Consider the following 54971-nt stretch of genomic DNA (forward strand, 5'->3'; position numbering starts at 1 on the left):
GTCTCCTCCCGTACGGGAGGAGACCGGGCCCTGGTGCGTGTACGGGGGCTACGGCGCCGGAACGATCCGGCCGGTCACCTCGCCGAGCGCGACCTGCGTGCCGTCCGGGCCGGGGGCCCACGCGGTCAGCGTGACCGTGTCGCCGTCCTCCAGGAACGTCCGCTTCCCGGTGGGCAGTTCGAGCGCGTCGCGGCCGTTCCACGTCAGCTCGAGCAGCGAGCCGCGCTGGTGCACCTCGGGGCCCGAGACCGTGCCGGAGCCGTACAGGTCACCGGTCCGCAGCGACGCTCCGTTGACCGTCATGTGGGCGAGCTGCTGGGCGGCCGTCCAGTACATCGTGGCGAACGGCGGCTCCGAGACCACCTCGCCGTTGATCTCGACGGTGATCCGCAGGTCGAAGCCGCCGGGCTCCTCATCGGCGGAGTCGTCCAGGTACGGCAGGAGGTCGAAGTCCCGGGCCGGCGGGTCGGTGCGGGCCGCGTCCAGGGCCTCCAGGGGGGTCACCCAGGCCGAGACGGACGTCGCGAAGGACTTGCCGAGGAACGGGCCGAGCGGCACGTACTCCCAGGCCTGGATGTCCCGGGCCGACCAGTCGTTGAGGAGCGTCAGACCGAAGACGTGCTCACGGAAGTCGCCGAGCGGGACCGGCGTGCCGTGCGCGGACGGGGTGCCGACGACGAAGCCGACCTCCGCCTCGATGTCCAGCTTCACCGAAGGACCGAAGACCGGCGCCGGGTCGGTGGGCGCCTTGCGCTGCCCGGAGGGGCGTACGACGTCGGTGCCGGAGACGACGACCGTGCCGGCGCGACCGTGGTAACCGATGGGCAGATGCTTCCAGTTGGGCGTGAGCGGCTCGCCGTCCGGGCGGAAGATGTGGCCGACGTTGGTGGCGTGGTGCTCGCTCGCGTAGAAGTCGACGTAGTCCGCGACCTCGTACGGCAGATGCATCGTGACCGCGTCGAGCGGGTGCAGCAGGGGCTCTATCTCCGGCCGGTGGGCCGGCACGGTCACCCAGGCGGTCAGAGCCCGGCGCACATCGCGCCAGGCGGTCCGGCCGGCGGCGAGGAGCGGGTTGAGGCTGGGCTGGGCGAGCAGCGCGGCGTAGGGGGACCCGAGCGCGTGCGCCGCGGCCCCCGCGTCGAGAACATGACCGCCGATGCGGACGCCGACCCTCCGCCGGTCGGGCTCGTCGGCGGTGGAGAAGACGCCGTACGGAAGGTTGTGCGGGCCGAAGGGATCGCCTTCGGCCAGGTCGAGCGGGGACTGCTCGGGCATCGGTGCTTGCCTCGCTTTCCACGGGTGTGGGGGACACGTTACGGGGCGGGCCGCTCGGCGCGGATGACATGGGTCACACAAAAAGTGGGGCCTCCGTGCACAACTGTCCATGTTCGCGCGCTTTATGCGTCCTGTGGGTGCGCTGTGCGACTGAGCGCGTTCAATTCGCTCTTTTCCAGGGCCATATCCGGGTCATACGATCTCGGCAACGTCGCACCGCGTGAAGACCGCCGCAGGCGCGACCTCCCATTTGCCTTTCATCTTCTCTCGACCAGAAAAAGGTCCACCTTGAAGATTCGCCGCATTCTCGCGACGGCCGTGGCCGCCGCCGTGACGACCCCGGTCGTCTTCCTCTCCGCCGCCCCGGCGTTCGCGGACACGAAGCCGGCGGCGCCGGCGCAGACGCAGGACGAGCAGCCGTCGATCGAGCAGCTGAAGCTCGCGGTCGCGGCGGCGCAGAAGGCGTACGACGCCGCGGTCGTCGCGGAGGCCGACCTCCAGAAGGCGCTCGACGCCCTGGCGAAGGACGACCACCCGCTGGTGGTGGCCGCCGCCAAGGCGAAGAAGGCCGCCGAGGAGGCCGCCACCGCGAAGACCGCCGCCGACGCGAAGGTCACCGAGACCGAGGCCGCGCTGGCCGCCCTGCCGGCCGACGCCACCCCCGAGCAGAAGGCCGCCGCGGAAGCGGCCGTCGCCGAGGCCAAGACGGCCGCCGAGACCGCCGCCGCTGCCAAGACCGCCGCCGACACCAAGGCGGCCGAGGCCGCCACGGCGGTCGACGACAAGCGTGTGGCCCTCCTGCGGGAGGCCGGTGCCGCCAAGGTGACCAAGGACGAGGCTCTCAAGGCCCTCAAGGCCGCCGAGAAGGCGCTCGAGGACGCCGAGGCCGAGGTGCCGGTCGACGACTGCGTCGAGGAGTCCAAGCTGACGGTCGGCCTGACCGGCCCGAAGAAGGTCGTCGCCGGTACGAGCGCCGTCTTCACGCTGAAGATCACCAACGGCACCGGCAAGTCGCTGGACGAGGTGGGCGCCTACGCCGAGGCCTTCAACATGGACTCGATGGAGGACAAGGACCTCGACAAGTACCTGGACCTGTCCTGGTCCACCGCCGCCAATCCGGAGTGGCAGCACTTCGACGAGGCGACCGGTGCCATCGCCGGTGCGGTGAAGCCCGGCGGCCACGCCGACATCAAGCTGCGCCTCACGGTCGACGCGAAGTCCCCGGCCGGCGACGGCATCATGTTCGCCGCGGGCGGCTACGAGAACAACGACGGTTCGTGCGGCTGGTCGAAGGAGGCCGGCTCGGTCGAGTTCGACATCGTCGCCAAGTCGAAGCCCGGCACCGGTACCGGAACCACCGGTGGCGGCAACACCAACACCACCGGGCAGGGCGGCACCTCCACCACCGCGGTGAACGGCGGCGGTAACGGCAACACCGCCACCAACGGCTCCCTCGCCAAGACCGGCTCGAACGACGCCGTCCCGCAGATCGCCCTCGCGGGCGCCGCGGCCGTCGTCCTCGGCGCCGGAGCGATGGTCGTCGTCCGCCGCCGCAAGGCCGGTTCGAACGCCTGATCCGAGCAGTAAGTGAGGGCCCGCATTCCACCAGGAATGCGGGCCCCTTTCCTCTTCCCGCCTCACCCCGCCGTTCGCGGAATCCGTTTCTCCCAGGTCCGGTGGAAGACGACTTCCCCGCCCTCTTTGCACACCACCTCGTTCGACGTCACGAATGCGTCCGCGTCGCACGAGATCTCCGAGCGGGAGTCGACCGTCACGTCCCACGCCCGTTCCGGTCGGTGGAGGCGGATCGTCCAGGTCGAGAGGGTGTGGGCGGACAGGGGGTCGTTCTCCGTGATCGTGTACGTCTCCAGGGCGTCCTCGGTGAATTCGAGGCCGTCCGGGTAGACCCGTGTGCCGCCGTAGCGGGGGTCCACCTCCAGCTTCCATTCGCCTCTGGCCACGTCCCGCACGACCAGCCGCTCCGGGCGGGGTTCCTCCAGGGTCGCCGGGATCACCACGCCCAGGGGTTCGGACTGTTCCGGGGCCTGCCACTCCACCGCGTCGTCCGTGTGGCGGCGGACCGGGAGGGTCAGGTTCGAGGCGGTCGGGGTGAGGGTGAAGCCCGCCGCGTCCGGTTGCGGCCAGATCCACGGCCAGTACGCGGAGGAGACCGCGAGCCGGACCCGGTGGCCGGGCGGGAAGGTGTGGCCGATGCCGTTCAGTTCGAAGACGAAGTCCTCCACCTCGCCGACCTGCGCCTCCACCGCCCGGTCCCGGCCGTAGCGCGCGGAGAAGTTCAGGACGCCTCGGGTGACCAGGGTCGAGGAGCCGTCCGGGGCGATGTCGCAGAGGCGGGCGATCACCTGGCCCGTCGGGGCGCCGGCGCGGAGGGAGAGGCTCACCGTGGGGCGGCCCAGGATCTCGATCGGGCCGCCGTCCTCCGGGACCGCGAAGTCGAAGCAGGCCGAGTGGGCGTCCTCGTCGCGCTGGTCGGGCGGCAGGTCCGCGTCGTTGCCGAAGGGGAAGAAGCGCCCCGCGTCGAGGCCGGTCTGCTGCGGCGAGTCGACCACGACCGCGTCGCCCTGGAAGGCGTACGTCACGGGGGTGACGTTCGGGGACGGCCAGGCGGGGTCGGCGACCCAGCGGCCCGGCAGCTCCTCGTAGACCGTGGCCGGCGGGTGCGACTCGCTGATCCAGGAGCGCAGCAGCGGCTCGGCCATGACGTCGTTGTCGGCGCCCTTGAGGTGGTGGTCCCACCACCGCAGCGTCTCCTGGAGGAAGCCGATCGCCGGCCCGGGCGGAAGGCCGCGGTCCGGGTACTGGTGGGACCACGGCCCGATGATCCCGCGCACCCGGTCCTGGGGGAGGTGTTCCACAAGCCGCAGCACGGTGTCCCGGTACGGGTCGTGCCAGCCGCCGACCGCGAGGACGGCCGCCCTGATCGATCCGTAGTCCTCGCAGACGCTGCCGTGCTGCCAGTACGCGTCGCGGGTCTGGTGGGCGAGCCAGGTGTGGATGAACGGGTCCACCGCCTCCAGGCGCCGCAGCCACATCTCCCGCCACTCCTCACCCACGTACTGCGGGTCCGGCGGCCGGGAGGCGAAGGCGAGCATGGTGGCCGCCCAGGCGTGCATGTCCACGGCGAGGACGGAGCCGCCCATGTAGTGGACGTCGTTGTCGTAGCGGTCGTCGGTCGAGCAGACCGTGACGATCGCCTTCAGCGGCTCGGGGGCGAGCGCGGCGATCTGGAGCGAGTTGAAGCCGCCCCAGGAGATGCCGAACATGCCGACCTTCCCCGTGCACCAGGGCTGCTCGGCGAGCCAGTTCACCACCGCCACGCCGTCCGCCAGCTCGACGGGGTCGTACTCGTCCCCGGGCAGCCCCTCGCTGTTGCCGTGCCCGCGTACGTCGACGCGTACGGAGGCGTAGCCGTGCCCGGCGTACCAGGGGTGGCGCTGCCAGTCGCGGGGCGCCGTCCAGTCGGTGAGGCGGTACGGGAGGTACTCCAGGAGGGCCGGGACGGGCTCCTCGGTGACCGGGCGCCAGATCCGGGCGTACAGCCTCGTGCCGTCCGGGAGCGGGATCCGGACATCCTCGTGGGTGGTCTCGTACGGGAACTCGGTACGGATGCGCATGACGGACCAACCTCGGTGAAGGGACCAGCCTCAGTGGACGGGGTGCATGGTGCGGCGCAGCCAGGGCGCCATGGCGATCACGACGAGACCCACGACGACGGCGATCGCGCCGTTGACGCCGAAGTAGGCGGGCTTGGAGACGTCGTCGTAGAGCTTCACGGTCTGCGCCTGGATGCCGTTGGCGAGTGCGAGGGAGAGGAACCAGAGGGACATCGTCTGGCTGGAGAAGGCCTTCGGGGCGAGCTTGGTGGTGGCGGACATGCCGGAGGTCTCCAGGAGGACGTCACCGAGGCCGAGCAGCAGGTACGAGCCGACGATCCACCAGGCCGCCATCTTGTACGTGTCGTCGCCGTGCCCGGAGGTCGGCAGCACCATCAGCAGGAACGACAGGCCGCCGAGGATCACCCCGAACGCGATCTTGTTGGAGGCGTGCGGCTGGTCGTGGCCCATCCGGGCCCAGACGGCGGCCACGACGGGCGCCAGGGCCACCTCGAAGGCGCCGAGGGCGCTGGCGTACCAACTGGCCGGGAAGTCGAAGCCGAGGATGGTCGTGCGGGCGTTGGTGGAGGCCAGCAGGATCATCGTCGAGTACGCCTGGAAGAGGATGAAGTTGAACACCACCGAGGCCAGGAACAGCACGATGTACGGCTTGAGTCGGCCGCGCTCCTCCGCGGTGACCCGGGGGCTCTTGAACATCACCCAGAAGTAGACGACCGGGGCGATCACCGAGACGAGCGTCAGCAGGTCGACGAAGCGGTCCATGGTCAGCCAGCCGGCACCGGCCAGCAGGGTGGCCGCGACCCCCACGGCGATCGTGCCGAGGACGATCAGCCGGATCGCCCGGCGCATGGCGTCGGGGGCGAGCGCGAACTCGGCGGAATGCTTGCGCCCGGCCAGGTGACGGCGGCCCAGGACGTACTGGAGCAGGCCGAACGTCATGCCGATGGCGGCGGCCGAGAATCCCCAGTGGTACCCGCGGTGGTCGGCGAGCCAGCCCGTGATCAGCGGTCCGGCGAACGCGCCGATGTTGATCGCCATGTAGTAGAGCGCGAAGCCCGCGTCCCGGCGGTCGTCCTCGGTGCCGTAGAGCTTGCCGACCATGGTGGCCACGTTGGGCTTGAGCAGGCCGGTTCCGGCGCTGATGAGACCGAGGCCGCCCCAGGTCATGGCGGCCGTCGGCACGGCCATCGCATAGTGGCCGCAGGCGATGAGGATGCCGCCCCAGAGCACCGCGCGGTACGAGCCGAGGATGCGGTCCGCGAGCCAGCCGCCGGCCACCGACACCAGGTAGACGAGCGTCCCGTACGCGGCCGCGACCGAGGCCGCGGTGCCCGGCGACATTCCCAGGCCCTCGTTCGCGACGGAGTCGGCGAAGTAGAGGACGAGGATCGCCTGCATCCCGAGGAAGGAGAATCGCTCCCAGACCTCCAGGCCCGAGAGGGTGAGGAGCCCCTTCGGTTGGCCGAAGAAGGCATGATCGTCTTCGGGCGGCGGCTGCTCGCCGCTCGTGTCTTCATCGATCACTGTTCGGGACAAAACGCCTACTCCTGGTCGTATGAGCTGATCACGAACATACCGGGGGTGGCGGGAAGGCGCCCATGGTGATCGAAAGGCGACCGGATACGCTGACTTGAGTGAATCGAGCGACACATCGACAATCCGTGTGATCGTCAGCAGGCGTCAGCAGACAGGAGACCCCCTCGTGACCGTCGTCGGGCCGTTCGGTCTTAGCGTGCGGGACCAGGCTCTTGAGGCCGATGTCCAGACCGGATTGGCGGCCGTGGAGGCAGGGCTCCTCGACGCCACCAAGAGCGAGGTCCCGTTCATCACGGAGGCCGCGCGGCATCTCGTCCTGGCCGGTGGCAAGCGTTTCCGGCCGCTGCTCGTGATGCTCGCCGCCCAGTTCGGCGACCCCTACGCGCCGGGCATCGTGCCCTCGGCCGTCGTCGTCGAGCTCACCCACCTCGCCACGCTCTACCACGACGACGTCATGGACGAGGCGGACGTGCGGCGCGGCGTCGACAGCGCGAACACCCGATGGGGCAACTCGATCGCCGTCCTCACGGGTGACTTCCTGTTCGCCCGAGCGTCGCACACGCTGGCGGACCTCGGACCCGAGGCCGTGCGCATCCAGTCGGAGGCGTTCGAACGTCTGGTCACCGGTCAGATCCTGGAGACCGCAGGACCGCAGGGCGACCGCGACCCCGTCGACCACTACCTCGACGTCCTGGGCGGCAAGACCGGCTCGCTCGTCGCGGTCTCGTGCCGCTTCGGCGCGATGATGTCCGGCGCGGACGAGAGCGTCGTCGACATCCTCACCCAGTACGGCGAGCGCCTCGGCGTCGCCTTCCAGCTCGCCGACGACGTCCTCGACATCGCCTCCGACTCCCACGAGTCCGGCAAGACCCCGGGTACGGACCTCAGGGAGGGCATCCCCACCCTCCCGGTCCTCCACCTGCGCGCCGCCGCGGCGGCCCACGGGCGCCCGGAGGACGTGGAGCTGGTCGAGCTCGTCGACAGCGACCTCAGCGACGACGCACGGCACGCCGAGGCCCTGCGGCGGCTGCGCGTCCACCCCGCCCTTGAGCAGGCCCGGCGGGACACCGTGCGCTACGCCGAGGAGGCACGGGCGATGCTCGCGCCGCTGCCCGAGGGGTACGCGAAGGCGGCCCTGGAGGAGCTGTGCGACGCGGTGGTCCACCGCGCGGGCTAGGGGCTCTCAGGGTCGGGTCATCCCGTAGCAGTACGCGAGGTTGCGCCCCGGGTCTGACGATTCCGTCTTCCGTCTTTGGTCAGATGGAGTCATCGACCACGGAGGTAGGACAGACCATGGCAGACACCCGTAAGGCGAGCCGTTACATCGTCCCGGTCGCGGTGGCCGGAGTGGCCGCGGCGACCATCGGGCTCGTACCGGCTCTGGCGGCGTCCGGCGACCCGGACCTGCCGGAGATCACGGCGCAGCAGCTGATCGAGAAGATCGCGGCGTCGGATACGCAGACGCTGTCCGGCACGTTCAAGGTGAGCACGGACCTGGGCCTGCCCTCGCTCGCGGGCCTGGCCGGCAGCCTCGGCGGCGGCTCCGGCTCCGCTTCCGCGGACCCGCAGGAGAAGCTGACGCAGCTGGTCTCGGGCACGCACACGCTGCGCGTGGCCGCCGACGGCCCGGACAAGCAGAAGCTGACGATCCTGGACGGCTCGGACGAGTACAGCCTGATCCACAACGGCGACGACGTGTGGGGGTACGACAGCAAGTCGAACGAGGTCTTCCACGAGAAGACGGACGGCGCCGGCAAGGCGCCCGAGAAGGAGCTCCCGGCCACGCCCAAGGAGCTCGCCGACGAGATCCTGAAGGCCGCGGACGGCACGACGTCGATCACGGTCGGCGGCACCGCGAAGGTGGCCGGCCGGGACGCGTACCAGCTGGTGATCAAGCCGAAGCAGAGCGGCTCGACGGTCGAGTCCGTGAAGGTCGCGGTGGACGCGCAGAACGGCACGCCGCTGAAGTTCACGCTGGCGTCGGTCGAGGGCGGCAAGCCGGTCGTCGACGCGGGCTTCACGAAGGTCGACTTCGGCAAGCCGGCGGCGTCGACGTTCGACTTCAAGGCGCCGAAGGGCGCGAAGGTGACGGAGGGTGCGTCGGAGGGTTCGGCGGACCACGAGAAGGCACCCGAGGACTTCGCCAAGGAGTTCGGCGGCTTCGCGGACCTCACCGGCGCCGAGGGGGCGAACGTCATCGGCGAGGGCTGGACGGCGATCGCGACGTTCGACACCGGCGCCGCGGCCCCGAAGACGGACGAGGCCCCGAAGGAGGTCCAGGGCTTCCTGGACGCGCTCGGGGACAAGGTCACCGGCACGTTCGGCTCGGGCACCGTCTTCAAGACGAAGATCGTGAACGCGCTGATGACGGACGACGGCAAGGTGTACGTCGGCGCGGTGACGAAGGACGCGCTGGTGGACGCGGCGAACGCCGCGAAGTAACGCGCGGCGGCGCGGATTGGGACCCCGGGCGGGTCGGGGGCGATGGTCACCGACCCACCCGGGAGTTTCTTGTGCGCGCAGTGCGTACGGACTGCTTACGGGACTGCGTACGGGACTGCTTACGGGAACGTCAGGCTGAAGCTGTTGATGTAGCCGGTGTCCTGCGCGGCCTTGTCCTGGACCCGGAGCTTCCAGGCGCCGTTGGCGACCTCGCTGGAGGCGTTGACCGTGTAGGTGGCCTTCACGTTGTCGGCCGAGTCGGAGGACGAGAACGGCTTCAGGTTGTAGACGGAGCCGTCCGGGGCGAGCAGGTCGACGACCAGGTCACCGCGCCAGGTGTGGACGATGTCCACGCCGACCTTGAGGGTGGAGGGCGCGTTGCCGGTGATGCCGGTGACGTCGACCGTGGAGGTCACCGCGGCGCCGTTGTCCGGGACGGACACGTCGGCGGTGTTCTCGAAGACCTTGCCGGGGGGCGTGGTCGTCCCGGCCGACAGCGTCCAGATCGCGTGGGCGATGGCATCGCTGTTGCGGTCGAGGGCGGTGTCGTTGATGTTCGAGGTGGTGTCGCAGGAGGAGTGGTAGCAGCGGTCGAAGGCCGTGGCCGTACCGCCCCACTTCTGGACCTGCGCGCTGGACTTCACCCGGCTGGCGCCGGTGAACAGACCGCCGACGGGTATGCCGACGTTCTTGAACGAGGCGTGGTCGGAGCGGCCGTCGCCCTCGGTCTCGATCTCGGTGGGGACGCCGAGGCCGGCGAAGTAGTCCTTGAAGGTCTGCTCGATGGCGGGGTCGTCGTCGTAGACGAAGTAGCCGGGGTTGGGCGACCCGATCATGTCGAAGTTCAGATACCCGGAGACCTTCGAACGCTCCGTGGTGGGCAGCTGGTTGACGTAGTACTTCGACCCGACGAGCCCGAGCTCCTCGGCGCCCCACCAGCCGAAGCGCAGATGCTTCGTGGGCTGGAGGTTGGCCCGGGAGACGGCGAGCGCGGTCTCGAGGACGGCGGCGGAACCGGAGCCGTTGTCGTTGATGCCGGCGCCGGAGGAGACGGAGTCGAGGTGCGCGCCGGCCATGAGGACCTGGTTCGGGTCGCCGCCCGGCCAGTCGGCTATCAGGTTGTAGCCGGTGGCGCCGTTGGAGGTGAACTGCTGGACGGTGGTGGTGTATCCGGCCGCGTCCAGCTTGGCCTTCACGAAGTCGATGGACGCCTTGTAGCCGGTGCGGCCGTGGGCGCGGTTGCCGCCGTTGGCGGTGGCGATCGACTGGAGGTCGGTGAGGTGCTGTTTGACGTTGGCGAGCGGGATGTCGGGCGCGGCGACGGCGGCGCCGGGCGCGGCGTTCGCCGAGGCGCCGGTGAAACCGGCGAGGGCGAGCGCGGCGACGGCGGAGAGCGCGGCGGCACGTCTGGGCACGGAGAACTTCATGTGGGGGCTCCGGATTCCGAACGGGGATGGGACGGAACGTGCGAGACGCCCCGGGGCGTGGGTGCCACGAGGCGCTGGAGCTGTGCGGGTGGTGCGTGGGCTGAATGTTCGGCGAGAATTTGACTTCTCGTCAAGAGCGGAAACCGGTCAAGGGCGTTCGCTCACCGGACGAGGCCGTCCAGTGCGCCCTCCACGGCCTCCCGGACGTCCGGGTGCGGGTCCTGCGCCAACTCCCGTAGCAGGGCGCCGACTCCGGGCGTGGACCAGTACGTCACCGCCTCGACGAGCGCGACCCGCACGGCGGCGTCGGGATGCCGGGCGAGCCCGGCCAGCCGCTCCAGGGGCCCGCGGCGCCTGAACCCGTACCAGCGCAGCGCCTCGCCCAGCGCGACGGCGTCTCCCTCGGCCTCGGCCGCCTCGACCCGCGCGAGCAGCACGCGGGGCGGGGGAGGGGGCCCGTCCAGGGGGTGCGGCCGGCGCTCCCGCAGCCTCCGCGACCCGTACTCGCCGCGCACCCGGCAGCCGTCACACGTGCAGGGTGTCCTGCCGTGCGCGTCGGGGAAGTACCGCCACCCGTTGACCTGCCGCACCCGTCGGATGCTCCGTACCTCGCCGCGCGCGACGGCCCGGGGCAGAAACACCTCCCACCCCCGCGGATCACCGAGCGCGCTCACCGTGCGCACCGCCTCGGCCGCCGTCGTCTCCGCAGGCTCCCGCTCGCTGTACCGCCCGACGGTGACGGTCTCCCCGTCCGCGACCTTGACGTGCACGGCGACGACATCGCGCGGCCCGGGCCGGCGGGACAGCTCCCGCAGCCACTGGTGGGTGAGCGCGTACGACGGCAGGACGGGAAACAGGTAGACCCCGCGGCCGGCCGCGCCGAGCCCGCTGCCACGACCGTGGCTGAGGGCGCGTACGCCGGCGCGGCGGATCCGCGGTGCGTTGGCCGACGCTGTCAGGTGCACGAAGGTCGCCATGGGGGACACCGTCCACGGTGACGGACCGCGGCCGCAACGGGTTTGTGGAGGCTACGGCGGCCGCGGGTGCCGGGCAGGCCCTACGGCGTGCCGGGCAGCCGGACCGTGGCGAGGAGGCCGCCGGCGGGGCGGGGGGCGAGGTCGAGGGTTCCGTCGTGGGCGCGGACGATGCTGTGCACGATGGCCAGGCCGAGGCCGACGCCGGCGTGCTCGTCGGTGCGTACGCGTTCCGTGCCGCGCTGGAAGGGTTCGGTGAGGGTCGGTACCAGTTCCGGAGGGAGCAGACGGCCCGTGTTCTCGACCCGTAGCACGCTCGTGTCGCCGTCGGTCTCGGTGTGGACCGTCACGGTGCCGCCGGCGGGGAGGTTGTGGACGACGGCGTTCTGGACGAGGTTCGTCACCATCCGCAGCAGGAGCTCCGCGGAGCCGCTGGTCCGGGCCGCGCCGCCGGTGACGTCGAGCGTGATCCCGCGCTGTTCGGCGGTGGGAAGGAGCGTTTCGGCGGCCTCTTCGGCGAGGAGGGAGAGGTCGACGCTCTCGCGGTCGAAGTTCCCGCGGTCGCCGCGGCTGAGCAGCAGGAGGGCCTCGGTGAGGTCGATCGCCCGCGTGTTGACGGCCTGCAGGCGTGCGAGGAGTTCGTCCCGGTCCCGTGCGGGGTCCCGGCGGGCAACGTCGAGCAGGGTCTGCGAGATGGCCAGGGGGGTGCGCAGTTCGTGGGAGGCGTTCGCGGCGAACCGCTGCTGCTCGGCGACGTGCGACTCGAGTTGTTCGAGCATCGAGTCGAACGCGTCGGAGAGTTCACGGAATTCGTCCTGGCGGCCCTCCATGCGGATCCGGTGGGACAGCGATCCGTTCCCGGCCATCCGTGCCGCGGCCGTGATCCGGGTGAGTGGTGCGAGCATCCGGCCGGCGAGGATCCATCCCCCGACGAGGCCGAACACGAGCAGGAGGGCCATCGCCACGGCCGCGGCGGGGGCGAAGGTGCGCACGAGGAGGTAACGGTTGGGTGAGATCCCCAGAAGGCCCTGAGAGTTGTCGGGTACGTAGCGCAGCAGGAACACCCACACCACGGCCAGCAGGAGAGCGCCGGCGACGGCGAGGAACCCGGCGTAGCTGAGGGTGAGTTTCAGTCGGACGCTGAGCCCTGGGCGTCTACTGGCCATGGGTGCTGCCGGTGTCGATGCGGTAGCCGACGCCCGGCACCGTGGCGATGATCCACGGTTCGCCGAGCCGTTTGCGCAGTGCGGAGACGGTGATGCGCACGGCGTTGGTGAGGGGGTCGGCGTTCTCGTCCCAGGCCCGTTCCAGCAGCTCTTCGGTGCTGACGACCCCGCCCTCGGCGGCCACGAGGACTTCGAGCACGGCGAACTGCTTCCGGGTGAGCGCGACGTAGCGTCCGTCGCGGAAGACCTCCCGGCGGAAGGGGTCGAGCCGCAGGCCCGCGATCTCGCGGACCGGGGGTCGGGCGTACGCGCGTCTGCGGTCGAGCGCCCTCAGTCGCAGGACGAGCTCCCGCAGCTCGAACGGTTTGGTGAGGTAGTCGTCGGCGCCGAGCTCGAAACCGGAAGCCTTGTCGTCGATCCGGTCGGCAGCGGTGAGCATGAGGATCGGGATGCCGCTGCCGGAGGCGACGATGCGCCGGGCGACCTCGTCGCCGGAGGGGCCGGGGATGTCGCGGTCGAGGACCGCGAGGTCGTAGGAGTTGACGCTGAGCAGTTCCAGGGCGGAGTCGCCGTCGCCTGCGATGTCGGCGGCGATCGCCTCGAGCCGCAGACCGTCACGGACGGCTTCTGCCAGGTAGGGCTCGTCCTCCACGATCAGTACGCGCATGTCCGAAGCCTAAGCAGCACGACATGTCGCCGACGTATGCAACGACGTGTGCACACCGGACCCGCGACTCAGCCTGCCGGTACCGGCGCGGGGCGAGGCTGCTCCGACGGCGCTTCCGCCGCGGTGCGCCACCAGCGGCGCGACGCCAGCGCGCCAAGACCGGCGCCGACGGCGTTGACCAGGACGTCGTCCACGGACGACACCCGGTCGAGCTGGAGAACGTACTGTGCGGTCTCGACCAGGACCGAGCAGCCCGCCCCGAGCGCCAGGATCCGCGGCACGGAGGCCGGCGCGGCGAACCGCATCGGGGCGAAGAACCCCAGCGAGGCGAAGACCAGCAGATTGCCGCCGATCCCGAGCGGCCCCATCGTGACCAGGTCCCGCAGCGGCACCAGGCTCACCCGGCCCGGGACGATGCCGGCCCCGGCGCCCGGCATCATGGTCATCCACACCCACGGCACCGTCCCGTGGACCATGCCCACCTCGGCCAGCGACAGCCGCCACGCCGACGCGACACCGGCGGCACGCCGACGCCACGCCAGGGCCCACACCACCAGCAAGCTCAGCGGCAGCGCGACCAGCGTCATGAGCACCACACCGTTGAACGTGTCGAAGCACCCGTGCCACCGCCCGGCCATGCACCTCGGAGCGGCCATCATGAGCGGCCCGCGCACGACGAACAGGGCGCTCGACACACCGAGGACCGCCAGGCCGAGGAACACGACCCGGCGCGTGCGGCCGGGCGGTGCCGACAGGGTTGGGTCCAGGGTTGCGTCGTGGTTCATGCCCTCATTGGACACGGAGGGCCGTTGCGGCGGTGTATGCGATTTTCGATACGCCCGCGATATACGGAATCCCCGGCATCAAGACCGCGACCTGAGTACGGGTACTCATGCGTGCCGAGTCCGAGGCGCGGGAGGGTGGGCAGAAGGGCAGAGTTCGGACATCGGGGGCGGGATGGGTTCGGCTCGGAGGCTGGGCACCGGGTTGTCGGCCTTGGCGTGCGCCGTGATGGCGGCCATGACGAGCGCGTGTGCGCGGCCGCCCGACGACGCCGAGTTGCGGGCCGCGGCGACAGCGGACGGCACGCGGCAGATCCGGGAGTCGAAGGAGCGGGGCGTACGGGAGCTGCTGGCGCGCCTGGCCGAGGTGGAGGGGCTTCGGCCCGGCTACACCGTCTTCCAGGACGTGTGCGCCGGAGCCCCGGACGGCAACCTCCTGGAGCCGGCCACGGGTCCGCTGATGACCTGTTCGATGAGTCTGACCGCGGTGTTCGGGGTCGAGGGCGACGTCACCGAGGTGCTGCGGCGCATCGACGCCGCGCGCGTCGTGCGATGGCAGCCCAATGTCAACGGCCCCGGGAGCGCGTCGGGGGGAACGCTCCAGAACGCGCTGGAGTATCACCGGCAGAGGGGTGTCTTCCCGGACGGTCGCCTGATGCCCGCGCCGCACCTCGAGTCGGAGGACGGCACGGTGACGATCACCTGGGACCACCCGACCCTCCCCGGCCATCCGCCTGCCTCGAGCCGGGTCGGGAGCCACGGCCGTGCTGGCGGCGGGCGACGGACGGCGCCCACCTGCCCACCCGAGTCCCCGGTCTACTCCCGGTGCCGGATCGACCCGGAGCGACCTCAGTCCGTGCCGGCGATCCGCGCCCGGTACGGAACGGTCCTCGAGGTCGAGATCGACCCGGACGGCCAACTCGGATACTTCGAGGTGCCCCGCCCGCGCTAGTCCCCCGACCGGGACCGACCCGGCCCTTCGGGCTGTGGAGCTGCGGCTGCCGCCTGGTGGGTGATTGACTGCACCGCATGGACCTCGCGCGAGAGATCCCCAGACCATCGGACGAGCCCGGCCCTGTCTCCACGGCCGCCGTCGCGCCCCCGCTCGACCCCGAACTGCGGGTGGCGCTCGCGGCTTTGGGGGACCGGGCGAGGGAGCCGCTGACGCCGGAGAACCTCGCGGACCGGCAGGAGCGGGATGCCTCGGCCCGGCCCAGGCCGACGCTTCGCGAGCTCCGGGCCGACGGGCGCTTCGAGGTGGACGAGCTGCGTGTGCCCGGGGCGTCGGGCGGGCCGGACGTCACGCTCGTGAGCGCACGGCCCGCCGGCCTCGCCGGACCGTTGCCGCTGCTGTACTACATGCACGGCGGCGGAATGGTCATGGGCAACGCGTGGTCCGTCCTTCCGCGGCTGCTGCACGACTGGGCTCTCCCACTGGAGTTGGCCGTCATCTCCGTCGAGTACCGGCTGGCACCGCAGACGCGGTACCCCGGGCAGGTGGAGGACTGTTACGCCGGACTCGACTGGGTGGCCGAGCACGCGGCCGAACTGGACATCGACGCGGACCGCATCGTCATCGGCGGCAAGAGTGCCGGCGGCGGACTCGCCGCGGCGCTCGCCCTCCTCACCCGGGACCGAGGCGGCCCCACACCCATCGGGCAACTGCTCCTGTGCCCGATGCTGGACGACCGTGACGACACCTTCTCCGGCCACCAGATGGTCGGCGTCGACTTGCTGAACCGCACCTCCCTCGCGACCGCGTGGCAGGCGCTGCTGGGCGAGCGGTACGCCGCCGCGGACCTTCCGCCCTACGCGGCTCCCGCCCGCGCCACTGATCTGTCCCGGCTCCCCCCGGCGTACATCGACGTCGGGTCGGCCGAGACCCTCAGGGACGAGGACGTGGCCTACGCCAACGCGATCTGGCAGGCCGGCGGCGAGGCCGAACTGCACGTATGGCCCGGAGCCTTCCACGGCTTCGACACCGTCGCACCGCGGGCCGTCCTGAGCCAGGACGCCCGCGACGCCCGCTCCCGCTGGCTACGGCGCATCCTCACCCCGTCCGGTACGAGCCGCGGCGGCAGCGTCAGCGGACCGGCCGTCCGCTGACGCTTCACGCTCCCGTCAGGCCGCGTCGAGGGCTGCGGTGATCTTGCGGGTCATCTCGGCCATGGCGGGGCCGGGCTCGCCCTGGTGGGCCTGGGCGGCTGCTCCGAGGGCGACGACGACGGTGCCGCGGAAGTTGTCGGCCTCGGCCGGGTCCTGCTTCTTGAGCAGGGTCATCGCCGCCGTCAGGGCGGGCAGCACGTCGTCGGCGATCGCGGCGACGGACTTGCCGTCCAGGTTCTCGACCTTCGACTTCTCGGCGAGCACGTGCCCGACCAGGCCGGTCGCGGAGGCCAGGGCGATGGAGCCGTGGGTGGCGACCTTGTGGGGCGAGCCGGCGGCGTCGGCGGCAGCCAGCAGCGAGACGGCGCCGTACGCGGCGGTCCGGAGGATGAGCTTGTCCTGGTCGGTCAGGGCGACGGACATGGTGGTGTGCTCCTTCAAAGGAACGGACGGAGGGTGACTGCGGTCCTGTCGCGCCCGGGGGCGTACCGGGGCGCGGGCTCGCTGTCAGTCGTCGATCGCCTGGTAGACCGTGGTCCAGAAGTCGTGGATGAGCCGCGCCGGATCCGGGACGGACAGCCCGACCTGGGTGAGCAGGACTCCGGTGAGCTGGTTGTCCCGGTCGGCGTAGACCGTGGTGCCGGTTCCGCCGTCCCAGCCGAACTGGCCGATGGGCGCGTAGTCGCCACGGTAGGTGCGCACCGCCATCCCGTAGCCCCAGCCGCCCTGCTGCCCCTGGCCGAACGACACCTGGACGTTCTCGGTGGCCATGGCGTGCCGGGCGGCCTGCTGCTCGGGCGTGAGGCAGTTGGTGGTCATCAGCTCGACGGCGGCCCGGGACAGGATCCGCTCGGTCCCGTGCATGCCGTGGTTCAGCAGCATCCGGAAGTAGGCGTGGTAGTCGTCGACGGTGGACACCAGCCCACCGCCGCCGGACTGGAACACCGGAGGCTCGCTGACCCGTCCGCCTGCCGCCTCGTCCCACACGATGAACTCGCCGGTCTGCCGGTCGGGCGCGTAGCTGGGCGGCAGCCGGTCGATCTTGTCGGCCGGCACGTGGAGACCGGTGTCCTTCATCCCCAGTGGATCGAGGACGCGTTCGCGCAGAAACGTCTCGAACGGCCGGCCCGAGACCCTGGCGACCAGCACGCCGAGTACGTCGTGGCTGATGTGGTACTGCCAGTGCTCTCCGGGCTGGTGCATCAGCGGAAGCGTGCCGAGGCGGCGCATCCACTCGTCCGGCTCGGGCGTCGTTCCATGGCCTGTGAGCTCCAGCTCGAAGACCCTGTCCATGATCGGAGTGCCCAGCGACGTCAGATCCATGCCGAGCCCGAACGTGGAGGTCAGCAGGTCCCGTACGGTGATCGGCCGCCGCGCAGGCACGGTGTCGCCCAGCGGGCCGTCGACCCGCTTCAGCACCTGACGGTCGGCGAGTTCGGGCAGCCACTGCTCCACCAGGTCGTCCAGCCGCAGCCGGCACTCGTCGAGCAGGACCATCGCCGCCGCCATCGCGACCGGCTTGGACGTGGACGCCATCCGGAAGATCGTGTCCCGGCGCATCGGCGCGCCACCGTCGTGGCGCATCGTCCCGAGCGCTTCGACGTGCGTCTCATCTCCCCGGCTGACCAGGGCGACGAGCCCCGGAATCCTCCCGGACTCGACATGCCGCGCCAGCACGTCGCGCACCCTGCGCAGCCCGGCTTCGGAGAAGCCGCGGTTGCTCTGTCTCATGATGAATCTCCCTGCATACAGTGTTTGATCTTCAAGACCCGTCCCGGCGCGGCACTCATGGCCCCGGCGACCCGGGGCTCGGTCAGCTCGCCCCACGTCAGCGCATGGCATCAGCGTGGCCGGGCGGGCTCCCGCGAACAACGGCGAAGTCGGGAAGGCAGCGTTGCCCGGTGGGTCATCGATGCGAGTTGTGTCAACGCAGCGATGACCGTTAGGTTCACGATCAGGAGGGGGTATGGAGCTGCGTGAGATCGAGATCTTCCTGACGCTTGCGGAGGAGCTGCACTTCGGTCGCACCGCGGAGCGGCTGCACATCACCGCGTCCCGGGTCAGCCACGCCATCAAGAAGCAGGAACGGCGCATCGGCGCGCCCCTGTTCGAGCGCACCTCCCGCTCTGTCCGCCTCACCCCGGTCGGCGACCGGCTCTACCAGGGCCTGCGCCCGGCCTACCGGCAGATCGTCGACGGGATCGAGGAGGCGGCGGCCGCCGCCCGTACCAGCGGCGGCACGCTCACTCTCGCCACCATGGGACCCCAGGGCTGGATGATCGAGGACATCATCGAGCGGTTCCAGGGGCGCCATCCCGGCGTGCAGTTGGTCCATCGCGACCTCAATCCCGTGGATCCGCTGACTCCTCTGCGTTCGGGCGAGATCGACGTGGCCCACCTGTGGCTGCCGGTGCGCGAGCCGGACATCGTCGTCGGCCCGATCACCCACACCTCGCCTGTCGTGCTGGCCATGGCGGACAGCCACCCCTACGCCGACCGCGACTCGGTCTGCCTGGAGGACTACGGCGACCTGACGTTCGTGGCGCACCGGTCGCCGGTTCCGGCGTCCATGGAGGAGACGTTCCAGCCCTTCCGCACCCCGTCGGGGCGCCTGGTCGCGCGCGGCCCTGCGGTCGGCAACTGGGACGACCAGCTCAAGGCGGTCGTCGCCGGCCAGGCCGTCGTCGCCTGCGCTGCCGAGGCCGCCCGCTTCTACCCCTGGCCCAACCTCGTCTACGTCCCCGTCCGCGACGCCCCGCCCTGCCGCTGGGCCTTCGCCTGGCACACCGCCAACGACAACCCCCTGATCCGCGCCCTCACCGCCGTAACCGACCCGGACGTGCGTCATCAGGCCCGGGCGGCGCGCGGTGAGCAGGACCTGCCCGGCTGAGCGACCCGGTGTCCGGGGAGCGGCCCGTCGTCCCGAGTGCTGCGACGTGCGCTTCGGACAAGCCGCTGTTGTTCCTACTCATCATGAATCTCCTTGCGTGCGGCGGCCCATGGGTCGAGCGCCGTGTAGGCCGGCCGCCACTGGTGCTCGTAGGCATGGCGTGCCGGCTCGGGCAGGGGGGCCAGCATCTTCGTGGTCGTCCTCTCGTCGGCGTCGTCCAGGAGCCAGGGCAGGAGCCGGGGCGCGTCGGCGCCGATCCGTTGGGCCTGGACCTCGTCGAAGTGGGCCCACTGCTCCGGCGTGACGACCTCTCGGACGAGCGGAAGCGCGGCCTCCTCCTCGTGGGCGAGGTGCCCGCTCAGGCCCGTGACGAGGGAGTCCGCGAGGTCGCCGACCAAGTGCGGCGTCGCTCCCGGGTCCGCCAGGGCCGTGTCGAGCGCGTCGACCAGCGGATCGAGGGCCGCGTGCTCGGCTTCCATCGCCTCCAGGAGGGCGAGGTCGTCGGGCCTCCCGGTGAGGTTCTCGCGCAGGGCCGGCCACAGGGCGTCGTCCTCTGCGCCGTGGTGGACGCGCAGAGCCGCCTTGAGAAGGTCCCACCCCGCGGCGGTGCGCAGGGCCTCACCCGGGTCACGATCGGCACGTGAGGTGATGTGGGCGACGTGCCGGAGGTCGCGCCGAAGCGCGTGGTGCATCGCGTACATCACGGTCATGTCGAGCCGGTCGTTCATCGTGTCCTCGTTCCTCTTCTCGTGACCGCGTCCGTGTGCAGGTTCTCCACGTGGGCGGGCACGCAGGCGCTACGGCCGTTGATCCGGCGGGTCCGGAGCGCGACGATCTCTTGGAGTGCGGCGGAGAGGCCCGCCCGCGTTGATCGCCTTGAAGACGCCCCCTTTGCCCTTGATGCCGGCCGGGAGCGCGAAGGCCGGGTACTTCATACGTTCCTGCATGGTGAAATCTCCTCTGAGCAGGCGTCGTTCGACGCACCGTCCCCGGTGGCCTCAAGGCTTCCTCGGACGGCAGACGTGATCAACGCCGGATCCGGAATGGCCCCGATAACCGCAGGGTTATGTCGGGGAACGTGAGCACGCGCGGGGGCGGGGCATCGTGGAAGTACGGGACATCGAGATCTTTCTGACGCTGGCGGAGGAGCTGCACTTCGGGCGTACCGCCGCGCGGCTGCACGTGAGTCAGGCACGCGTGAGTCAGGCGATCAAGCGGCAGGAACGCCGCCTCGGTGGCGAGCTGTTCGACCGCTCCAGCCGTCGCGAGGTCCTGCTGACACCGCTGGGCCGACTCCTGCGAGACGATCTGAAGCCGGTGTACGCGGGTCTGCTGGCGAGCCTGGAACGGGCCCGGCTCGCAGCTCAGGGTGTCACCGCCACGCTGCGCATCGGCATGATGCCCTTCAACCTTCCTGATCTGCACCCCCATTGGCGGACCTTCCGGGCTCTCCACCCCCAATGGCGACTCCAGGTGCGCCAGGTCCGTTACAACGATCCGTTCGCCCAGCTCCGCGCCGGGGAGATGGACGTCCTGGTCGCGTGGCTGCCCGTGGAGGAACCCGACCTCACCGTGGGTCCGATCCTGTTCCGCGACCCGCGCGTGCTCGCCGTCTCCAGCGACCACGAGTTGGCGGAACGATCCTCCGTATCGCTGGAGGCGCTCGCCGCCTTCCCGCATGTCACGGCCCCCGAGATGCGGGACTACTGGGAGGACGCGTATCTGCCCTTCCAGACCCCCCGAGGCAGATCCATCGAACGCGTCGGCACCGTCACCACCCCCGACGAGCTGATCAATCTCGTCGGCACCGGCGAGGTCGTCCACACGTTCCCCGCCCACGTCACCCAGTACTGGGCCATGACCCACGTCCGGTGGCTGGCGCTCCCCGACATGCCGGCCCTGTCGTTCGCCCTGGTGTGGCGCACCGAGACCGAGAACGACATCATTCGCGCCCTCGCGGAGGTGGTGCGCAGCCTCGGCATGCCTCCTCGGTGAACGGCCGGGTTCAGCAGCGCGAGGTCCGAATTCCGCCGGTGTGCCGGGTCGTGCGCGCGTGATGCTGGGGTCATGACCACCTACACCGCACGCCCCATCGAGCCCGCCGCCCTCGCCGAACTCCGGGTCGTGGACGACGCCGGACACCCCTGTGTCCCGTTCAGCGCCACCGAAGGCGGCGACCCGCTGCGCTGTTGCCTTCGGCCGGTCGCCGCGGGGGACAGGATCGCGCTCGTCTCCTACGCGCCCCTGCGGCGCTGGGCCGCAGGGACCGGGGCCGAACCGGGGGCGTACGACGAGCAGGGGCCGGTCTTCATCCACGCCGAGGAGTGCGCGGGGCCGGCGACCGGCCCTGAGTCGTACCCCTTCGACCGGCCCGGCGCCCTGCGCACCCTGCGGCGCTACGACTCCGCGGGGCGGATCGTCGGCGGCCGCCTCCTGGAGATCCCGGCCGAAGCGACGGAGGGCTTCGACAAGGCCTTCGCGGAGGCGTTCGCCGACCCGCGGGTCGCGCTCGTGCACGTCAGGGCCGTCGAGTACGGCTGCTTCCAGTTCGAGGTGCGGCGCGCGTAGGGGAGTTCGTACGTCACTGTACGCAGAACTCGTTGCCCTCCGGGTCCGTCATGACCACCCATGTGCCGCCCTGCTCCGACACCCGGCGCAGAACCGAGGCGCCCAAGGACTCCAGACGGGTGACCTCCGCCTCCTGGGTGCCCGGGGCGGCGTGGAGGTCCGGGTGGACGCGGTTCTTCACCGTCTTCTTCTCCGGGACCCGCTGGAAGAGGATGCGGCGGCCGAGGCCGGTGCCCGACTCCTTCTCGTACGGCTCGTCCGGATGGCGGACGGCGGCCAGATCGAGCCAGCCGCGACGGCCGTCCGGGAGCGCGACGGTCGCCTCCGGCGGGACCACGCCCGCGCCGAGGAGACGTTCGATGAGGGCGTTGTGGTCCTCCTCCACGTAGCCGAGGGCGGCGGCCCAGAAGGCGGCCTGGGCGTGCGGGTCGGCGGCGTCGATCACGAGCTTCCAATGGAGCGGAGTCATGTAACCAGTCATACTGGTTATGTGAAGCAGGCGACAACTGGAATGATCCTCGTTCACTCCGATGGACGACGCTTCCGCTTCGACGCCGGCGCGCTCTGCCTGGAGCTGCTGCTCACGGGTGGTCCCGGGTCGGTGGCCGCGCGGTTCGAGGTCCTCCACGAGCCCGAGGGGCTGCTGGACTGGGTCCGGCGGTGCCGGCTCGGACCGGACCTCGACGTGAGCGTCACGGCGGGCGAGTTGGCGCGGGTACGGGAGGTGCGGGACGCCCTGTGGGGGCTCGCCCAGGCCCGGGCGTACGGCCACGGCCACGCCCCCGAGGACCTCGCGCTCGTCAACGAGGCCGCCGCACCGCCCCCGCTCGTCCCGCGCATGACCGCCGACGGGGCGCACGCCTGGGCGCGTGAATGGGCCCCGGGCGCCACCGCGACCGCGCTGCTCTCGACGGTCGCGCGCGACGCGGTCGGGCTGTTCACCGGCCCCCACGCCGACCGCATCCGCGAATGCGGCTCCGACACCTGCGCCCTGCTGTTCGTGGACACCTCCCGCCCCGGGCGCCGCCGTTGGTGCGCCATGGAGCAGTGCGGCAACCGGCACAAGGTGAGGGCGCACCGGGCCCGTACCCACGCGGAGGGGGAGGCGCCGGCGCCGTAGGCGCGGCGCGGGGTCCCGTTCGAGAGCCGTCCCGCCGGCCGCCTCGGAACCGCCCCGGCATCCGTACCCAGTGGCGCCCCGCCGCTGTCTCAGACCGCGACCGCGGTCTCCGCCTCCGCCGCCTCCTTCGCGTCGTACGCCTCGCGCGCCGCCGCGATCTCGTTCTGGTGGCGTTCCGTCCACGTCACCAGCGAGCGGATCGTCGTGTGCAACGTGCCGCCCAGTGGCGTCAGTTCGTACTCCACGCGCGGCGGCACCACCGGATGCACCGTCCGTTTCACCAGGCCGTCCCGCTCCAGCTGGCGCAGCGTCACCGTCAGCATCCGCTGGCTGACCCCGTCGATCTCCCGCTTCAGCTCCGTGAAGCGCAGCTTCCGGCGGTCGAGCAGGGCGATGACCAGCAGGGACCACTTGTCGGCGACCCGGTCGAGGATCTGGCGTACCTCGCAGTCCTCCCGGGTGTCCCACTGGAAGGGGTCCGTGTCCCCCGAGTGGCCGTCGGTGTAGGTCACTTCGCAGTGACTCGGTGACTTCAAAGTGCCTTCTTCCATGGCACCCGATGCTGCCGCAGGATGCAGGTGGTTACAAGAGGGAACCGACCCTCTGGCCGGTAACCGCCTCTTCCTTCCCCTGCTTTGGAGACAGCTGTGTCCGCTTCCCTCCCCGCACGCGCCTGGGCCCTGCTCCTCGTCCTCTGCGGAACGATCTTCCTCGAGGGCATCGACGTCGCCATGCTCGCCGTCGCCGTGCCCAGCATCAGATCCGATCTGGACTTGTCCACCGGCACCGCCGCCTGGGTGATGTCCGCGTACGTCCTCGGCTACGCCGGCTTCACCCTCCTCGGTGGACGCGCCGCCGACCTTCTGGGCCGCCGCCGCATGTTCCTCGGCTGGCTCACCGTCTTCCTCCTCTTCTCCGGTCTCGGCGGCTTCGCACAGGAGGGCTGGATGCTGATCACGGCCCGCTTCGTGACCGGCGTCGCCGCCGCGTTCATGACCCCCGCCGCGATGTCGATCATCACGACCTCGTACGAGGAAGGGCCGCAGCGCAACCAGGCGCTGCTCGTCTTCGCCGGCACGGCCGCCGGAGGCTTCTCCCTCGGGCTCGTCATCGGCGGGCTGCTCACCCAGCTCGGCTGGCGCTGGGTCTTCTTCGCCCCCGTCCTGCTCGCCGCCGCGATCCTGCTCGCCGCGCTGCGGCTGATCCCGAAGGAGGCGCGGCCGGAGAAGGCGGCCGGCGGCTTCGACCTGGCCGGCGCGCTGACGGCCGCGGGCGCGATGCTGCTGCTCGCGTTCGGGATCGTCCGGCTCGAGCACGGCCTCGACGGCTGGCCGCTGACCGCGTTCGTCGCCGCCGCCGGGCTGGTCCTCGCCGGGGTCTTCGTCGCCGTCGAACGCCGGGCCGCCGCCCCGCTGGTCCGCCTCGGTCTGCTCCGCAAGGCGTCCACCGTCCGCGCCGACCTCGGGGCGCTGCTGTTCGTCGGCTCGTTCTTCGGCTTCCAGTTCGTCGCCACGCTCTACCTCCAGGAGCTGCGCGGCTGGTCCTCCCTGGAGACCGCGCTCGCCCTGGTCGTCATGGGCGTCGACGCGATCCTCGCCCCGACGCTGACCCCGCGGCTGGTGGCGCGGTGGGGCAACGCCCGGGTGATCCTCGGCGGGTTCGTGCTCGCGATCGTCTCGTACGCGCTGTTCCTGCCGGTCGGCCCGGACTGGTCGTACGCGGCGATGTTCCCGACCCTGCTGCTGACCGGGCTCGCCTTCGCCCTCGCGTACGGGCCGCTGACGATCGCCGCGACCGACGGCATCGCGGAGGAGGAGCAGGGGCTCGCGAGCGGGCTGCTCACGACGGCGACGCAGTTCGGCTCGGCGGTCGGCATCTCGGCCGTGACGGCGGTCCACGGGATCGCCGGCGGCGGACTCGAGGGGTTCCGGGCCGCGCTGGTGGTGCCGGTCGCGATGGTGGCGATCGGGGCGGTGGTCACCGCGACGGGCGTGCGGGGCGGCGCCCGGTCGGGCGTCCCGACAGGGTCGGAGGTCCCCGAGGCTGCGACCAAGGTCACCGTCTCGTGACCGCGAGGGGCGCTTAGCGTGGTCGGATGAACGACTCGCCCGCTTGCCCGCTGGTCGGCATCGCCGCCACGTACATGCCCCGGCTCTCGGAGCTCTCCTCCGAGCCGGGGCTCGTGGCCGCCGTCGACCAGCACGCGGCGGCCGTGTGCGACGCCCTGATCCCCGCGCAGCGGGGCTCGGAGGGCGGCGCGGTGGAGCTTCCCGCCGTCCGTCCGGCCGTCCGCCGGGAGGACCTGTCCGACTACGTCCTCGGCTTCACGGACTGGCTGGCGGAGATCGACTGGGTCGAGCCGGTCGGCCACGACTTCGCGACGCTGCGGCTCACAGCGGTGTGCTGGCTGATCCGGGAACACGACCTGTTGGGACGGTGACCGGTCCGCGTCAGGGTCGGGTCGAGGGGGCCGACGGGGCGGGGACGACCGCGCTCCCGGTCTCGTCGACGGCGTCTCCGGTCGCGGAGTCGGCCAGTGCGCGCTGCGCGACGGCCGAGGCCAGGGCCTCCGCCTCCACCCGGCTGCGCCGGGCGGTCCGCAACGCGTCCCACGTCAGGATCGTCAGCGCCAGCCACACCAGCGAGAAGCCCGCCCAGCGCTCCGGCGGCATCGCCTCGTGGAAGTAGAGGATGCCGAGCAGGAACTGGAACATCGGCGCCAGGTACTGCAGCAGCCCCAGCGTCGACAGCGGTACGCGGATCGCCGCCGCTCCGAAGCAGACCAGGGGCACGGCCGTGACGATGCCGGTCGCCGCGAGGAGGGCCGCGTGTCCCGCGCCCTCGGCGCCGAAGGTGGCCGAGCCCTGCGAGCCGAGCCAGAGCAGGTAGGCGAGGGCCGGCAGGAACTGGACGGCGGTCTCGGCGGCCAGCGACTCCAGGCCGCCGATGTTGACCTTCTTCTTCACCAGGCCGTAGACGCCGAAGGAGAAGGCCAGGATCAGCGAGATCCACGGCGGTCGCCCGTAGCCGATGGAGAGGACGAGGACGGCCGTGGCGGCGACGCCGACCGCCACCCACTGCGCGGGCCGCAGCCGCTCCTTCAGGAGCAGGACGCCCAGGGCGATGGTGACGAGCGGGTTGATGAAGTAGCCGAGGGACGCCTCGACGACCTGGCCGGCGTTGACGGCCCAGATGTAGACGCCCCAGTTGATGGTGATCACCGTCGCGGCGAAGGTGATGAGGCCCAGCTTGCGCGGGCTGCGCATCAGCTCGCGTATCCAGCCCCAGCGGCGCAGTGCGAGCAGCGCGACGCCGACGACGACCAGTGACCACACCATGCGGTGGGCGAGGATCTCGACCGCCCCGGCCGGCTTGAGGAGCGGCCAGAAGAGGGGGACCAGCCCCCACATGCCGTAGGCGCCGATCCCGTAGAGCAGACCTGCTCGTCCCTCGTTGTCCGTCTTCACCGAACCTCCTGCCCCGCGCCATGCCGTCCTGATGAAGGTAGCGCCGCACGGGGCAAGCTGTCATGTCCGTACCGCGATACGGTCATGACCTTTTCGTGGCCTCGGTCGAGACCACAGGCGAGGCCTCAGGCGAGGGCCTCCGCGATCGTCTGGGCGAGCGGGGTGGTCGGGCGGCCGATGAGGCGGGACAGGTCGCCGGTCTGCCGGGCGAGCGCCCCGCGCTCGATGGCCTTGTCGACGTCCACGAGGATCGCGGCGAAGAACGGCGGGACGCCGGCCCCGGTCAGGATCTCCTCGTGCGCCTCGGCCGGAACGTTGCGGTACGCGATCTCCTTGCCGGTCTGGCGGGCGACCTCGGCCGCGTACTCGGGGAGCGACCAGGCGACGTCACCGCTCAGCTCGTACGCCGTGTTCAGGTGCTCCTCGGCCGGGCCGGCCAGGACCGCGGCGGCAGCGGCGGCGAAGTCGGCGCGGGAGGCGGAGGCGATCCGGCCCTCGCCGGCGTTGGTGACGACGGCGCCGTGCGCGAGGACGGGGGCGAGGTTCGCCGTGTAGTTCTCGGTGTACCAGCCGTTGCGCAGGAAGGTGTACGGCAGGCCGGAGTCGAGGATCAGCGTCTCCGTCGCCTTGTGCTCGGCCGCCAGGTCGAAGTCGGCCTCCGGGCCGCCGAGGACGCCGGTGTAGGCGAGCTGGGCGACGCCGGCGGCCTTGGCCGCGTCGATCACGGCGGTGTGCTGCGCCACGCGCTGTCCGACCTCGCTGCCGGAGATCAGCAGCACCCGGTCACCGGCCTCGAAGGCGCCCGCCAGGGTCTCCGGCTTGCCGTAGTCGGCGATCCGCAGCTCGACGCCGCGCTCGGCGAGGTCGGCGGCCTTGGCCTTGTCGCGGACGACGGCGGCGACGGACTCGGCGGGGACCTGGTTCAGCAGCTCGTCGATGACGAGACGGCCGAGCTGTCCGGTGGCTCCGGTGACGACGATGCTCATGGGTGTTCCTTCTCCCGTGGGGTGGTGCGGGGGGCGATGCACTCACCGTACGGCTGGCACTATCCTTCCGAAAGTACCCACTTTGAAGTAAGGTACTGGCATGGGAGTAAGTGAGGAGCGGATCGCGGCCGAGCCGCCGAGCCTGCTGGCGGACGTCGACGGCGCCATGTGTCCCGCGCGGCTCGTCCTGGAGCACGTCACCAGCCGGTGGGCGGTCCTGATCCTGATCGCGCTGCGGGAGCGTTCGTACCGCTTCAGCGAGCTGCGCCGGCGCGTCGGCGGCGTCAGCGAGAAGATGCTCACGCAGACGCTCCAGACCCTGGAGCGCGACGGCTTCGTCCACCGCGACGCCAAGCCGGTGATCCCGCCCCGCGTCGACTACAGCCTCACCGAACTGGGCGAGGAGGCCGCACGGCAGGTCTGGGAACTGGCCCGTTGGACCGACGCCCGGGTCCCGGTGGTCCAGGAGGCCCGCACCCGCTACGACGAGGCACGTCGCGAGGCTGCTGCGGGATCGTCCCAATGATGTTGTAACCAGGTTGCGTTGGGCCCTCGCGTCGTACGATCTGCTCACCACTCGGGGTAATTGTGAGCGTGCGTGGGGGAAACGTGACGTACGGGTATCGAAGAGTGCTGCGCGCCTGCGGGGGCTTGCTGGCCTGCGGCATGGTCCTTACGGGCTGCTCCGACTCGGGCGACGACGGGAAACAGCCCCAGGGGAAGGCGAGTTCGAGCCCCGCGGCCGCTCCGTCCGGCAGCGCGACCGCGCAGCCCGTACCCACGCCCACGAGGCTCGGCTTCACGGCCGACCCGAAGCGGGCCCCCAAGAGCGAGGCCGACGCCAAGCGGCTCGCCCTCGCGATCGTCGCCGGCCCCGACTCCTGGGGCTCGGACTACGTCAAGCGCACCCCGCACCTCAGCCCCGACGGCTACTGGCCGGTCCTCGGCAAGCAGTGCACCTGGGAGACCGGCACCCGGCCGCGGAGCGTGCTCTACAGCGTCACCGCCTACAGCGAGATCCCCGCCCAGACCGGCAAGGGGGTGCTGCGGGTCTCCGCCATCGTCACCGTCCACCGCACCGAGACGGACGCCGACTGGGAGATGGCCGAGACCCTGGAGGAGGCGCTGCGCTGCCCCGACCAGCAACTGCGCGACGGGGAGCGGATCAGCGGCCTGATGTCGCTCGGCAGCCCCTTCGGTGTCGGCGGCAACTTCACCGCAGTGGACTCGCTGCGAGAGGCGGGGACGTACGTCAACGACTCCGTCAAGGGTGAGCAGACGTACTCCTGGTACGCGTCGCGGGTCGGACAGGTCACCGTCGCCGCCGTCGTCAAGGGCGCGCCCGGCCACGTCGCCAAGGAGGTCGACAACGCGCAGGTCCATGCCCTGGTCTCCATGGTCGAGCGCGCCGAGGACGAGCTGGAGGTCCAGTCATGAGCCCCGGTGCCGTGCACCCGCTGCTGCCGTCCGACCCCTCCGTCATCGCCGGCTACCGGCTCCTCGGTCGGCTCGGCGCCGGCGGCATGGGCGTCGTCTACCTCGGCCGTACGGACAACGGCGAACTCGCCGCCGTGAAGGTCACCCACGCAGACCACGCCGACCAGACCGACTTCCGCGCCCGCTTCCGCCGCGAGGTCGAGGCCGCCCGCCGGGTCGCCAGCCCGTGGGCCGTCCCCGTCACCGGCGCCGACCCGGACGCGCCCGAGCCGTGGATGGCGACCGCCTTCGTCCCCGGGCCCTCCCTCGGCGAGGCCGTGACCGCGCACGGTCCGCTGCCGGAGCGGAGCGTACGGATCCTCGGCGGCGCGCTCGCCCGCGCGCTCACCGCCGTGCACGAGGCCGGACTCGTCCACCGGGACGTCAAGCCGGGCAACGTCCTGCTCGCCGTCGACGGCCCGCGCCTCATCGACTTCGGTATCGCGCGGACGACCGGGGAGACCGCGCTCACCTCCACCGACATGGTGGTCGGCACCCCCGGCTTCCTCGCGCCCGAACAGGCCGAGGCCCGCGCCCCCGAGATCGGCCCGCCCAGCGACGTCTTCGCCCTCGGCTGCCTCCTCGCCTACGCGACGACCGGCCGCCCGCCCTTCGGTACGGGCGCGCTCGACGCCCTGCTGTACCGCACCGTCCACGACGAGCCCGACCTGGCCGGCGTACCGGACGGACTCCTCGACCTCGTGCGGGCCTGCCTCGCCAAGGACCCGGCCCTGCGGCCCACCGCCGAGGAGGTCACCGCCCGCCTCACGGAGGACACCCCGGGCGCCGCCGCCGACTGGCTGCCCGCCCCGGTCGTCCGGACCATCGCCGAACGCTCGGCGGCGATGCTCGCCCTGCCCGAGATCGACGCCACCCAGCACGGCGCGTCGGAGAGTGGCGGCCAACCGACGCCCAGCAGACGGAAGTTCCTGCTGCTGGCGTCCGGAGGAGCCGTCCTCGCCGCGGGTGGCGGCATCGCCGCCTGGGCCGCGCTGCGCGACGACGGCAAGGACCGGAAGGCCACCCCGCCGACGAAGAAGGAGCGGCGCTGGGTCATCGGCGTCCAGGCGGACCTGACCGGCCCCGCCAAGGACATCGGCCGCGCGCAGGAACGCGGCGCGCAGTTGGCCGTCGAGGCCTTCAACGCCCGTAAGGACAAACCCTTCACCCTCGAAGTCAAGGTGTCCGACGACGGCGGGGACAAGAACCGGGCCCTGGCCGCGGCCCGTGCACTGACCGGCGACCCCGACGTCCTCGGCGTCCTCGGCCCGACCTCCGACTACACGGGCCTGGCCGCCCTTCCCGCGTACGACGAGGCACTCCTGCCGCTGATCACGGTCTCCGCCGGGCTGAACATGCTGACCAACGGGGGACGCGGCCAGGGGCTCTCGGTGCTGCAGGCCTGCCCGCAGCACGCCATCGCCGGCACCTGTCTCGCCTATTACGTCCTGGCGAAGACCCGGAGCATCCGGCCGGGCATCCTGCAGGAACGCACGGACGACACCTATGCCTGGCAGTACATCGGCGGCACGAACTTCGCCTTCCGGCAAGGGAAGGTCACCCCTGTTCCCCGTGTCGTCCCCGGGCCCACCACGGACTACAAGCGCGTGCTGGGCTCCATGATGGCGGAGGGCATGGACGCCTACGTCCACTGTGGCCTCACCCCGAGCGCCGTCCTGGCCGCCCGCGCGCTCGACGAACTCGGCTTCACCGGTATGAAGGTCACCGGACAGCACGTCTTCGAGCCGCGGTTCCTCACGGAGGCCGGGGACGCGGCGGAGGGCTGGATCCTCGGCGCTCCGGTCGTCGACCCCACGACCCGCAAGGAGGCGTCCGCCTTCGTCGCCGCGCACCGCAAGCGGTACGGAGCGGCCCCCGCCTTCTACGCGGGAGAGTCCTTCGACGCGGTCAACCTCATGGTCCAGGAGGTGGCGAAGATCGTCAGGAGCGGGAAGCGCCCCGACCGCACCACCTTCGCTTCCCTCCTGAGAAAGGTCCGGTACGACGGTGTGATGGGCGGCTACGTCTTCGACGAGACAGGCGCCATGGACGCGGTCGGCACCTTCATGTACGCGGTCGAGAACGGCCGCTACAAACCCCTGGAGTTCGCCCCCGCCGGACCGCCGAAGAACAGACGGGTCTGACGCGTGCGACCCCTCCGCCCCGCCGATCCGTCGGCGATCGCCGGATACCGCCTGCTCGGCCGGCTCGGCGCCGGCGGCATGGGCGTGGTCTACCTCGCCCGGTCCGCCGGCGGCGCGCTCGCCGCGCTCAAGCTGATCCTCGCCGAGCACGCCGCCGACCCCGGCTTCCGGGAACGGTTCCGACGGGAGGCCCGGGTCGCCGAGCGGATCACCGGCCGCTGGGTGGTCCGGGTCCTCGGCTCCGACCCGGAGGCCCGGGAGCCCTGGCTGGCCACCGAGTTCGTGCCGGGGCCGTCGCTCGCCGAGGCCGTCGGCCTGCACGGCGCCCTGCCCGAGCCGAGCGTGAGGGCCCTGGGCGCCCGGCTCGCCGACGCGCTCACGGACATGCACGAGGCCGGACTCGTCCACCGGGACGTCAAGCCCGGCAACGTCCTCCTCGCTCTCGACGGGCCGCGCCTGATCGACTTCGGCATCGCCCGGTCGGCCGGGGCCACCGCGCTCACTGCCACCGACGCGATGATCGGCACACCCGGCTTCCTCGCCCCCGAACAGGCCCGTGTCACCGGCGCCGGCGAGGTCGGCCCGCCGAGCGACGTCTTCTCGCTGGGGTGCGTGCTCGCGTACGCGACGACCGGCCGGCGGCCCTTCGGAACGGGCGGGGTGGCCGCGGTCGTGTACCGCACGGTCCACGAGGAGCCCGACCTCGACGGCGTACCGGAGGCGCTGCTGCCGCTGGTGACCGGGTGTCTGGCCAAGGACCCCGCGGACCGGCCCACGGCGGAGGACGTACGGGCGCGGCTGGGGTCCGCGGAGGGGCCGGCGGGGGACTGGCTGCCGCCCGGACTGCCCGCGCTGATCGCCGAGCGCTCCGCCCGGGTCCTGGACCTGCCCGTGGCGGAGCCGACCGTCGTCGTGCCCTCCGCCGACCCGGCCGCCCGCACCTCGCCGTCACGGCGGCGCTTCCTGGCGCTCGGCTCCGCGGCCGCCGTCGCCGGAGCCGGCGGACTGACGGCCTGGCTCGTGAACCGGACGCCCGGCGGTACGGGCACGGGCTCCGGCGGGCCGACCACCGCCCTGCCCACCTACACGATCGGCGTGCAGACCGATCTGAGCGGCTCGCGGAAGGCGGACGGTCGTGCCCAGGAGCGTGGCGCGAGACTGGCCGTCGAGACGTTCAACACCCGCCCCGACCGGCCCTTCGACCTGGCGGTGAAGGTGCGGGACGACGGCGGCGACCCGCGCCGGGCCGCCGCCGTGGCGCAGGAGTTCGTGAAGGACGCGGCCGTCATGGCCGTGATCGGCCCCACCACCCGCGAGACCGTCATCGCCGCCGCCGACACGTACACGAAGAGCACGCTCGTGTTCGCGACCGTCGCCGTCGGTATCGACCACGTCGACCTCAGCGGTCAGGACGCCAACCCCACCTATCGCGAACTGCGCGTCGGTCACGACATGCTGCAACTGCCCTTCACCAGCATCGTCATCGCGAGGGGTGACAAGCGGGTGGCGGTGGTGGACGACCGGGCCGCGGGCGACTACAGCTGGCGGGTGGCCAGCATGGCGAGAACCACCATGAGCGCGGCGGGCGAGACGGTGACGGTCCATCAAGTGGCGGCCACCAGCGAGGACTTCGGCCCGGCGGTGAGTGAAGCCATCGCCGCCCGAGTGGACGCCGTCCTCTACGCGGGCGTCTCCCCGCGCCGGGCCGGGCTGTGCGCCAAGGCGCTGAAGCAGCAGGGCTACGGCGGTCTGCGTGGCGGCGTCGAGTACGCGCTGGGGCCGGAGTTCTTCTCCGTCGCGGGCCCGGCGGCCGAGGGCTGGTACTTCGGCACGACCTACGTCGACCCGGCGCTGATGCCCGCGGCCAAGGACTTCACCGCCGCCTACCGCAAGCGCTGGGGCCTGTCGGGCACAGCGCCCGTCGACCGGTTCGCGGTGGAGGCGTACGACGCGGTGACGGGTATGGCCGAGAGCATGAGGAATCTGGTGTCGAGCCAGAAGCTGGACGTGGCGCGGATCGCCCTGCGCGGGGCGATGCGGACGTTCCCGTACCAGGGGATCGCGAAGCCGTACGGGTTCGACGAACGGAGCCCGCTGAGGTTCAGGCACCAGGACGAGGTGTTCCTGTTCCGGATCGAGCGCGGCGCCCCCCGCTTCCTCGGTCAGTACGAGAAGGCGGCGAAGGAAGAGAAGAAGCGGCGGAAGAAGCAGTGAGGGGCGCGGCCTCGCGGCCGCGCCCCTCACTCGTACCGCTGGTGTCAGCCGACGACGGTCCAGGTGTCGTTGCCGGCGAGGAGCTGTCCGAGGTCGCCCTTGCCGTGCTGCTCGATGGCCGTGTCGAGCTGGTCGGCCATGAGCGTGTCGTAGACCGGGCGCTGGACGGACCGGAAGACGCCGATGGGCGTCTGGTGGAGCGTGTCCGGGTCGGCGAGCCGCGAGAGCGCGAACGCGGTCGTCGGGGAGGCCGCGTGCGCGTCGTGGACCAGGACGGCGCTCTCGTTCTCGGGGGTGACGGTGACGACCTTCAGGTCGCCGGTGGCCGGGTCACGGACGACGCCCTTGTCGAGGTCGGTGCCGAAGCGGATCGGCTGCCCGTGCTCCAGGCGGATGACGGCTTCCTGGGCCTGGTCCTTGTCCTTGAGGACTTCGAAGGCGCCGTCGTTGAAGATGTTGCAGTTCTGGTAGATCTCCACGAGCGCCGTGCCGGGGTGGTCGGCGGCCTGGCGCAACACCTCGGTGAGGTGCTTGCGGTCGGAGTCGACCGTACGGGCCACGAACGAGGCCTCGGCGCCGAGGGCGAGGGAGACCGGGTTGAACGGCGCGTCGAGCGAGCCCATCGGCGTCGACTTGGTGATCTTGCCGAGTTCGGAGGTGGGGCTGTACTGGCCCTTGGTCAGCCCGTAGATCCGGTTGTTGAAGAGCAGGATCTTGAGGTTGACGTTGCGGCGCAGGGCGTGGATGAGGTGGTTGCCGCCGATGGACAGCGCGTCGCCGTCACCCGTCACCACCCAGACGGACAGGTCCCGGCGGCTGGTGGCGAGCCCGGTGGCGATGGCGGGGGCGCGGCCGTGGATGGAGTGCATCCCGTACGTGTTCATGTAGTACGGGAAGCGGGAGGAGCAGCCGATGCCGGAGACGAAGACGATGTTCTCGCGTGCGAGACCGAGTTCGGGCATGAAGCCCTGGACGGCGGCCAGGACCGCGTAGTCACCACAGCCGGGACACCATCGGACCTCCTGGTCCGACTTGAAGTCCTTCATCGACTGCTTGCCCTCGGCCTTGGGGACCAGAGACAGCAGGGTCTCAGCCATTGATGGCCTCCTTGAGAACCGTGGCGAGCTGCTCCGCCTTGAACGGCATTCCGTTGACCTGGGTGTACGACTCTGCGTCGACCAGGTACTTCGCGCGGATCAGGGTGGCCAGCTGCCCGAGGTTCATCTCCGGTACCACTACCTTGTCGTAACGCTTCAGGACCTCGCCGAGATTCCTCGGGAAGGGGTTGAGGTGGCGCAGGTGGGCCTGGGCGATGGGCAGGCCGGCGATCCGGAGGCGGCGGACCGCGGCCGTGATCGGCCCGTAGGTGGAACCCCAGCCGATCACGAGGGTCTTCGCGCCGTCGGGGTCGTCGACGTGCAGGTCGGGGACCTCGATGCCGTCGATCTTGGCCTGACGGGTGCGGACCATGAGCTCGTGGTTGGCCGGGTCGTAGGAGATGTTGCCGGTGCCGTCCTGCTTCTCGATACCGCCGATCCGGTGCTCGAGACCGGGCGTGCCGGGCACCGCCCACGGCCGGGCCAGGGTCTGCGGGTCGCGCTTGTACGGCCAGAACACCTCGGTGCCGTCGGCCAGCTCGTGGTTCGGTCCGGTCGCGAACTGGACCCGCAGATCGGGGAGTTCGTCGATGTCGGGGATCCGCCAGGGCTCGGAACCGTTGGCGAGATAGCCGTCGGACAGCAGGAACACCGGCGTGCGGTAGGTCAAGGCGATCCGCGCCGCCTCCACCGCCGCGTCGAAGCAGTCCGCGGGCGTCCTGGGGGCCACGACCGGGACCGGGGCCTCGCCGTTGCGCCCGTACATGGCCTGCAGCAGGTCGGCCTGCTCGGTCTTGGTCGGCAGACCCGTCGACGGGCCACCGCGCTGGATGTCCACGATCAGCAGCGGCAGCTCCAGCGACACCGCGAGCCCGATCGTCTCCGACTTCAGTGCCACACCCGGCCCGGACGTCGTCGTCACCGCCAGCGAGCCGCCGAACGCCGCGCCCAGCGCCGCGCCGATGCCGGCGATCTCGTCCTCGGCCTGGAACGTGCGCACACCGAAGTTCTTGTGCTTCGACAGTTCGTGCAGGATGTCCGAGGCCGGCGTGATCGGGTACGAGCCCAGATACAGCGGCAGGTCGGCCTGGCGGGAGGCGGCGATCAGGCCGTAGGACAGGGCCAGGTTCCCGGAGATGTTCCGGTACGTGCCCGTCGGGAACGCCTTCGTCGCCGGCGCGACCTCGTAGGAGACGGCGAAGTCCTCGGTCGTCTCGCCGAAGTTCCAGCCGGCTCGGAACGCGGCGACGTTCGCCTCCGCGATCTGCGGCTTCTTCGCGAACTTGGCCCGAAGGAACGTCTCCGTGCCCTCGGTCGGCCGGTGATACATCCACGACAGCAGTCCGAGCGCGAACATGTTCTTGCTCCGCTCGGCCTCCTTCCGCGACAGACCGAAGTCCTTCAGCGCCTCGATCGTCAGCGTCGTCAACGGCACCGGATGCACCCGGTAGCCCGACAGCGAACCGTCCTCCAGCGGTGACGTCTCGTAGCCGACCTTGGCCATCGCGCGCTTGGCGAACTCGTCCGTGTTCACGATGATCTCGCCGCCCCGCGGCACGTCACCGATGTTCGCCTTCAGCGCGGCGGGATTCATCGCGACCAGCACGTTCGGGGCATCCCCCGGGGTCAGGATGTCGTGATCGGCGAAGTGCAGCTGGAAGGAGGAGACACCGGGCAGCGTCCCGGCAGGCGCCCGGATCTCGGCCGGGAAGTTCGGCAGCGTCGACAGGTCGTTCCCGAACGACGCCGTCTCCGACGTGAACCGGTCACCCGTCAACTGCATACCGTCACCGGAATCGCCCGCAAACCGGATGATCACCCGATCGAGGCGCCGGATTTCCTTCTCGTCGCCGTGCCGGTGCTCTGCCGGGACGCTTCGCTGCTCCCCGACCAGGGCCTCACCGGCCTCGCTACTGACCTGGCTGGTCACTGAACTGGACCTCCCTCGCGGCAAGGGTCTCTCCGCCAGAGGCGGGAGAAGGCTCGCGGGGCGGTCGGCGAACCGGCCGGCCCCGTGGCCCACCCTACGACGGTGAGGGGGGCCTTCCCGGGACTTCTCGCATCGTGGACCCCGTTTTGAGATGCCCTTTTGCCATGGATCGTCACGTTCTGTCGCCCCCCAGAGTCATCGGGAAAGTCGCGCTTCGGTCGTCCTTTGGTACTAGGCCCCGCTTGAGCCCGTATGGTGTCTCGCTTGGCCGGATCTCGGTGCCGCTTTGTCTGGCAGAGTGTCAGGTCGTCAGGAGTTCAGGTAGGTCAACACCGCGAGTACCCGACGGTGATCCCCGTCACTCGGAGACAGGCCCAGCTTCAGGAAGATGTTGCTGACGTGCTTCTCGACCGCTCCGTCGCTGACCACCAGCTGTTTCGCGATCGCCGAGTTCGTCCGCCCCTCGGCCATCAGCCCGAGGACCTCCCGCTCGCGCGGGGTCAGGTTCGCGAGCACGTCCTGCTTACGGCTCCGGCCGAGCAGCTGCTGCACGACCTCGGGGTCCAGCGCCGTACCGCCCCGGGCCACCCGGACCACGGCGTCCACGAACTCGCGCACCTCGGCGACCCGGTCCTTGAGCAGGTAGCCCACGCCCCGGCTGGATCCCGCCAGCAGCTCGGTGGCGTACTGCTCCTCCACGTACTGCGAAAGGACCAGGACCCCTATTCCGGGGTACTCCTTGCGCAGCCGCACCGCGGCCCGTACGCCCTCGTCGGTGTGCGTGGGCGGCATCCGTACGTCCGCCACCACCACGTCCGGCAGCGCGTTCTCACCGGCGAGCCCGGCCACGGTCTTCACCAGGGCCTCGCCATCACCCACACCGGCGACGACCTCGTGCCCCCGGTCGGTCAGCAGCCGGGTCAGGCCCTCACGGAGCAGCACTGAATCCTCGGCGATGACCACACGCACCCTGTCCGCCACGTCTTCCACACCCACGACCCTGAAGCCCCCATGTCCCGATGATCGATGCGCCCCCAGCATCGCACCCTCGGCTTCCCCCTGCGGGCTTTCCTCCGCGGGACGGCACCCACCGGCCCCCGTCGCGTGCCTACGTTCCGCGGGGGCGGTGCCCACCCTCAACCCCCGCCCCCGGGGTTGTGGGCAGGCCTTCCGCCGGGGCGGATCCCACCCTCAACCCCGGGTTGTGGGCAGGCGTTCCGCAGGGCTGGGGGTCCCCCCGGACGGAGTCTGGGGGAGGGTGGGCGCAACCCGACGACGGCGCCGCACCCGCGGGCACCGCAGGCACCGGGAGCCTGGGCCCGGCAAGGGCGCCGTCCGTTGTGCCCACCCGTTCCGCCCCAGCGGAACGAATGCCCACAACGGGAGCGGGAGCAGAGGGGGCCGGCCCGCCAGGGCGGCGGCGGCTCAGCGGGACGGCCCCCGCCGGGGGCCGCCAGGCCTACGCCCGCCAGGCCTACGCCCGCCAGGGAAGCTCCGCCGTGATCGTCGTCGGCCCACCCGCCGGCGAATCCACCGCCAAGATCCCGTCGACCGCGTCAAGCCGTTCCGTGAGCCCCGCAAGCCCCCGCCCCGCCCCCGTGTCCGCCCCGCCGCGCCCGTCGTCCCGCACCTGGAGCAGCAGCCGGTCGCCCACCCGCCACACGTCCACCCACGCGCGCCGGGCCTCGGCGTGCTTGGACACGTTCTGGAGCAGCTCGGACACGGTGAAGTAGGCGATGCCCTCGATCGCGGGCACCGGTCGGGCCGGGAGGTCGACCTCCACCGACACCGGGACCGCGCAGCGGGACGCGACCGCCGACAGCGCCGCGTCCAGGCCGCGGTCGGTGAGGACCGCCGGGTGGATGCCCCGTGCCAGGTCGCGCAGCTCCTGCAGCGCGGTCTTCACCTCGCCGTGCGCCTCCTCGACCATCCGCGCCGCCGCCTTCGGGTCCTCGGTCAGCTTCTCCTTCGCCAGACCCAGATCCATGGCGAGCGCGACGAGCCGCGCCTGCGCGCCGTCGTGCAGATCGCGCTCGATCCGGCGCAGATCCGCGGCGGCGGTGTCCACGACCACGCCCCGGTCCGTCTCCAGCTCCGTGACGCGCGTCGCGAGCCGCGACGGGCCCAGCAGCCCGGAAACCATCAGCCGGTCGACCGCGGTCAGCGAGCGGATGATCCACGGCCCGGCCAGCACGAACAGCAGGCCGATCGCGCTGGTGACGGCGATCTCGAAGGGGTTGTCCAGGTAGAAGGCGTGCGTCCGGTCGCCGTACAGCTGGATGCCGTCCTGCCCCGCGTACAGGGGGAAGACCCACTGCCACAGGGGGTACGTGAACAGGGCCCAGCCCCAGACCCAGAAGGCCACCGAGACCGTGAAGGCGAAGATCGCCCACGGCATGTGGAGGATCGCGTACAGCAGGTGCCGCCAGGAGGCGCCGCTCTTCAGCATCGCCCCCATCCACGACATCGCCCCGCCCGTACGGCCCCGCGCCGGCTCGGGCGGCGCCGCGTCCAGGCCGAGCAGACCGCGCGCCCGGGCCCGCTCCACGGCGCCGAAGCCGCGGCACATGGCGAGCCCGCCGGCCAGGACCGGGATGCCGAGGAAGGTGATCAGCAGGCCCGCGCCCGCGGAGATCATGGCGATGGAGAGGGCGAAGTAGACGCAGCTCAGCGGCAGCCCGAGCACCAGGTAGCCGAACTCGCGCCAGGTGCGGGCCTCGAACGGCGCGCGGATCGCGGCGGGGAGGCGGTGGGATGCCATCGCTGTTGTCCGTTTCTGCTCGGGGGAGGAGTACATCTCAAGGTTTCCGGTCGGACGCGCCCCGGACCATGAGGGAGGTGGGCGTCTACGCCCGGGGGTTTTCCCTACCTACGGGGCGCGGCGGCGCCGCTGCCGCCTCACGGCGCCTGTGGCTTACGGGCGCTCACGCCCTACGCGCCGCCGTCGCCCACGGCGCCCACGGCCTACAGAACCGCCGTCGCCCTACGGCGCCTACGGCGCTACGCCCCCGCCATCGGCCGGGCCCGCCACGGCAGCTCCGCCGTGACCGTCGTCGGGCCGCCCTCCGGCGAGTCGAGGACGAAGAGCCCGTCGACCGCGCCCAGACGCTCCGCGAGCCCCGACATGCCGGTCCCGCCGTCCAGCCGGGCCCCGCCGCGCCCGTCGTCCCGCACCTGCACCAGCAGCCGGTCGTCCCGGCGCCACACCTCCACCGAGGCGGAACGTGCCTGCGCGTGCTTGGACACGTTCTGGAGCAGCTCGGACACCGTGAAGTAGGCGATGCCCTCGATGGCCTCGGCCGGCCGTTCGGTCAGATCGACGGTCACCTTCACCGGCACGGTGCACCGCGCGGCGATGGACGACAGTGCGGCATTGAGCCCGCGGTCGGTGAGGACCGCCGGGTGGATGCCCCGGGCCAGGTCGCGCAGCTCCTGGAGCGCCAGCTTCACCTCGCCGTGCGCTTCGTCGACCATGGCGGCGGCCGCCTCCGGGTCCTCCAGGAGCTTCTCCTTCGCCAGGCCGAGCCCCATCGCGAGCGCGACGAGCCGGGCCTGTGCGCCGTCGTGCAGATCGCGCTCGATGCGGCGCAGATCGGCGGCGGCGGTGTCGACGACCACGCCGCGGTCCGTCTCCAGCTCGGCGATCCGCCGCTCCAGCTCGTCCGAGGGCGAGAGCAGCCCGCGGACCATGGCCCGGTCGGCGTTGGAGAGCCCGCGGGCGAGGAACGGCAGCACCGGCCAGAGCACGATCAGCGAGACGAGCATGACGGTGAAGGTCACGATGCCCCAGGGCAGCCGGATGAAGGAGTACAGCAGCGTCCGCCAGGCCACCGGGTCCTTCAGCGCCGTCCACAGCCAGGGGAAGAAGCCGTGCCGGCGGGGGAGCGGGCTGGGCTCCTCCACCCGTACGCCGAGCAGCGCCCGGGCCCTCGCCCGCTCCGCCCGGCCCAGGCCGCGCGCACCGGCGAGACCGAGGGCAAGGAGGGGCAGACCGATCACCGTGACGGACAAGCCCACACCGACGGCGACCGACACCACCGCGTACACGAAGCCGACCAGCGCGATCGGCAGATTGGCGAGAAGGAAGGAGACCTCCTTCCAGGTGTGCCGGCCGTAGCTGAGACGGGCGGGCGGCAGCCGGTCGCTGTCAGGGGTATCGGTGTCGACGCTCATGCGGCCAAGCCTGCCGGTCGGAGTGCTCGGCCCGCCATGGGGTACGTGGGTGAAGGGAGGTGGGGATATCCCTACCGCTCACTCCGCCCGCTCACTGTGTGACACGACCGCTTACAGCCTCTTTAACAGGGCCTAGACTCCCGTGCGTACAGATCGTCTAAACGGGCAGGGAGCGAGGGGTGGACGTGCCGGATCCGACCGTACGGGCGGGAATCGGACTCGCGGCGGACTACTTCCAGTCGTACTCCGTCGTCGGACTGCTCGCCGCCATCGGCGTGCTCTTCGTCGCCGTCGCGTTCGGCGCGGGCCGTCTGCTGCGGCCCGTCGTGCCGACGCCGGAGAAGCTGCTGACGTACGAGTGCGGCGTCGACCCGGTGGGGGAGGGCTGGGCGCACACCCAGGTCCGCTATTACGTGTATGCCTTCCTCTACGTGATCTTCGCCGTCGACTCGATCTTCCTCTTCCCCTGGGCGACCGTGTTCGCCGCGCCCGGCTACGGCGCGACGACGCTGGTCGAGATGTTCATCTTCCTCGGCTTCCTGGCCGTGGGACTGCTCTACGCGTACAAGAAGGGCGTCCTGACATGGACGTGACCCCGACCCCGACCCCGCTGCCCACCCCGACGCTCGGCCCGCTGGCGCGACTGGCGCCGGAGCCGATGAAGGTGGTCCTGAACTGGGGCCGCCGCTACAGCCTCTGGGTCTTCAACTTCGGGCTCGCCTGCTGCGCGATCGAGTTCATCGCCGCGTCGATGGCCCGCCACGACTTCATCCGGCTCGGCGTGATCCCCTTCGCGCCGGGGCCGCGACAGGCGGACCTCATGATCGTCTCCGGCACGGTGACGGACAAGATGGCGCCGGCGGTGAAGCGGCTGTACGAGCAGATGCCCGAGCCCAAGTACGTCATCTCGTTCGGCGCCTGCTCGAACTGCGGCGGGCCCTACTGGGACTCCTACTCGGTGACGAAGGGCGTCGACCAGATCATCCCGGTGGACGTGTACGTGCCGGGCTGCCCGCCGCGCCCCGAGGCGCTGCTGCAGGGGATCCTCAAGCTTCAGGAGAAGATCGCCCGGGAGTCGCTGGCGGCGCGCTACTCCGGACCGTCGGTCGGCCAGCTGACGAGCGGTCTGGTGACGCCGCCGACGCCGGGCGGTGATGACAAGTGAACGCGAACGCGTACGACTCCCTCCCGGAGGCCGTGACCGAGGTCTTCGGCGAGGAGGCGACGGCGGAGCGGGCGTACGACCTGCTGACGGTGGACGTGCCGGTCGGCTCGTGGATCGCCGCGCTGGAGATCGCGCGGGACAAGCTGGGCTGCACGTACTTCGACTGGCTGAGCGCGGTCGACGAGCCGGGCGCGGGCTTCCGGGTCTGCGCGCACGTGGTGGCGCTGGAGGGCGGCGCGGTGCGTCGCCTGCTGGTCCGCACGACGGTGCCGCACGCGGCCCCCGTACTCGCCTCCGCGATCGACATCTACGCGGGCGCGGCGTGGCACGAACGCGAGACGCACGAGATGTTCGGCGTCGAGTTCACGGGCCACCCGAACCTCGTCCCGCTGCTCCTCCCCGAGAACTTCGAGGGCCACCCGCTGCGGAAGGACTTCGTGCTGGCCGCGCGCGTCGTGAAGGCGTGGCCGGGCGCGAAGGAGCCGGGCGAGTCCGAGCACGGCGGCCCGAAGCGCCGCCAGATGCTCCCCCCGGGCGTCCCGGACCCCAACGACTGGGGCCCCCTCAAGGGCCAACTCCCCCCTGCCCCGGCCCGCCCGGCCCGCACCCCCCGCGCAGCGGCCGGCGCCGGCGCCCCCGCCGACCGCCCGGCCCGCCGCACCCGCACCACGTCGGAGGGCTCGGCGACCCAGACGCCCGCGCCGGAGCCCGCCGAGGCGGCGGCCCCCACCCCGGAGGCGACGCGCCCGCCGCGCCGCAGCCGCAGCGCGTCCGACGGCTCCGCGAACCAGACGCCTACTGCCGCGGGCGCCGGCACCCCGGAGGCCCCTGCCACGCCGGTGGACGACTCCGCGAGCCAGGGACCCGGCCCGACCGGCACCACCCCGCCGCGCCGCAGCCGCTCGGCGGCGGACGGCTCCGCGAGCCAGGCGCCTGGTGCCGGAGCCGACGGCGCCCCGGACGCCCCGGCCTCGGCACGCCCGCCGCGCCGCAGCCGCTCGGCGGCGGACGGCTCCGCGAGCCAGGCGGGCACGCCCGCTGCCCCCGCCCCGCCGCGGACCCGCAGCTCGGACGCCCCCTGGCACCACGCCCGCCCGGCGTTCGAAGACGACACCGCCCCGGCCCCCGAGGCAGAACCGGCACCGAAGCCAGCACGCGAGCCCGAGGCAGAACCCGCGCCACAGGCGACGCCTCCGGAGGCGCCCGCCGCGCGCGAGGCCGCACCGGCGCCGCAGGCGACGGCCGAGCCCGAGGCAGAACCCGCCTCGGAGGCGGCCCGCGCCCCCGGGCCCGCCCCGGCGGCGGCGCCTGCTCCCCAGCAGTCACCTGCCCCCGAAGCGGCACCCAGCCCGGAGGCCGGGCCCGCTCCCGAGGGCGAGCAAGCACCCGAGGCCGAGTCCACGCCGCCGGCGGCACCCGCACCCGGCGCCGCACCTGCCCCCGAGGCCGAGCCTGCTCCCGAGGGGACACCGGCCCCCAGCCCGGAGGCTGAACCCGCCGACCAGGCGGAGCCCGCCCCCCGGGCTGAACCCGCCCCCCGGGCCGAGCCCGCCCCCCAGGCGGAGCCCGCCGCCCCCGGTGCCGAATCCGCGCCCCGCCGCGTGCCCGGCGCCGATGGCGGCGCGGCCGACACCGACCACCACCCCGACACCACCGACCCCGCCGGAGGCGAACCCGCGTGAACGACGCACTCGACGTCGCCCTCCGGCTGCTCGTCGTCTTCGCCGTGTTCCTCGTGCTGCCCCTCGTCATCGGGCAGACCGAGCACAAGGTCATGGCCCACATGCAGGGGCGCCTCGGGCCCATGTACGCCGGTGGGTTCCACGGGTGGGCCCAGCTCGTCGCCGACGGGGTCAAGTTCGCGCAGAAGGAGGACGTGGTCCCGGCCAACGCCGACCGCCGCATCTTCCAGCTAGCCCCCGCCGTCGCCCTCCTCCCGTACCTCCTTGTCCTCGTCGCCATCCCCATCGGCCCGAGCGAAGGAGCCGTCGGGCAGATCGTCGACGCCGGCATCTTCTTCGTGCTCGCCGTCATGGGCGTCGGCGTCCTCGGCAGCCTCATGGCCGGCTGGGCATCCGCCAACAAGTTCTCCCTGCTCGGCGGCCTCCGCACCGCCGCACAGCTGCTCGCCTACGAGCTCCCGATGCTGCTCACCGCCGCCTCCGTCGCGATGGCCGCCGGCACCGTCTCCCTCCCCGGCATCCTCAACGCCTTCGAGTGGTGGTGGCTGCCCTGGCAGATCGTCGGCGCCCTCGTCTTCTTCGTGGCGGGGCTCGCGGAACTCCAGCGGCCCCCGTTCGACATGCCCGTCGCCGACTCCGAGATCATCTTCGGCGCGTACACCGAGTACACCGGCCTCCGCTTCGCGCTCTTCCTGCTCGCCGAGTACGCCGGCATCGTCGTCCTGTGCGGTCTGACCACCGTCCTCTTCCTCGGCGGCTGGCACGGCCCCTTCGGCGCCGACGGCCTCGGCTGGGTCTGGACCCTCCTCAAGACCGCCGTCCTCGCCTTCATCGTCATCTGGCTCCGGGTGAGCTACCCCCGGCTGCGCGAGGACCAGCTCCAGAAGCTCGCCTGGACGACCCTCGTCCCGCTCGCCCTCGCGCAGATCGCGCTCACCGGCATCGTGAAGGTGGCGATCCAGTAATGCCCACCGCGTCTCCCGACCACCGCCCCTCGTCGACGCCCTCCGGGCGGCCCCGTTCGTTCCCCGGTTCCGGCCTGGCCAAGGGCCTCGCCGTCACGCTCCGCACGATGACGAAGAAGACCGTCACCGCGCAGTACCCCGACAAGCAGCCCGAACTCCCGCCCCGCACCCGCGGCGTCATCGGGCTCTTCGAGGAGAACTGCACCGTCTGCATGCTCTGCGCCCGCGAGTGCCCCGACTGGTGCATCTACATCGACTCCCACAAGGAGACGGTGCCCGCCGCCACCCCCGGCGGCCGCGAGCGCAGCCGCAACGTCCTCGACCGCTTCGCCATCGACTTCGCCCTCTGCATGTACTGCGGTATCTGCATCGAGGTGTGCCCCTTCGACGCGCTGTTCTGGTCGCCCGAGTTCGAGTACGCGGAGACGGACATCCACGAACTCACCCACGAGCGCGACAAGCTCCGCGAGTGGATGTGGACCGTCCCGGAACCGCCCGCGCTCGACCCGCGCGCCGAGGAGCCGAAGGAGCTCGCCGCGGCCCGCAAGGCCGTGGAGAAGGCCGCCGCCGCGGCGGCCGCCGCAGAAGCGCAGGAGGGCCAGGAGTGAACCTCGCCGCCACCACGCCCGGCTTCCTCTCGCCCTCCGGCGTCGAGATCGCCTTCCTCCTCGTCGGCCTCGTCACCCTCGGCGCGGCCGCCGTCACCGTCACCACCCGCCAGCTCGTCCACGCCGCGCTCTGGCTGGTCATGACGCTCGGCGGGCTCGCGGTGGAGTACCTCCTCCTCACCGCCGAGTTCATCGCCTGGGTCCAGGTCCTGATCTACGTCGGCTCCGTCGTCGTCCTCCTCCTCTTCGGCCTCATGCTCACCAAGGCCCCCATCGGCCGCTCCCCGGACGCCGACTCGGGCAACCGCCCCGTCGCCCTCGCGGTCGCGCTCGGTGCGGCCGCCGCGCTCGTCTGGGTGGTCGTCGACGCCTTCCGTACCACCTGGATCGACCTGGACGGACCGGCCCAGGGCTCCACCAAGGTGTCCGGCGAGATCCTCTTCCGGCACTGGGTGCTGCCCTTCGAGGCGCTCTCCGTCCTCCTCCTCGCCGCGCTGGTCGGCGCGATCGTCCTGTCCCGCAAGAACGCCAAGGAGGCCCGGGACTGATGCATCTCGCCTACCCCGCCGTCCTCGCCGCCCTGCTCTTCTGCGTCGGCCTCTACGGCGTCCTCGCCCGCCGCAACGCGATCCTGGTCCTGATGTCCGTCGAGCTGATGCTCAACGCCGTCAACCTCAACCTGGTCGCCTTCGACGTGTGGCTCCGCGACACCCTCCACGCCGGCCAGGCGCTCACCCTCTTCACCATCGCCATCGCCGCCGCCGAGATCGGCATCGGTCTCGCGATCGTCCTGATGGTCTACCGCAACCGCGGCTCCTCGGACGTCGACCGGCTGCGCGACACCGTGGAAGCGACCTCCGACGACGAGAAGGCCGAGGCCACCGCGTGACCACCACGACCCTCGCCACCCTCGTCCCCCTCCTTCCTTTCCTCGGCTCCGTTGCCGGGCTGCTCCTCGGCCGAACCGCCCCCGGCTTCGTCCGCCCCCTCGCCGTCCTGCCGACGCTCGCCGCCGCCGTGTTCGCCGTCGTCGTCGCCGTCCGCCAGGGCGGGGGAAAGACGATCGAGGCCGCCACCCAGCTCACCCCGACCGGCTCGGTCCCCATCGACCTCGCCCTGTACATCGACGGCTTCGCCGCCCTCGCCGCCGTCCTGGTCGGCCTGGTCGCCACCTGCGTGCAGATCTACTCGACCGGGTACCTGCGCGACGACCCGCGCTACCCCTCGTACGCCGCGCTCGTCTCCCTCTTCACCGCCGCGATGCTGCTCGTCGTCTACTCCGGCGACCTGATGGTGCTCCTGGTCGGCTGGGAGATCATGGGCATCTGCTCGTACTTCCTCGTCGGTCACTACTGGGAGACCCCCGAGGCGCGGGCGGCCTCCCTCAAGGCCTTCCTGGTCACCAAGCTCGGCGACGTCCCCTTCCTGTTCGGGCTGTTCGCGCTCGCCATCGACGCGGGCACCTTCCAGATCCGCGGGATCCTCGGCGCCGTCGCCGCCGGCGGCCTCGACCACCCCACCCTCGTCGCGCTGCTGCTGCTCGCCGGTGTGGCGGGCAAGTCCGCGCAGTTCCCGCTGCACACCTGGCTCCCCGACGCCATGGCCGGCCCCACCCCCGTCTCCGCGCTCATCCACGCGGCGACGATGGTCGCCGCCGGTATCTACTTCGTGGCCCGTCTGCTGCCCGTCTTCGCCTCGTCCGCGGCCGCGCTGACCGTGCTCGCCGTGATGGCCGCGGTGACGATGGTCGGCTCGGCGCTCGCCGCGCTCGCCCAGGACGACATCAAGCGCGTCCTCGCCTACTCGACCATCGGCCAGCTCGGCTACATGGCGGGCGCCCTGGCCGTCGCCGACCGCGGTGCCGCCGTCTTCCACCTCATCTCCCACGGCGCGTTCAAGGCCCTCCTCTTCCTCGCCGCCGGCGCGATCATCCACGCCGCCGGTACGAACTCGCTCTCGGCCATGTCCCGGATGAGCGGCCTGACCAAGCGGGTCCCCGACGCGTACTGGACGATGACCGTCGCCCTCCTCGCACTCGCCGCCATCCCGCCGTTCGCCGGCTTCTTCTCCAAGGAAGCCGTCCTCGTGGCCGCCGAGCACACCGCCCTCGGGGACCGCACCGTCGCCCCCGCCGGAGCCGGCTGGACCGTCCTCGTCGCGGGCCTGCTCACCGCCCTCCTCACCGCCGCGTACGCATCCCGGCTGTGGCTGCTGGCCTTCCGCGGCCGGGGCGCCGAGGTCCCCGACCACGGTCGTCAGCCGCTCGCCATGACCACGGTCCTGTGGGTGCTCGCGATCCCGTCCCTCGGCTTCGGTCTGAGCGTCACGTACCTCGACGACTGGTTCGACGGCCACGCCCTCACCCCGACGGCCACCACTGCGGTGCTCGGCACGGGTGTCGCCCTCGTCGGCGCCGTCGTCACCTACGCCGTCTGGCGCACCCTCGCCACCAAGGCCGCAGCCATCAAGGGCCCCGCCAAGGAGGCCGTCGCCGCGCACGTCGCCCACCCCGACGCCGAGGCGGGCCAGGTCGAGGCAGAGGCCCTGCACCTGCCGCACCCCGCGGAGGACCCGACCGACCCCGGCCGCGCCCTGCTCGGCCCGCTGCACCGCCACGCGGCCACCGGCTTCCACGTGGACGCCCTCTACACCGCGGTGTTCGTCCGCCCCGTCCTGGCCGCGGCCTCCCTGGTCCGCTTCCTGGACCGCGAGGTCGTCGACACGTACGTGAGCGGTGCGGGCACCGGCACCCAATGGCTCGGTTGGCTCGTCCGCCGCGCCCAGACCGGCAACGTGCAGACCTACCTCAGCGCCCTGCTCGCCGGCTCCGTCGTCCTGGCGCTCGCCGCCGTACTCGTCGCCGCCGGAGCGTGAGACGTGATCGATATCAGCGAATCCGTGATGCAGTTCCTTCTCGCGTTGATCGTCGCCGGCCCGCTCATCGGGGCCGCCGCCGCTCTTCTCCCGGCCCCGCCCGGGCTGAAGGGGAAGTCGCCCGACCAGGCCGTTCTCCGCCACGGCGTGGTCGTCACCGGCGTGATCCTCGCCGCCGCGATCGTCCTCACCCTGGGCTTCGACCACGACCAGCCGTCGAGGATCCAGGCGAGCACGGACATCAAGTGGATCCCCGCACTCGACGTGCGCCTCCACCTCGGTGTCGACGGCATTTCCCTCCCCCTCCTGGTCATGACCGCGCTCCTGACCTTCCTCTGCGCGCTCTACAGCTACTTCAAGATGCCGACCGGTCCCTCCCCCAAGGGATTCGTCGCCCTTCTCCTCGTCCTCGAGTCCGGCACCCTCGCGACCTTCGCCGTCCTCGACCTCGTCCTGTTCTTCCTGGCCTTCGAGATGGTCCTCATCCCGATGTACTTCCTCATCGCCCGCTGGGGCGGCGAGGGCAAGCAGGCCGCCGCCTGGAAGTTCATCCTCTTCACGCTGCTCGGCTCGGTCGTCATGCTGCTCGGCCTGCTCCTCATCGGCGTGAAGGCGGGCACGTTCGACATGGTGGCACTGGCCACTGACAACGGCCGCGGACTGACCACATCCGTGCAGGTCATCGCCGTTCTCGCGATCGGGATCGGGCTCGCGGTGAAGACCCCGATGTGGCCGCTGCACAGCTGGCTCCCGGACGCCCACACGGCCGCCCCGACCGTCGGCTCGGTCCTCCTCGCCGGCGTCCTGCTGAAGATGGGTACGTACGGGTTCGTCCGGATCATCCTGCCGATCGCCCCGGACGGCATGCGGGTCTTCGCCCCGTACCTCGCCGCCTTCGCCGTCGCCGGCATCATCTACGGGTCGCTCGCCTGCCTCGCCCTCGCGAAGCCCGGCAACAAGGGCGACCTCAAGCGCCTGATCGCGTACTCGTCCGTCGGCCACATGGGCTTCGTGCTCCTCGGCATCGCGACCATGACCCCCACCGGAGTCAATGGCGCGCTCTTCGCCAACATCGCCCACGGCCTCATCACCGGCCTCCTCTTCTTCCTGGTCGGCGCGCTCAAGGACCGGTACGGCACGGCCGACCTCGACACCCTCGCGGGCGCCACCGGCGCCGCGCTCTACGGCCGCGCCCCGCGCCTCGGCGGACTGCTCGCCTTCTCCGCCGTCGCCTCCCTCGGACTGCCCGGCCTCGCCGGCTTCTGGGGCGAGATGCTGGCCCTGTTCGGCGCATTCGAACCGGCCGAGGGCCTCAGCCGTCCTGCCTTCCTCACCTTCATGGTGATCGGCGGCTTCGGCACCCTGCTCACCGCCGCGTACCTGCTCGTCGTCGTCCGCCGGGTCTGCATGGGCGGCCCCCGCCCGAGCGGGGAGACGGTGATCGCCGATGTCCAGGGGTACGAGTTCGCCGCCTGGACCCCGCTCGTCGCCCTCACCGTCCTCGCCGGCCTGTGGCCCGCGGTTCTCCTCGGCCTGACCGACCCGGCCGTGCAGCAGCTTCTCGCCGGAGGCACCAAGTGACGCGCCTTGCCACAGACCTCGTCCAGTCCGTCGACTGGCTCGCGATCGCGCCACCCACCCTGACCGCCGTGGTCGCGCTGGGCGTGCTCGTCGCCGACCTCTTCGTCCCCGCCCGGCACAAGCAGCTCCTCGGCTGGACCGCGATCGCCGGGCTCGTCGCCTCGATCGCCCTGCTGATCCCGCTGCGCGCCGGCGACCGCACGACCTTCTGCCTCACCACCGAACCGGCCGCGACCGCCGCGTGCAGCTACACCGCCGACCGCTTCACCCTCGTCATCCAGTTCCTGGTGCTCGGCGGCGCGCTGCTCACCGCCCTCCTCTCGCTCTCCGACACGCGCGACAAGCTCCCCGCAGGCGAGTACTGGTTCCTCCTCCTCTCCTCGGCCGCCGGCGCGGCGCTGCTGCCCGCCTCCCGCGACCTCGCGACCCTCGTCGTCGCCCTCGAGGTCGCCTCGCTGCCCGCCTTCGCGCTCGTGGGCCTGCGCCGGGGAGACCGGCAGTCCAGCGAGGCCGCGCTGAAGTTCTTCCTCTCCTCCGTCACCGCGACCGCCGTGACCCTGCTCGGCGTCAGCTTCGTGTACGGCGCGACCGGCACCCTCCACCTCACCGAGCTCGCCCAGCGCCTCGACGACGTTCCCGCCCAGCTGGAGACCCTCGCCCAGGTCGGCGTCGCCCTCACCCTGGTCGGCTTCGCCTTCAAGACGGCCGCCGTCCCCTTCCACTTCTGGGTCCCCGACACCTATGTCGGCGCCCCGCTGCCCGTCGCCGGCTACCTCTCCGTCGTGGGCAAGGCCGTCGGCTTCACCGGCCTCATCCTGGTCACGGTCGTCGCGTTCCCCTCGTACGCGGACGTCTGGGGCCCGGCGCTCGCCGTCCTGGCCGCGCTCACCATGACCGTCGGCAACGTGGCCGCCCTGCGGCAGGTCTCCACGCGCGCGTGGAGCGCGGTCCGGCTGCTCGCCTGGTCCTCCGTCGCCCAGGCCGGCTACCTCCTGGTGCCGATCGCCGCCGCCGCGTACTCCAGCGACGACCAGATCGGCGCCACCGTCGCGTACGCCCTGATGTACGCCGTCGTGAACCTCGGCGCCTTCGCGGTGGTCGTGCTGGTCTCCCGTACCCACCCGGAGAACCGGATCGCCGACTACCGCGGCCTGTACGCCACCCGCCCGGCGACCGCCCTCGCCATGGGCTTCTTCCTGCTCAACCTCGCCGGTCTGCCGCCCGGTATCATCGGCCTCTTCGCCAAGGTCACCGTCTTCTCGGCGGCGGTCGACGCGGGCCTGGGCTGGCTGGCCGTGATCATGGGTGTGAACGTCGTGATCGGCCTCTACTACTACCTCCGGTGGACGGCGCTGCTGTTCCGCGCGCCGCTGGGGGAGACCGCCCACGCGCGCGTGCCCGCTCCGATCACCCTGGCGATCGTGCTGACCGCCGTCGTCGGTGTCGTCCTGTCGGGCTATCCGCAGTTCGCCCTGCGCTTCGCGGCCACCGCACTGTTCTGACCAGCAATACCTAGGAGCTTCACCCGTGCTGAACGGTTTCAGGGACTTCATACTTCGCGGCAACGTCGTCTCGATGGCCATCGGTCTGGCCGTCGGATCCGCGTTCACGGCGGTCGTGACCGGCTTCAGCAAGGCGTTCATCACCCCGCTCATCGGCCTCGCCACCGGCTCGGTCGGCGACTTCAGCGAGGCCAGGTTCACGGTCGGCAAGACGATCTTCCCGTACGGTCTGGCGATCTCCGCCGCCATAGCGTTCGTGATCACCGCCGCGGTGCTCTACTTCTTCATCGTCGTCCCCATGACGAAGGTCCAGGAGAAGTTCGCCAAGGAAGAGGCCGACGCCACGTCGGAGAAGCGCGACTGCCCCCGCTGTTTCACCGAGATCCCGGCCATCGCCACCCGCTGCGCCCACTGCACCAGCGAGGTCGAGCCCGTCGCCGCGGCGCTGGAGAAGGCCGGCCTCCCGGCCCCGCGCTGATTCCGATCCGTACGGATCACCCGTACGGCCCACGGCACCCCCTGTGAGGGCAGGGGAACCCGCGCCTCCCGCCTGGCGTTGACCAGTACGGGAGGGTCCACTGGACATGGGCCCCCCGGACGAAGTCTGGGGGAGGACCACCACACAGCAAAGGGTTCCCCTGCCGCACCACTTGGAGGGCGTACCGTGCACCGCCGGCACAACGGGCTGAGGACCGCCGTACTCCTCGGAGGGCTCTCGGCCCTCATCATTCTCATCGGCAGCTTCTTCGGCCGTACGGGGCTGATCGTCGCGCTCGTCGTGGCGCTCGGCACCAACGCGTACGCCTACTGGAACAGCGACAAGCTGGCCCTGCGGGCCATGCGGGCCCGGCCGGTCAGCGAGTTCGAGGCGCCCGCGCTCTACCGGATGGTGCGGGACCTCTCCACCCAGGCGCGCCAGCCGATGCCCCGGCTCTACATCTCGCCGACGCAGGCCCCGAACGCCTTCGCCACCGGCCGCAACCCCCGCAACGCCGCCGTGTGCTGCACCGAGGGCATCCTGCAGATCCTCGACGAGCGCGAGCTGCGCGGCGTCATCGGCCACGAGTTGAGCCACGTCTACAACCGGGACATCCTGATCTCATCGGTTGCCGGAGCGCTCGCGTCCGTGATCATGTTCCTGGTCAACTTCGCCTGGCTGATCCCGGTCGGCCGCTCCAGCGACGACGACGGGCCCGGCCTGCTCGGCATGTTGCTGATCATGATCCTCGGCCCGGTCGCCGCCTCGGTCATCCGGCTCGCCATCTCCCGCTCGCGGGAGTACGAGGCGGACGCCTCCGGCGCGCAGCTCACCGGCGACCCGCTGGCCCTCGCCAGCGCCTTGCGCAAGCTCGAAGCGGGCACGAAGCAGCTGCCGCTGCCGCCCGAGCCCAAGATCGAGACCGCGAGCCACATGATGATTGCGAACCCCTTCGGAGGGGGCAGAGGCGTTTCGAAGATGTTCTCGACGCACCCGCCGATGGCGGAGCGCATCGCCCGACTCGAGCAGATGGCAGGTCGTCGCCCATGAAGACAATCCTCAACGTCATTTGGCTGATCCTGTGCGGCTTCTGGATGTTCCTCGGCTACATGCTGGCCGGCATCCTGCTGTGCATCACGATCATCGGGATCCCCTTCGGTCTCGCCGCCTTCCGCATCGGCATCTACGCCCTGTGGCCCTTCGGCTACACGGTCGTGGACCGGCGCGACGCGGGCGCGCCCTCCTGCGTCGGCAACGTGCTGTGGCTGATCCTCGCGGGCTGGTGGCTGGCGCTCGGCCACATCACCACCGGCATCGTCCTCTGCATCACGATCATCGGCATCCCGCTGGGCATCGCGAACTTCAAGCTGATCCCGGTGTCGCTGCTGCCGCTGGGCAAGGAGATCGTCCGCACGGACGAGCCGTACCCGTACGCGACGCACTGACGGACGGACCGGCCGACTGACGGACGGGTCGACTCACTGACGGCCCGACTCACGGACGGCCCGACCGACGCCCGACGGAGCTCGTCGCCTCACTCACAGGCGCGGGTGCGCGGATCGTCCGCGAGTGACCGCGTAGGCGACCGCCCCCGCCGCGAGGACACCCACCCCCGTGAGGACCGAGGCCGGCGGCAGCGCGAACGCCAGCGCCCCGCACCCGGCCAGACCCAGCGCGGCGAGCGGCCGGTGGGAGCGGCCCAGCGTCCACGCGGAGGCGTTGGCGATCCCGTAGTAGACGAGCACGCCGAAGGACGAGAAGCCGATCGCGCCCCGTACGTCCGCCGTGGCCGCCACCACGGCCACCACCGCGCCCACCGCGAGCTCCGCCCGGTGCGGCACCTGGAAGCGGGGGTGCACGGCGGCGAGCGCGGTCGGCAGATGACCGTCCCGGGCCATCGCCAGGGTCGTACGGGACACCCCGAGGATCAGCGAGAGCAGCGAGCCCAGCGCGGCGACGGCCGCGCCGACCGTGACGACGGGTACGAGCCATCCGGCGTCGGCCGCCCGGGCCGCGTCCACGAGCGGGGCCGGGGAGGTCGCAAGGGCCTGCGGCCCGAGGACGGCGAGGACGCACACCGCCACCGCCGCGTAGACGGCGAGCGCGATGCCGAGCGCCACGGGGACGGCCCGGGGGATGGTCCGGGCCGGATCGCGCACCTCCTCGCCGAGCGTGGCGATCCGCGCGTACCCCGCGAACGCGAAGAACAGCAGCCCCGCCGCCTGGAGCACTCCGCCTGCCGTCACGTCCTCGCCCGGCGCGAGACGGCCGAAGTCACCCTCCCCCGTGCTCACCACGGTGACGACCAGAGCCGCGAGGACGGCGAGGACCAGCGCCACGATCACCCGCGTGAGGAGGGCGGACTTCTGGACACCGGTGTAGTTCACGGCGGTCAGCGCCACCACGGCCGCGACCGCCACCGCGTGCGCCTGCCCCGGCCAGACGTACGCCCCGACCGTCAGCGCCATCGCGGCGCACGAGGCCGTCTTGCCGACGACGAACGCCCAGCCGGCGAGGTAGCCGAAGAACGGCCCGAGACGTTCGCGACCGTACACATAGGTGCCGCCCGAGGCCGGATACCGCGCGGCGAGCCGGGCCGAGGACATCGCGTTGCAGTACGCGACGAGCGCGGCGAGCCCGAGCGCCGGGAGCAGCCCCGAACCGGCCGCGCCGGCCGCCGGGCCGAGCGCGACGAAGATCCCGGCGCCCACCATCGAGCCGAGCCCGATGACGACGGCGTCGAAGACCCCGAGCGAGCGGCGCAGTTCCTGTGTCATGACCCGCACACTACGGGGCGCCGCAACCGCGCCCGGCGCCCTCGCGTCCTCCCTGGCATGAACGTCATCAGCTGGATCGTCCTGGGCCTGCTCGCGGGTGTCGTCGCCAAGGTCCTGCTCCCCGGCCGCGACCCGGGCGGGCTCATCGGCACGACCCTCATCGGCATAGCCGGCGCCTTCATCGGCGGCTGGATCTCGTCCACCTTCCTGGACCGCCCGATCGCCACCGGCTTCTACGACACGGCCACCTGGCTCTCGGCCATCGGCGGCTCGCTGGTGCTGCTGATCGCGTACCGGATCCTCTTCGGCCACTCGCGCTCGCGCTGAAGCAGTGGGCGCCGAGCGGTCGGCGCCGAGCGGCCGGCGCCGTAGCGGGTCGGGCTAAAGCCCCGTCTCGCGCAGCGTGATGTTGAGCCGTCCGCTGAGCCCCAGCGCCGGATCGGCCGTCCCGGCAAGGACCTTGGGCACCCCGTGGTAGGCGAAGCGGGACGGCCCGCCGAAGACGAAGAGATCGCCGGACGCCAACTCCACGTCGGTGTACGGCTTTCCGCGGGTCTCGGTGTTCCCGAACCGGAACACGCAACGATCGCCGAGGCTCAACGACACCACGGGCGCACCGGACCGCTCCTCCTTGTCCTGATGCAGCCCCATCTTCGCGCCGGCGCCCGCGTCGTAGAAGTTCACCAGCGCGGTGTCGGGCGCAAACCCGCCGTCTTCCCCGTAAGCCTCGCTCACGGCCGCACGCCCCAACGCGCTCAACCAGTCCGGCAGTTCGACGCCAACCGCGTCGAGGTACCGGTACGGCACCCAGCGCCGCCCCAGGCAGAGCGACTGCACGGACATCACCCCGCCGCCCGGCAGCACGGTGTGCCGGTACGGAACGGGCCCGCGCCCCCACTCCCGGCAGGCGGCCACCAATTCCCGCTGCCGGTCGAGGGAGAGCCACCCGGGCACGTGCACCGCCCCCGGGGCGACGACGGCCCGCTCGCGGGCGAACAGCCCGTCCATCACGCCACCAGGGCGCCTTCGAGCCCGAGCAGCCGCTCCTTGCGCTCCAGGCCGGCCGCGTAGCCGCGCAGACTCCCGTCCGCACCGATCACCCGGTGGCAGGGTCGCACCACCAGCAGCGGGTTGCGCCCGATCGCGGTGCCGACGGCCCGCACCCCGGCCCCGGAGGAACCGACCTTCCGGGCGATGTCCCCGTACGAGACGGTGGCGCCGTACGGGATCTCCTCCAGGGCCCGCCAGACGCGCCGCTGGAACT

General features: G+C 71.6%; 53 protein-coding genes (1 of these 53 running past the window's edge). 29 read left to right on the forward strand and 24 right to left on the reverse strand.

The window, feature by feature from the left end; translation table 11 throughout:
* Positions 1 to 48: 48 nt before the first annotated feature.
* Positions 49 to 1275: a fumarylacetoacetase gene (gene fahA / locus ACFV9D_RS13530; protein WP_385144935.1), complete on the reverse strand. Its 1227-nt coding sequence runs from the start codon at positions 1273 to 1275 to the stop codon at positions 49 to 51.
* Between the two features lie 288 nt (positions 1276 to 1563).
* On the opposite strand from fahA, the gene ACFV9D_RS13535 reads away from it, so the two are divergent.
* A complete protein-coding gene (locus ACFV9D_RS13535) occupies positions 1564 to 2850 on the forward strand; it encodes an LPXTG cell wall anchor domain-containing protein (RefSeq protein ID WP_385144937.1) in 1287 nt (428 codons plus the stop codon).
* A 62-nt stretch (positions 2851 to 2912) separates the two neighbouring features.
* Here ACFV9D_RS13535 and ACFV9D_RS13540 read toward each other — a convergent pair whose 3' ends face one another.
* Both ACFV9D_RS13540 and ACFV9D_RS13545 read right to left on the reverse strand, forming a co-directional pair.
* Positions 2913 to 4910, reverse strand: a complete 1998-nt coding sequence (locus ACFV9D_RS13540) for a CocE/NonD family hydrolase (RefSeq protein ID WP_385144939.1) — start codon at positions 4908 to 4910, stop codon at positions 2913 to 2915.
* 30 nt (positions 4911 to 4940) lie between these two features.
* On the reverse strand, positions 4941 to 6434 hold the full coding sequence (locus ACFV9D_RS13545; RefSeq protein ID WP_385144941.1) for a peptide MFS transporter: 1494 nt from the start codon (positions 6432 to 6434) through the stop codon (positions 4941 to 4943).
* Between the two features lie 178 nt (positions 6435 to 6612).
* Here ACFV9D_RS13545 and ACFV9D_RS13550 point away from each other — a divergent pair, with 178 nt between their 5' ends.
* Positions 6613 to 7623 carry a polyprenyl synthetase family protein gene (locus ACFV9D_RS13550; RefSeq protein ID WP_385144943.1) on the forward strand — a complete coding sequence of 337 codons (1011 nt, stop codon included), beginning with the start codon at positions 6613 to 6615 and terminating at the stop codon, positions 7621 to 7623.
* A gap of 116 nt (positions 7624 to 7739) precedes the next feature.
* Positions 7740 to 8888, forward strand: coding sequence for an outer membrane lipoprotein carrier protein LolA (locus ACFV9D_RS13555; RefSeq protein WP_385144945.1), 1149 nt, complete (start codon positions 7740 to 7742; stop codon positions 8886 to 8888).
* Between the two features lie 119 nt (positions 8889 to 9007).
* Here ACFV9D_RS13555 and ACFV9D_RS13560 read toward each other — a convergent pair whose 3' ends face one another.
* The 5 genes from ACFV9D_RS13560 to ACFV9D_RS13580 all read right to left on the reverse strand — a co-directional run bounded on the left by ACFV9D_RS13560 (position 9008) and on the right by ACFV9D_RS13580 (position 13907).
* Positions 9008 to 10315 carry a M28 family peptidase gene (locus ACFV9D_RS13560; RefSeq protein WP_385144947.1) on the reverse strand — a complete coding sequence of 436 codons (1308 nt, stop codon included), beginning with the start codon at positions 10313 to 10315 and terminating at the stop codon, positions 9008 to 9010.
* Positions 10316 to 10476: 161 nt separating this feature from the next.
* The gene (locus tag ACFV9D_RS13565; RefSeq protein ID WP_385144949.1) at positions 10477 to 11292 is read right to left on the reverse strand and encodes a HEAT repeat domain-containing protein; all 816 of its coding nucleotides are present in this window, start codon (positions 11290 to 11292) and stop codon (positions 10477 to 10479) included.
* A gap of 80 nt (positions 11293 to 11372) precedes the next feature.
* On the reverse strand, positions 11373 to 12455 hold the full coding sequence (locus tag ACFV9D_RS13570) for a sensor histidine kinase (RefSeq protein ID WP_385144951.1): 1083 nt from the start codon (positions 12453 to 12455) through the stop codon (positions 11373 to 11375).
* Positions 12445 to 13122 carry a response regulator transcription factor gene (locus ACFV9D_RS13575; protein ID WP_385144953.1) on the reverse strand — a complete coding sequence of 226 codons (678 nt, stop codon included), beginning with the start codon at positions 13120 to 13122 and terminating at the stop codon, positions 12445 to 12447. The genes ACFV9D_RS13570 and ACFV9D_RS13575 overlap by 11 nt, the downstream gene beginning before the upstream one ends.
* 68 nt (positions 13123 to 13190) lie before the next feature.
* Positions 13191 to 13907 (reverse strand): VanZ family protein, encoded by a 717-nt coding sequence (locus tag ACFV9D_RS13580; RefSeq protein WP_385144955.1) that lies wholly within the window; start codon positions 13905 to 13907, stop codon positions 13191 to 13193.
* A gap of 235 nt (positions 13908 to 14142) precedes the next feature.
* On the opposite strand from ACFV9D_RS13580, the gene ACFV9D_RS13585 reads away from it, so the two are divergent.
* Positions 14143 to 14856, forward strand: coding sequence for a hypothetical protein (locus tag ACFV9D_RS13585; protein WP_385144957.1), 714 nt, complete (start codon positions 14143 to 14145; stop codon positions 14854 to 14856).
* 77 nt (positions 14857 to 14933) lie between these two features.
* A complete protein-coding gene (locus ACFV9D_RS13590) occupies positions 14934 to 16010 on the forward strand; it encodes an alpha/beta hydrolase (protein ID WP_385144958.1) in 1077 nt (358 codons plus the stop codon).
* Between the two features lie 15 nt (positions 16011 to 16025).
* Here ACFV9D_RS13590 and ACFV9D_RS13595 read toward each other — a convergent pair whose 3' ends face one another.
* Positions 16026 to 16433, reverse strand: a complete 408-nt coding sequence (locus tag ACFV9D_RS13595) for a hypothetical protein (RefSeq protein ID WP_385144960.1) — start codon at positions 16431 to 16433, stop codon at positions 16026 to 16028.
* Positions 16434 to 16517: 84 nt separating this feature from the next.
* The gene (locus ACFV9D_RS13600) at positions 16518 to 17741 is read right to left on the reverse strand and encodes a serine hydrolase domain-containing protein (RefSeq protein WP_385144962.1); all 1224 of its coding nucleotides are present in this window, start codon (positions 17739 to 17741) and stop codon (positions 16518 to 16520) included.
* Between the two features lie 235 nt (positions 17742 to 17976).
* Between ACFV9D_RS13600 and ACFV9D_RS13605 the strand changes: the two genes are divergently transcribed.
* On the forward strand, positions 17977 to 18900 hold the full coding sequence (locus tag ACFV9D_RS13605; RefSeq protein ID WP_385144964.1) for a LysR family transcriptional regulator: 924 nt from the start codon (positions 17977 to 17979) through the stop codon (positions 18898 to 18900).
* 74 nt (positions 18901 to 18974) lie between these two features.
* Here the strand turns inward: ACFV9D_RS13605 and ACFV9D_RS13610 are convergent, their stop codons facing one another.
* Positions 18975 to 19628 (reverse strand): hemerythrin domain-containing protein, encoded by a 654-nt coding sequence (locus ACFV9D_RS13610; protein ID WP_385144966.1) that lies wholly within the window; start codon positions 19626 to 19628, stop codon positions 18975 to 18977.
* Between the two features lie 69 nt (positions 19629 to 19697).
* Positions 19698 to 19847, reverse strand: coding sequence for a hypothetical protein (locus tag ACFV9D_RS13615; protein ID WP_385144968.1), 150 nt, complete (start codon positions 19845 to 19847; stop codon positions 19698 to 19700).
* Between the two features lie 157 nt (positions 19848 to 20004).
* On the opposite strand from ACFV9D_RS13615, the gene ACFV9D_RS13620 reads away from it, so the two are divergent.
* Complete coding sequence (locus ACFV9D_RS13620) at positions 20005 to 20895, forward strand: LysR family transcriptional regulator (protein WP_385144970.1); 891 nt, start codon at positions 20005 to 20007, stop codon at positions 20893 to 20895.
* Between the two features lie 72 nt (positions 20896 to 20967).
* Complete coding sequence (locus ACFV9D_RS13625) at positions 20968 to 21468, forward strand: DUF1203 domain-containing protein (protein WP_385144972.1); 501 nt, start codon at positions 20968 to 20970, stop codon at positions 21466 to 21468.
* Between the two features lie 13 nt (positions 21469 to 21481).
* On the opposite strand, the gene ACFV9D_RS13630 is transcribed toward ACFV9D_RS13625, so the two are convergent.
* Positions 21482 to 21937 (reverse strand): VOC family protein, encoded by a 456-nt coding sequence (locus ACFV9D_RS13630; protein ID WP_385144974.1) that lies wholly within the window; start codon positions 21935 to 21937, stop codon positions 21482 to 21484.
* 42 nt (positions 21938 to 21979) lie between these two features.
* Between ACFV9D_RS13630 and ACFV9D_RS13635 the strand changes: the two genes are divergently transcribed.
* Positions 21980 to 22588 (forward strand): CGNR zinc finger domain-containing protein, encoded by a 609-nt coding sequence (locus ACFV9D_RS13635; protein WP_385144976.1) that lies wholly within the window; start codon positions 21980 to 21982, stop codon positions 22586 to 22588.
* Positions 22589 to 22677: 89 nt separating this feature from the next.
* On the opposite strand, the gene ACFV9D_RS13640 is transcribed toward ACFV9D_RS13635, so the two are convergent.
* The gene (locus ACFV9D_RS13640; RefSeq protein ID WP_385144978.1) at positions 22678 to 23139 is read right to left on the reverse strand and encodes a winged helix-turn-helix transcriptional regulator; all 462 of its coding nucleotides are present in this window, start codon (positions 23137 to 23139) and stop codon (positions 22678 to 22680) included.
* A gap of 96 nt (positions 23140 to 23235) precedes the next feature.
* On the opposite strand from ACFV9D_RS13640, the gene ACFV9D_RS13645 reads away from it, so the two are divergent.
* Together ACFV9D_RS13645 and ACFV9D_RS13650 are read left to right on the forward strand one after the other, a co-directional pair.
* Positions 23236 to 24657: an MFS transporter gene (locus ACFV9D_RS13645; RefSeq protein WP_385144980.1), complete on the forward strand. Its 1422-nt coding sequence runs from the start codon at positions 23236 to 23238 to the stop codon at positions 24655 to 24657.
* Between the two features lie 26 nt (positions 24658 to 24683).
* Positions 24684 to 25028, forward strand: a complete 345-nt coding sequence (locus ACFV9D_RS13650; RefSeq protein ID WP_385144982.1) for a DUF6401 family natural product biosynthesis protein — start codon at positions 24684 to 24686, stop codon at positions 25026 to 25028.
* A 10-nt stretch (positions 25029 to 25038) separates the two neighbouring features.
* Here ACFV9D_RS13650 and rarD read toward each other — a convergent pair whose 3' ends face one another.
* A complete protein-coding gene (gene rarD / locus ACFV9D_RS13655; protein WP_385144984.1) occupies positions 25039 to 26055 on the reverse strand; it encodes an EamA family transporter RarD in 1017 nt (338 codons plus the stop codon).
* A 125-nt stretch (positions 26056 to 26180) separates the two neighbouring features.
* The gene (locus ACFV9D_RS13660) at positions 26181 to 27041 is read right to left on the reverse strand and encodes an SDR family oxidoreductase (RefSeq protein WP_385144986.1); all 861 of its coding nucleotides are present in this window, start codon (positions 27039 to 27041) and stop codon (positions 26181 to 26183) included.
* Positions 27042 to 27141: 100 nt separating this feature from the next.
* Here ACFV9D_RS13660 and ACFV9D_RS13665 point away from each other — a divergent pair, with 100 nt between their 5' ends.
* The 4 genes from ACFV9D_RS13665 to ACFV9D_RS13680 all read left to right on the forward strand — a co-directional run bounded on the left by ACFV9D_RS13665 (position 27142) and on the right by ACFV9D_RS13680 (position 32875).
* Complete coding sequence (locus ACFV9D_RS13665) at positions 27142 to 27567, forward strand: winged helix-turn-helix transcriptional regulator (protein ID WP_385144988.1); 426 nt, start codon at positions 27142 to 27144, stop codon at positions 27565 to 27567.
* Positions 27568 to 27650: 83 nt separating this feature from the next.
* The gene (locus ACFV9D_RS13670; protein WP_385144990.1) at positions 27651 to 28478 is read left to right on the forward strand and encodes a hypothetical protein; all 828 of its coding nucleotides are present in this window, start codon (positions 27651 to 27653) and stop codon (positions 28476 to 28478) included.
* Positions 28475 to 30661 carry a bifunctional serine/threonine-protein kinase/ABC transporter substrate-binding protein gene (locus ACFV9D_RS13675; RefSeq protein WP_385144992.1) on the forward strand — a complete coding sequence of 729 codons (2187 nt, stop codon included), beginning with the start codon at positions 28475 to 28477 and terminating at the stop codon, positions 30659 to 30661. Before ACFV9D_RS13670 ends, ACFV9D_RS13675 begins: the two co-directional genes overlap by 4 nt.
* A gap of 3 nt (positions 30662 to 30664) precedes the next feature.
* The gene (locus tag ACFV9D_RS13680) at positions 30665 to 32875 is read left to right on the forward strand and encodes a bifunctional serine/threonine-protein kinase/ABC transporter substrate-binding protein (RefSeq protein ID WP_385144994.1); all 2211 of its coding nucleotides are present in this window, start codon (positions 30665 to 30667) and stop codon (positions 32873 to 32875) included.
* Positions 32876 to 32919: 44 nt separating this feature from the next.
* On the opposite strand, the gene ACFV9D_RS13685 is transcribed toward ACFV9D_RS13680, so the two are convergent.
* The 5 genes from ACFV9D_RS13685 to ACFV9D_RS13705 all read right to left on the reverse strand — a co-directional run bounded on the left by ACFV9D_RS13685 (position 32920) and on the right by ACFV9D_RS13705 (position 40075).
* Complete coding sequence (locus tag ACFV9D_RS13685; RefSeq protein WP_385144996.1) at positions 32920 to 33972, reverse strand: 2-oxoacid:ferredoxin oxidoreductase subunit beta; 1053 nt, start codon at positions 33970 to 33972, stop codon at positions 32920 to 32922.
* Positions 33965 to 35902, reverse strand: coding sequence for a 2-oxoacid:acceptor oxidoreductase subunit alpha (locus ACFV9D_RS13690; protein WP_385144998.1), 1938 nt, complete (start codon positions 35900 to 35902; stop codon positions 33965 to 33967). The genes ACFV9D_RS13685 and ACFV9D_RS13690 overlap by 8 nt, the downstream gene beginning before the upstream one ends.
* Before the next feature lie 309 nt (positions 35903 to 36211).
* Entirely contained in the window at positions 36212 to 36871 is a 660-nt protein-coding gene (locus ACFV9D_RS13695) for a LuxR C-terminal-related transcriptional regulator (RefSeq protein ID WP_385145307.1), read from the reverse strand.
* A gap of 505 nt (positions 36872 to 37376) precedes the next feature.
* Complete coding sequence (locus ACFV9D_RS13700) at positions 37377 to 38663, reverse strand: sensor histidine kinase (protein WP_385145000.1); 1287 nt, start codon at positions 38661 to 38663, stop codon at positions 37377 to 37379.
* A 239-nt stretch (positions 38664 to 38902) separates the two neighbouring features.
* Positions 38903 to 40075, reverse strand: coding sequence for a sensor domain-containing protein (locus tag ACFV9D_RS13705; protein WP_385145002.1), 1173 nt, complete (start codon positions 40073 to 40075; stop codon positions 38903 to 38905).
* Positions 40076 to 40260: 185 nt separating this feature from the next.
* Here ACFV9D_RS13705 and ACFV9D_RS13710 point away from each other — a divergent pair, with 185 nt between their 5' ends.
* The 13 genes from ACFV9D_RS13710 to ACFV9D_RS13770 all read left to right on the forward strand — a co-directional run bounded on the left by ACFV9D_RS13710 (position 40261) and on the right by ACFV9D_RS13770 (position 52375).
* Positions 40261 to 40668, forward strand: coding sequence for an NADH-quinone oxidoreductase subunit A (locus tag ACFV9D_RS13710; RefSeq protein WP_385145309.1), 408 nt, complete (start codon positions 40261 to 40263; stop codon positions 40666 to 40668).
* Positions 40659 to 41240 (forward strand): NADH-quinone oxidoreductase subunit B, encoded by a 582-nt coding sequence (locus ACFV9D_RS13715; protein ID WP_385145004.1) that lies wholly within the window; start codon positions 40659 to 40661, stop codon positions 41238 to 41240. The genes ACFV9D_RS13710 and ACFV9D_RS13715 overlap by 10 nt, the downstream gene beginning before the upstream one ends.
* Positions 41237 to 42922 (forward strand): NADH-quinone oxidoreductase subunit C, encoded by a 1686-nt coding sequence (locus ACFV9D_RS13720; RefSeq protein WP_385145006.1) that lies wholly within the window; start codon positions 41237 to 41239, stop codon positions 42920 to 42922. Before ACFV9D_RS13715 ends, ACFV9D_RS13720 begins: the two co-directional genes overlap by 4 nt.
* Positions 42919 to 43887, forward strand: a complete 969-nt coding sequence (locus ACFV9D_RS13725) for an NADH-quinone oxidoreductase subunit H (protein ID WP_385145008.1) — start codon at positions 42919 to 42921, stop codon at positions 43885 to 43887. Before ACFV9D_RS13720 ends, ACFV9D_RS13725 begins: the two co-directional genes overlap by 4 nt.
* A 107-nt stretch (positions 43888 to 43994) precedes the next feature.
* Positions 43995 to 44495 (forward strand): 4Fe-4S binding protein, encoded by a 501-nt coding sequence (locus ACFV9D_RS13730; RefSeq protein ID WP_385145310.1) that lies wholly within the window; start codon positions 43995 to 43997, stop codon positions 44493 to 44495.
* Positions 44492 to 45043 (forward strand): NADH-quinone oxidoreductase subunit J, encoded by a 552-nt coding sequence (locus ACFV9D_RS13735; RefSeq protein WP_385145010.1) that lies wholly within the window; start codon positions 44492 to 44494, stop codon positions 45041 to 45043. Before ACFV9D_RS13730 ends, ACFV9D_RS13735 begins: the two co-directional genes overlap by 4 nt.
* Positions 45043 to 45384, forward strand: a complete 342-nt coding sequence (nuoK, locus tag ACFV9D_RS13740; protein WP_385145012.1) for an NADH-quinone oxidoreductase subunit NuoK — start codon at positions 45043 to 45045, stop codon at positions 45382 to 45384. Before ACFV9D_RS13735 ends, nuoK begins: the two co-directional genes overlap by 1 nt.
* Positions 45381 to 47369: an NADH-quinone oxidoreductase subunit L gene (locus ACFV9D_RS13745; protein ID WP_385145014.1), complete on the forward strand. Its 1989-nt coding sequence runs from the start codon at positions 45381 to 45383 to the stop codon at positions 47367 to 47369. The genes nuoK and ACFV9D_RS13745 overlap by 4 nt, the downstream gene beginning before the upstream one ends.
* Before the next feature lie 27 nt (positions 47370 to 47396).
* Positions 47397 to 48950: a NuoM family protein gene (locus tag ACFV9D_RS13750; RefSeq protein WP_385145312.1), complete on the forward strand. Its 1554-nt coding sequence runs from the start codon at positions 47397 to 47399 to the stop codon at positions 48948 to 48950.
* On the forward strand, positions 48947 to 50452 hold the full coding sequence (locus tag ACFV9D_RS13755; protein WP_385145016.1) for an NADH-quinone oxidoreductase subunit N: 1506 nt from the start codon (positions 48947 to 48949) through the stop codon (positions 50450 to 50452). The genes ACFV9D_RS13750 and ACFV9D_RS13755 overlap by 4 nt, the downstream gene beginning before the upstream one ends.
* Before the next feature lie 25 nt (positions 50453 to 50477).
* A complete protein-coding gene (gene mscL, locus ACFV9D_RS13760) occupies positions 50478 to 50930 on the forward strand; it encodes a large conductance mechanosensitive channel protein MscL (protein ID WP_385145018.1) in 453 nt (150 codons plus the stop codon).
* A 186-nt stretch (positions 50931 to 51116) separates the two neighbouring features.
* On the forward strand, positions 51117 to 51980 hold the full coding sequence (htpX, locus tag ACFV9D_RS13765; RefSeq protein ID WP_385145020.1) for a zinc metalloprotease HtpX: 864 nt from the start codon (positions 51117 to 51119) through the stop codon (positions 51978 to 51980).
* Positions 51977 to 52375, forward strand: a complete 399-nt coding sequence (locus ACFV9D_RS13770; protein WP_385145022.1) for a YccF domain-containing protein — start codon at positions 51977 to 51979, stop codon at positions 52373 to 52375. Before htpX ends, ACFV9D_RS13770 begins: the two co-directional genes overlap by 4 nt.
* Positions 52376 to 52468: 93 nt before the next feature.
* Here ACFV9D_RS13770 and ACFV9D_RS13775 read toward each other — a convergent pair whose 3' ends face one another.
* Positions 52469 to 53707 carry an APC family permease gene (locus tag ACFV9D_RS13775; protein ID WP_385145024.1) on the reverse strand — a complete coding sequence of 413 codons (1239 nt, stop codon included), beginning with the start codon at positions 53705 to 53707 and terminating at the stop codon, positions 52469 to 52471.
* A 57-nt stretch (positions 53708 to 53764) separates the two neighbouring features.
* Between ACFV9D_RS13775 and ACFV9D_RS13780 the strand changes: the two genes are divergently transcribed.
* The gene (locus ACFV9D_RS13780; protein WP_361861038.1) at positions 53765 to 54034 is read left to right on the forward strand and encodes a GlsB/YeaQ/YmgE family stress response membrane protein; all 270 of its coding nucleotides are present in this window, start codon (positions 53765 to 53767) and stop codon (positions 54032 to 54034) included.
* Positions 54035 to 54088: 54 nt separating this feature from the next.
* Here ACFV9D_RS13780 and ACFV9D_RS13785 read toward each other — a convergent pair whose 3' ends face one another.
* Together ACFV9D_RS13785 and ACFV9D_RS13790 are read right to left on the reverse strand one after the other, a co-directional pair.
* The gene (locus ACFV9D_RS13785) at positions 54089 to 54715 is read right to left on the reverse strand and encodes an alpha-ketoglutarate-dependent dioxygenase AlkB family protein (RefSeq protein ID WP_385145026.1); all 627 of its coding nucleotides are present in this window, start codon (positions 54713 to 54715) and stop codon (positions 54089 to 54091) included.
* A protein-coding gene (locus ACFV9D_RS13790; protein WP_385145028.1) for a methylated-DNA--[protein]-cysteine S-methyltransferase crosses the window boundary here: on the reverse strand, positions 54715 to 54971 show its 3' portion. Its footprint extends 244 nt past the window's final position; only the last 257 of its 501 coding nucleotides appear in the window; its start codon lies beyond the right edge, outside the window — the gene reads right to left on this strand; the stop codon is at positions 54715 to 54717. Before ACFV9D_RS13790 ends, ACFV9D_RS13785 begins: the two co-directional genes overlap by 1 nt.

The sequence above is a fragment of the Streptomyces sp. NPDC059875 genome (assembly GCF_042731085.1).
Lineage (GTDB): Bacteria > Actinomycetota > Actinomycetes > Streptomycetales > Streptomycetaceae > Streptomyces.

Excerpts from the sequence above, each read along its gene's own strand:
- fahA (WP_385144935.1), bottom strand. The coding sequence starts at position 1,275 with ATGCCCGAGCAGTCCCCGCTCGACCTGGCCGAAGGCGATCCCTTCGGC.
- ACFV9D_RS13540 (WP_385144939.1), bottom strand. The coding sequence starts at position 4,910 with ATGCGCATCCGTACCGAGTTCCCGTACGAGACCACCCACGAGGATGTC.
- ACFV9D_RS13555 (WP_385144945.1), top strand. The coding sequence starts at position 7,740 with ATGGCAGACACCCGTAAGGCGAGCCGTTACATCGTCCCGGTCGCGGTG.
- ACFV9D_RS13560 (WP_385144947.1), bottom strand. The coding sequence starts at position 10,315 with ATGAAGTTCTCCGTGCCCAGACGTGCCGCCGCGCTCTCCGCCGTCGCC.
- ACFV9D_RS13565 (WP_385144949.1), bottom strand. The coding sequence starts at position 11,292 with ATGGCGACCTTCGTGCACCTGACAGCGTCGGCCAACGCACCGCGGATC.
- ACFV9D_RS13570 (WP_385144951.1), bottom strand. The coding sequence starts at position 12,455 with ATGGCCAGTAGACGCCCAGGGCTCAGCGTCCGACTGAAACTCACCCTC.
- ACFV9D_RS13575 (WP_385144953.1), bottom strand. The coding sequence starts at position 13,122 with ATGCGCGTACTGATCGTGGAGGACGAGCCCTACCTGGCAGAAGCCGTC.
- ACFV9D_RS13580 (WP_385144955.1), bottom strand. The coding sequence starts at position 13,907 with ATGAACCACGACGCAACCCTGGACCCAACCCTGTCGGCACCGCCCGGC.
- ACFV9D_RS13585 (WP_385144957.1), top strand. The coding sequence starts at position 14,143 with ATGACGAGCGCGTGTGCGCGGCCGCCCGACGACGCCGAGTTGCGGGCC.
- ACFV9D_RS13590 (WP_385144958.1), top strand. The coding sequence starts at position 14,934 with ATGGACCTCGCGCGAGAGATCCCCAGACCATCGGACGAGCCCGGCCCT.
- ACFV9D_RS13595 (WP_385144960.1), bottom strand. The coding sequence starts at position 16,433 with ATGTCCGTCGCCCTGACCGACCAGGACAAGCTCATCCTCCGGACCGCC.
- ACFV9D_RS13600 (WP_385144962.1), bottom strand. The coding sequence starts at position 17,741 with ATGAGACAGAGCAACCGCGGCTTCTCCGAAGCCGGGCTGCGCAGGGTG.
- ACFV9D_RS13605 (WP_385144964.1), top strand. The coding sequence starts at position 17,977 with ATGGAGCTGCGTGAGATCGAGATCTTCCTGACGCTTGCGGAGGAGCTG.
- ACFV9D_RS13610 (WP_385144966.1), bottom strand. The coding sequence starts at position 19,628 with ATGAACGACCGGCTCGACATGACCGTGATGTACGCGATGCACCACGCG.
- ACFV9D_RS13615 (WP_385144968.1), bottom strand. The coding sequence starts at position 19,847 with ATGCAGGAACGTATGAAGTACCCGGCCTTCGCGCTCCCGGCCGGCATC.
- ACFV9D_RS13625 (WP_385144972.1), top strand. The coding sequence starts at position 20,968 with ATGACCACCTACACCGCACGCCCCATCGAGCCCGCCGCCCTCGCCGAA.
- ACFV9D_RS13630 (WP_385144974.1), bottom strand. The coding sequence starts at position 21,937 with ATGACTCCGCTCCATTGGAAGCTCGTGATCGACGCCGCCGACCCGCAC.
- ACFV9D_RS13635 (WP_385144976.1), top strand. The coding sequence starts at position 21,980 with ATGATCCTCGTTCACTCCGATGGACGACGCTTCCGCTTCGACGCCGGC.
- ACFV9D_RS13640 (WP_385144978.1), bottom strand. The coding sequence starts at position 23,139 with ATGGAAGAAGGCACTTTGAAGTCACCGAGTCACTGCGAAGTGACCTAC.
- ACFV9D_RS13650 (WP_385144982.1), top strand. The coding sequence starts at position 24,684 with ATGAACGACTCGCCCGCTTGCCCGCTGGTCGGCATCGCCGCCACGTAC.
- ACFV9D_RS13660 (WP_385144986.1), bottom strand. The coding sequence starts at position 27,041 with ATGAGCATCGTCGTCACCGGAGCCACCGGACAGCTCGGCCGTCTCGTC.
- ACFV9D_RS13665 (WP_385144988.1), top strand. The coding sequence starts at position 27,142 with ATGGGAGTAAGTGAGGAGCGGATCGCGGCCGAGCCGCCGAGCCTGCTG.
- ACFV9D_RS13675 (WP_385144992.1), top strand. The coding sequence starts at position 28,475 with ATGAGCCCCGGTGCCGTGCACCCGCTGCTGCCGTCCGACCCCTCCGTC.
- ACFV9D_RS13685 (WP_385144996.1), bottom strand. The coding sequence starts at position 33,972 with ATGGCTGAGACCCTGCTGTCTCTGGTCCCCAAGGCCGAGGGCAAGCAG.
- ACFV9D_RS13700 (WP_385145000.1), bottom strand. The coding sequence starts at position 38,663 with ATGGCATCCCACCGCCTCCCCGCCGCGATCCGCGCGCCGTTCGAGGCC.
- ACFV9D_RS13705 (WP_385145002.1), bottom strand. The coding sequence starts at position 40,075 with ATGAGCGTCGACACCGATACCCCTGACAGCGACCGGCTGCCGCCCGCC.
- ACFV9D_RS13715 (WP_385145004.1), top strand. The coding sequence starts at position 40,659 with ATGGACGTGACCCCGACCCCGACCCCGCTGCCCACCCCGACGCTCGGC.
- ACFV9D_RS13730 (WP_385145310.1), top strand. The coding sequence starts at position 43,995 with ATGACGAAGAAGACCGTCACCGCGCAGTACCCCGACAAGCAGCCCGAA.
- nuoK (WP_385145012.1), top strand. The coding sequence starts at position 45,043 with ATGCATCTCGCCTACCCCGCCGTCCTCGCCGCCCTGCTCTTCTGCGTC.
- ACFV9D_RS13750 (WP_385145312.1), top strand. The coding sequence starts at position 47,397 with ATGCAGTTCCTTCTCGCGTTGATCGTCGCCGGCCCGCTCATCGGGGCC.
- ACFV9D_RS13770 (WP_385145022.1), top strand. The coding sequence starts at position 51,977 with ATGAAGACAATCCTCAACGTCATTTGGCTGATCCTGTGCGGCTTCTGG.
- ACFV9D_RS13775 (WP_385145024.1), bottom strand. The coding sequence starts at position 53,707 with ATGACACAGGAACTGCGCCGCTCGCTCGGGGTCTTCGACGCCGTCGTC.
- ACFV9D_RS13780 (WP_361861038.1), top strand. The coding sequence starts at position 53,765 with ATGAACGTCATCAGCTGGATCGTCCTGGGCCTGCTCGCGGGTGTCGTC.
- ACFV9D_RS13785 (WP_385145026.1), bottom strand. The coding sequence starts at position 54,715 with ATGGACGGGCTGTTCGCCCGCGAGCGGGCCGTCGTCGCCCCGGGGGCG.